We start from the raw sequence: 57,671 nt of genomic DNA on the forward strand, positions 1-57,671 counted from the left end.
CGTTCAAGGGCTGATCGCTCTAACGATCTGCAGAGGCGCGGAAGCGAACCGGGAAATCCAACTCACCGCCGCCGGTGAAAAGGGCTCTAGGCGGGGTCCGCTGAGTCGTCAAGCAAAAATGTAACAATAAAAAAAAGGCCCGGAAAACCGGGCCCTTTTATCAAGAAAGCGAGTAGGATCGTCCGCCCCCACCCTCCGCGATTCGATGATCAGTTGCCGGTCGTCAGGAATCGCGCCGAAAGCACCGGCGAGAACAGCTGGTTGATAATGCCGACAAACTTGCTGACCGGATTGGACGCGGCGTTGGCGATGTAGATGACGTCCTTGTCCTGCATCCGGAAACTCTGCGCGATGAAATAGCTTTCGGGCCGCATCATGTTGAGACGATAGATTACGGGCGGGTGGCCCGCCGCAATCTCCGCTGCATTATAGCGGAACAGAAATACCGCACTGGCATCGGCCTGCGCATCGTTGGGTCCGCCCACGCGCGCAACGGCTTCGGCCAGCGAAACCGTCGGCGCATCAAACGGAACCTGCGACACCTTGGACGTTGCCCCGAACACACTGAAGCTGCGCGGCTGACGGACGAGTTCGATCCTGTCGCCAGGCAGCAGTGTAAGATCGTCGGGACTGCCCGATCGAATATCTCCAAGCCGCATCTCTGCCATCTGCCCGCCACGCGTAACCCTTATCAGCGTGTCAGCGCTCACCGCCTTGGCACCGCCCGACGTCGCGACGGCATCGAGCAATCTTTCGCGGGCTGCACTGAGCGGAATCCGACCCGAGCGACTGACGTCGCCGAACACATAGGCACTGTTGCCGGGACTGTTCACGACCGTCACGAGCGCTTGCGGACTCTGCGACTTCCCATGCAGCGCCTGTTCGATCATCCGCTGGACGTCATAAGGTGTACTACCCGCAACCGAAAGCCGGCCAACATACGGCAGACGAATCGTGCCGTCAGGCGCCACGACAATCGTCCCCAGACGCTGCGTTCGCGCGCTGGAATCCAGCGCATCGGAACCGATCACGGCGGAGGCGCCGCCAAAGTTGGTCGCCCCCCCAAACAAAGTCATCCCAACTTCATAGATATTGATCTGCAGTTCATCGCCCGGCGCTATCGTATCGACGCGCCCTTCCCTCGCCAGCACCGCCAACCGCCCAGCCCCGGCCACAACATCATCACCGCCTGCCACGAGTCGCTGAAACGCCGCTGCATCGAGGTTGACGACCTGGAAGGTCAACGGTGCCTGCGCGTGACGCGCGCCCCTTTCGACCTGCCGGGCTGTAGGGCCGCTCGATGGCAAGGTCGTACAGCCCGAAAGCAATAGCGCCATTGTGGCTAGCCCAACGGGCATCATCGAACGAAAAGGAGCATCAAGCGGCATTAAAAAACCCTATGGAATGGTGTGCGCGAAAACGGGCGAATGTCGGCACCGGGCCATTCGGCACGGCCAACCGCATCAGGCTGCCCGCATTTGGAGACCGTGGTGCACTTCGCATGCTTCAGCAACCGTGTCGTAAAATGTCAGATTGCCGGCATAAAGCACTGCGCCGCGCTGGCAATATTGCTGCAGCGTATGCGGGTCATGTGAAATCATCACCAACGTGCCAGTCTCGCGCCTTTGCTGAAGCGCCTGCTCACTCTTGGCCCGAAACCGCTCGTCGCCTGCGCCGGTGATTTCGTCAACAAGATAGCAATCGAAATTGATCGCCAGGGAGATGCCGAAAGCGAGCCTCGCGCTCATGCCGGCGGAATAGGTGTGCACCGGATGATAAAGATAGGGGCCCAACTGCGCGAACTCCTCGACGTAGGCGAGTAGCTCCTCCTCAGGCTGGCGATAAATTCGTGCTATGAAGCGCGCATTGTCCGCGCCCGTCAGCACGGATTGAAAACAGCTTGCGTAACCAATCGGCCAGCTGGTCGTCATGGTCCGGGTAATCTTGCCGGTGGTCGGCTGCTCCACACCCGAAATCAACCGCATCAGCGTCGACTTCCCGGCACCATTGGCGCCACAAATGCCGATACTCTCGCCACGGCGGATCTGAAATGTCAGGTTACTGAAAACCTGCTTGTGGAACTTCCGTATATGGTAGGTTTTGGAGACGTCCTCGAACGAAATCATCAACTCTGCCTTACCGAAACCAAAACTGAACCACCACCGACCATTAATCGCTGGACGATCGATGACCGCACTGCGATGCAAAATCATAGACCATGACATTCGAAACGCAAAATATTCCCGTCGCGATCGACGCCAGGATGCTCGGCTCACACGGCACAGGCGTCGCCACTTACGCCCAAGCCTTGCGTGACGCCATCAATGCATGTGCGGCTGAGCCGTTCCATGTGGTCGATCGAACCTGTAGCCATGGACTTCGAAGCAGTGGCCATATCGAGCGCTGGTATCGCTGGTGCAGTGCGTGGAGCGATCGGCCACGCACCCTCACACCCCGGGCCCAAACATTTTGGGGCAGAGACATTTTTCGCCTTGGCCAGGTATATTTCGATCGCCACGGTTCGCTGCTTGATCTGGAGGTGAAGAATCCACCCGGGATCGTCCACTGGACTTACCCTTTGCCCGTGCGTCTGGCGGGATGGATCAATGTCTATACGGTGCATGACGCGATCCCGCTGAATGCACCCGAGCTGACTCCGATTGATGGCCGCCGGCATCGAGCGTTGCTGAAGGCTATCATTGCAAGCAACGGCCGGGTCATGACCGTCTCGGAGGCTGCACGACGCGATATCGTGGACGCTCTCGGCTGCTCCGAAACCAGCGTGTCGACATGCTTGTCAGGCCTGTCTGCCTCGGTCGATCATCCGACCATGCTGCCTGCGGGTCTCCTGCCCGGCACCTTTTTCCTCGCCGTTGGAAGCGTCGAACCCCGCAAGAACCTGTCACGGCTCGTCGAAGCCTACCAGGCCAGCGGGGTGCCGCACCCCCTTGTGATCGCAGGGCCGCGAGGATGGCAATGCGAAGCGATCGAGGCGTTCATCGCCAAGACCCCGGGGGTTGTTCGACTTTCTTCAGTGTCGCGCGATCAATTGCTAACACTGCTGACTGCCGCCAGGGCATTGTTATTTCCGTCGCTCGCCGAAGGATTTGGCCTGCCGATCGCCGAGGCAATGACATTGGGAACGCCGGTTCTGACATCTCGAATAGCCGCCACATCGGAGATCGCCGGGGGTGCAGCGCTATTGGTGAATCCGGAATCCGCCGCCGATATCCAAGCTGCAATTCGCAGGCTCAGCGTCGACGACCGTCTTCGCTCAGAGCTCGCCACGGCAGGGCGGGAACGCGCCCGAGCATTCACCGTTGAGGCATTCGGCGCTCGTCTGAAATCATTTCACGCACGGTTGCTGGAGGATGAAGGTTGGATAAATCGCCGAACAACCCTAAGCGCAATTTCATGAAGCAGAGAATATCCGACCAATGACGCGCCTGACCATCGGCATCGACGGCTACAACCTCGCCATGCCCCGGGGGACCGGCGTCGCCACATATGGATTCGCGCTGACGCAGGCGATCGCTGGCATGGGCCATCGCACCAACGCCATATTCGGATTGGATGTCGGATCTAAGCCCGAAACCCGTGAACTCCTGTTCTTCGACAAGTTCGGTCGCACGCCACAGAAAGAAACACGCAAGCAGAAGCAGCGCAGGCTAGCCCGTGAAATCTGGCAGTCTTTCTTCACCGCAAACGCAGACGATGTTCCCATGACGGAAGCGGTCGAGAAGCAGAGCTTTTCTTATAGCCTGCCGAGCTTCGATCGCGTCGTCAGCAGTCCGCGCCTGTTCGAGGTCGCCCATTGGCACCTCCAATTCTTCAATCGGTTTCTGACCCTGCGGATGGATAATCCACCGGATATCATGCACTGGACCTACCCTGTGGCGGTCAAGCTGGCCGGCGCTAAGAACATCTACACGCTGCACGATCTCGTTCCGCTGCGGCTGCCTTATGCCACGCTCGACTACAAGCACCTCTATTACCGGCTGATCGAGCGCTGCGTTCTCGATGCCGACCATATCTGCACAGTTTCCGAATCGAGCCGGAATGATATCCTGTCGCGCTTTCCTATCGCGCCGGAAAAGGTCTCGAACACCTATCAAACCGCACCGATGCCGCCCGAGGCGCTGACGCGCGATGCGGGCGAGGATGCCAGGATGATCGAAGGCATGTTCGATCTTTCCGAGCGCGGCTATTTTCTGTTTTTCGGCGCGCTCGATCCCAAGAAGAATATCGGAAGGATCATCGAGGCCTATCTTACCACACGAACGCAGACGCCATTGGTTATCGTCGGCGCACGCAATTGGGGTACCGAACAGGAATCGCGGATGTTGGGCGGCGGAAATGTTTCCGTGTACGGCCACAATGTCAGCAATCGGATCGTCCAGCTCGACTATTTGCCGCGTGATCTGCTGTTCCGTCTGATTCGCGGTGCCAAGGCGGTGTTGTTCCCATCGCTGTTCGAAGGTTTCGGCCTGCCGGCGCTCGAGGCGATTCAACTGGGCACCCCGGTGATCAGTTCGAACATCAGTTCTCTACCTGAAGTCGTCGGCGAAGCCGGCCTGCTGGTCGACCCTTATGACGTCCAAGCGATCGCCAATGCCATGGCCGCAGTGGATTCGGATGCGGAACTGGGCGAACGGCTCCGCAAAGCCGGCCAGAGGCAGAGCGCGAAATTCACGTCCGAAGCCTATCGTGCCCGGTTAGCGGCAATGTATGACGTCGTCATGGGAAGTGCCCGATGACGTCGATCGGAATTGCGAATGCCAAAACCGACGGTATTCGCGAGCTCGACCCGTTTGCCTTCTTCTCCGGGCATGCAAGTGCGATCAGGCCGCTGGGTGGCCCCGATCGTGGTCCAGACCCAAAATATGGCTTCCACACCCTTTATTCCGAATTTCGCCCGGGGCCGATTGTCTTCACAATCCGCTTCCACGATTTCAAAGTGACGACGGGAGAATTGGGCATCCACCTCAACGCCTATGTCCCGGCCAGCGGCAACCATGCCACCCTGGTGGGCGCGCTCCGGCGACAGATGACCGAAATTGCCGAAGGCGGGAGTGAGGTGAGCCTGCGCATCAACGCCGTCGCTGGTGTGACCTACGCGGTTTTCGGCTATTGTCCCGATTATACCGACGCTGAAGCCTCGGCGATCACGATAACAATAGAGGAATTGGGCACCGAGGACGTCGAAATCGTCCCACCAGAAGCGTTGGAAGCCAGCCGCTTCGGCGCCGCGGTCGAGCGCCCCAGCGCGCTGGTGGATAATGGTCCTGCCAGCTTCGAGGATCCGGTTTCGCAGGTGATGACCTTGCGACAACTGGAAGAGCCCTGCTATTTGGATTCGATTAAGGCCCTCAGCAGCAGTATGGGAACGGCCAATCTATGGAGCCGGGCGTTCATTCTCCAGGCGCTCAAGCGATACGGTATGCTCGAAGCCGGTGCTCAAGGGCTGGCGCTGGGCGACGCCGACGGCATTCTAGCAGCCGCAATCATGCGCCAGGGGTGTTCGGTCGTGACAGCCACTCCCGCGACCGAACATGACTTAACTTCATTCGATCCCAATCTGACGCCCGAAGACATTTTGCGCGTTCAATCTTCGATGCGGTCATTACCGTTGACAGAGCTGCCTCCCGACCTCCGTGGTTTCGACTTCCTATGGTCCATAAGCATTGTCGATCGAGCCCCGATTATGAACGAGTTCAGCGCGTTCATTCATGATTCCATGCGTGTGCTCAGACCGGGCGGCCTCGCCGTTCATGTCTTTGGCATCGTGACCGCAGAGGGGAAATACGAGGCGGATGGCCTCCAGCCGATTTCCCGAAAAGCGATGGAACGACTGGCGCTTACGCTGATCGCCCGCAATCACGAAATCGCCCAGCTCAATTTTGGCTACGGAACCGGTGACGATGCCCCCTATTTCGGCCTCTCGCCTTTATCACCCGCGATCGAAACGGCGCCATTCGGACTAATCGTGCGTCGGAACGCCAACGGCGGTCGCATCTGACGATCCTTTCGGTTACGAGGCGCCGTTCATGTTCGTGGATACCATAACAAAATCGACTGCAGATACATTGAGGGTAATCGATGCTTAAAGATTTGCGTAGGTTCGCCTATGCGTGGTGGAAGGACCTCAAAAATGGTCGCAGATCCGATGAGCCAAGCATCCCCCTGCAGCCTTTCGCGTTCTGGCCAACACATGCGAGCGCAATCTGCGATGCAGGTGGAACAGAGCCAAGCCTCGTGCCAGGCTATGCGTTCCACACCAAATATGTGCTCTCCACCGGCGGCACGATCCGCTTTAGCATCAGCCTCGCCGGACTGAGCGCAACCAAGGGGAAGCTTCTGCTCAGCATCAATCGGCTTGACGAGCAAGGTGTACCAAGCCGGACGCCGCCGAAGGTCAAGGAGATTGCGCTGGCTACACTGGCCGCCAACGGCAATAGCATCGAGATCTCGCAACTGGGGCTGCGCTCGCATTATTATGCGATCATGGGGGTTCTTACCGAGGATTCGGATGCGCGAGCCGAACGGATCGAGATCTCGGGTACCGGCATCGATAATAATGAGGCCTTCGCCACGCGGCTCGATGCGGCGCGTACAGCATTTCTTTCGACCCCCGGAACGGGGATTTTAGAACATTATATCTCTTCTGAACGGGCCACGCTCGAGCAGCCGCGATCGCAGATGTGTACCGCATATCAGATGGGCGAACCCATTTACGCCGAATGGTGCCAACGCATGGGCGCCAGCCCCAGCCTTCATCGCAAACAGTGGGAATTCGTGTTCATCCTGCGCTCCCTCGAATATTATGGGGCGTTGCGCGAAGGCGCGCGCGGTCTCGGTTTCGGTGTCGGCATTGAACCACTCTCATCATTGTTCGCAGCGGCGGGATGCAAAATCGTAGCGACCGATCTGGCGCAGCATGACGAGCGCTCGCTGGTGTGGGACAATACCCACCAACTCGGCGCCAACTTGGATCATATTTTCCAGCCCCATTTGTGCAATCAGGCCGAATTTTACGAGCGCGTGTCTTTCCGTCCCGTTGATATGAATGCCATTCCGGCCGATCTTCGGGATTTCGATTTTACCTGGTCCAGTTGCGCATACGAACATCTCGGCTCTATCGAGGCCGGGCTCGCCTTCTTTGAAAACTCGCTGGCTTGCCTGAAACCCGGTGGAATAGCCGTTCACACGACCGAACTCAATTTGAGCTCGAACAGGAATACCATGGATACCGGCACTACGGTTCTTTTCCGCCGCCGAGATTTCGAAACACTGGCGCGGCGGCTGATCGCCGCCGGCCATGACGTGATACCGATCACCTTCGACAGCGGCGACAGCGAACTCGATCATGTGATCGACATACCGCCCTATTCTGCAGACTCACACCTGAAGCTCGCACTGTTGCGGTGGGTATCGACCTCATTCGGAATGGTCGTACGCAAGGGGCCGCGCCTTGTAGCATAACCCGGAGCCCACCTGCGCCAAGCAGCAGAAGTGAGGGCTACCGCCCGGGCCAACGCTTCCGTGCTTCCATGCCATGAGCGGATAACGCCGCCAACTCTCCCAGCAACTCCTCCACCTGATCCAGCGGCCATGCATTCGGTCCGTCCGACCGTGCCCGCTCCGGTTCCGGATGTGTCTCCATGAAGAGCCCCGCCACGCCCACCGCCACCGCCGCGCGTGCCAATACGGGCACGAACTCGCGCTGCCCGCCCGATGTCGCCCCCTGCCCACCCGGCAACTGCACCGAATGGGTGGCGTCGAATATCACCGGGCAGCCAGTTTCGCGCATGATCGCAAGGCTGCGCATATCGACGACCAGATTGTTGTAACCGAACGACGTTCCCCGCTCGGTCACCATGATCGCCGCATCGGCATGGCCTGCCGCCCGCGCCGCGCCGCGCGCCTTGTCGACGACATGCACCATGTCGTGCGGCGCCATGAACTGGGCCTTCTTGATATTCGCAGGCCGCCCGCTGGCGCCGATCGCCTCGATCAGGTCGGTCTGCCGAGCCAGGAAGGCGGGCGTCTGGAGGATATCGACCACCTGCGCCGCCGCGCGCACCTGCTCGACATCATGAACGTCGGTCAGCACGGGCAAGCCGGTTTCCGCGCGAACCTTTTCCAGAATGCGGAGACCCTCATCGATTCCCGGTCCCCGGAACGATTGCCCGGAACTGCGATTGGCCTTGTCGAACGAGCTCTTGAAGATCACGAACAGGTCCAGGCGATCGGCGATCGCCCGCAACCGCGTTGCCGTACGCATCACCAGATCTTCGGATTCGATCACGCACGGTCCGGCAATGACGAACAGCGGAGCGTTCAGTCCGACCTCATGACCTAGTAATTGCACGTCGCGCTTCTCCCGATTTGCCCGCCCTATGGCCGTTCAGGCGACGCATGCCTATCCTCAATTTCGAGCATGGCCGACGTCAGCTATTCACAATCGCCAATTGCGCCGGAGCCAGACCCCCGATGGGATCAATGCCGAAGCGCGCGCGTTCAAATGGCCGCTGTTCGGCTGGCGACAGAAAGAGACCCCGGCTGATCAGCCATCGCCCGAGGTCGGCGCGCGCCGTCACCCACACCGTGATCGGCGCGATCGCGAGGCCGAGCGCCACGGGCAAGCTCCATATGGTGCCGGGGACACCAAGCAGGACAGCCGCAAGCATCGTGGCACCCAAACCGACATGCCAGCGATATCGACCGACGACCTCGCGGATATCGAGCCCATCCGCGGATCGCCGCTGCGGCATCCAGCCGCTCCTGGTGCCGCGCAATATATCGATGATCGCCATCGTCTGGCTCAGCATCGTCACAGGCGCCGCGGCAACAGACACCACGACCTCCAGCACCGTGCTGCCCAGCACCCGCCCCCAGCCGCCCATTACCGCGAGCTGCCTTTGGTCAAAACTCAGGGTCAGCAAGGCGAGCAGCTTTGGCCCGAATAACAATATGGCGGTCAGGCCCAGCAACCAGCCCGATGACAGCAGCACAGTGCCTTCGATATTGCCGCGAAGCTGCTCGACCATCCCCAGAATCAGCAGCAGGAGCCATAATGGCGATGTAAGATAGGCCGAAGCTCCCATCAGCAGCTGGAGCCGGCTCACCCAGTGAAAGCCCGCCGCACGCAGCAACTGCAGGTGCTGGAGATTCCCCTGGCACCATCGGCGATCTCGCACGGCATAATCGATCAACGTCGGTGGAAACTCCTCATAGCTGCCGTCGGACAATGTCACCATATGGACGGCCCAGCCACACCGCCGCAGCAGCGCCGCCTCGACCATGTCATGGCTCAGAATATGGCCGCCGAGCAGGCCAGATTCGAGCTCCGGCAGGCCGCAGCTTTCGGCGAAGGCGCGGACGCGCAATATCGCGTTGTGGCCCCAGAACGTCGCCTCGGTGCCCGACCACCATCTTAATCCGACCGAGCCTATGGGGCCGTACAATGCCGCTGCGAACTGGTGCCAGCGGGCGAACATAGTCTGCCCGTTGAGCAAGGCCGGCACGGTCTGGAGCAGCCCGATCGTCGGCCGCGCCTCCATCGCCGTCGCCAACCTCACCATCGCCGGACCGCTCATCAGGCTATCGGCGTCGAGAACGATCATATGCTCATAGGCCGCGCCGAAACGCCGCACCCAATCGGCGATATTGCCTGGTTTGCGGGCAATATTGTGCGGGCGGCGGCGATAATAGACCTTCGCCTCGGCATGAGCGCGCAACCGGCGGAAGGCCAGATATTCGCCCGCGAAGGCATTTTCGTGCGAATCACTCAGGATGAAGAAATCGAACAAGGCGTGGGCGCCAACCGCGTGCACCGACTCGATCATCGATTCCAGCCGGCGCGATACCGCTGTGATATCCTCATTATAGATGGGAAGCAGCACCGCCGTCCGCGCCCTGGGCAGCGTCAGCGGTACCGCGGGCTCTTCCACCACGCGCCCTCGCGCCAGCAGGACGAAAAAGCCAGCGAGCGCGTTAAGAAAGCCGAAGGAAATCCAGGCGAACAGGCCGAAGAACAGCAGGAAGAAGGCGACATCAACGATATCTATGCCGTCCGCTCCCCACAACGCGAAGAGTTCATGCGCCGCCAGCAGACCGAGCAGGAAACTGCCTGTGATCAGATACATCCGGCGTTGAAACACCGGTCCGAAATAATCGAGCGGCGCATCCTGTCGATCCGCCGGACGCCTGGCAAAATCCTGCACCGGCATCGACAGCGGCGCTTCTGGCGGCAGATCGGCTTCGCAATCCGATAAATGGCCGGAATGGGCGGGATGATCCTTTTTGGTCAGATACAAACGCAAATTCCCATGCAAAATTGTCGGTGCCGGCCCCTCACGCCTTCATCCACAATGTTCGCCGCGAGTCAGCCCTACATGAGGCAGGATGAGACAACCCTGTGTCCAATGGTCGGTTCCCAGCCAACGCGCGTCGTACATCAATAGAACTGGCTTATCAGCGTTTCCGAAATCGCTAATCTTTTCATTCGCAGCGTTGCACGCACGTTCACCGCGGCATCGCTTTTGGTCAGGTCGACGATCAACCGCCAACGCGCCTTGCGCCCCACAACGGGATAGGTGTGGACGGCCAATACCCGCCCGCTATCGATTGCGACGTCCGGCACCACATCGGAATCCCGCGTCAACCCCTGCAGCGCGGCGCCTTCGAAGTCGACAACGAGCCTCCGCGCGCCTTGTATCGGATCGGTGCCAGGGCGGCCCGCGGTGCCCGTCCAGCGATCGACCACCCGCGCCAACGGCCCAGAGTCGGGCTCGGTCGCGATCCAGCGCAGCCGATAGTCGAAGGTCAACTCCGCACCTTTTCGCGCGGGTGCCGCGGGGGTCCAGAAAGCGACCACATTGTCTTCATATTCACGGGTCGTCGGAATCTCGTACAAGGTGACGGCACCTGCACCCCAATCGCCGATCGGTTCGACCCACAGGCTCGGTCGCTTTTCGTAAAAGACGCCGTCATCCTGATAATGATCGAAATTCCGGTCGCGCTGCAGCAACCCGAAACCCTCCGGAGTGCCGGTGTCGATGAAGCTGTTGATCGTGGGATGCGGCGGATTGCCGAGCGGCCGGCAAATCCGCTCGCCCGCATGGTTATGGATCACCAGCCGATCCGAATCATGAATTTCCGGGCGCCAGTCGATACCCTGCGCGCGATTGCCTTCGTCATACCAGAACATGCTGGTGAGCGGAGCAATGCCCAATCGTTCGATATCCTTGCGGAGCCAGAGCCGCATGCTAACATCCTGCGTCACTCCACCCGGCCCATTTCGATTGACGAAACGGTACACACCCATGACGCTCGTACCCTCCAGCAGCGCGTAGAGCGTCAGCGCCTTGTCCGCGCCGCGCTCGATCCAGAAACGGGTAAAGACCGGAAACTCCTCGCGACCGTCGATCCCGGCGTCGATCGCGAGCCCCCGCGCCGACAGGCCATATTGATCGAGCGCACCGGCCGAACGGAAATAGGATGCGCCCTGAAAGGCCAGCCAGTCACTCTTGCCACCGCGCGCCATGATCCGCAGTCCGGCGATACCCGCCGGTATATGTGGGGCCGGCCCGCTGCCCGGCGTAACCGCAAACATATCGGCGGCATGCATGATGCGCCGCGCGACTCCCCGATCGACGATGTTGATCTCGACGGGCACCGGGGCGTGCTTGATCAACGGAAACAGCCGCACCGCATAGCCATCGTCCGGGCCGATCGTTCGTTCCGGGCGGAACGTGATCCGGTTCGCATCATCATAATCGATCGCGGCGGCGGCCGGATCCGCGCCAGGCAGAGGCTGAGCCGGACCATGCGCCAATGTCCGCGCATGCGCGATCAGCCAGTCCCACGAAAATGGCTGGCCCGCTCCCGTAGCGGCCTGGACCTTCGCCGATCGGGCGGCCACAATCCACGCTGCGCTCAACATCGCCATACACCCGCGCCGCGTGATCATCGTTTTTTCGCCCGAATACACCCTTACGAATCCCATCATGTCGACACGATCGCTGCGTTGCACGACATATCATTGCGCCATGCTGAATAGGCGCCGACTTCAAATCCGCTCGCTTGTTCGCGGCCGGCAGTGAGCGTAGGATCGCCCGACAATCCTTGGCCGGAGAGACGAGGTGGCAGCGATCAAAGCATATAGGCTGGCAGCCTTGCTCGTATTGGCGATGGCCGTGCCGTCGATTGCGACCACAGCCGAACCCGAAGCACCCGAACTCATTCAGGGCGCCAACGACCTGAGCACTCGACTCACCGTACCCGTAACGATCAACGGGGCCGGCCCCTATAATTTCGTTGTCGATACCGCCGCAGAGCGTACCGTCATCTCACGCCAGCTGGCCGGTCGCCTCGCGCTTGGCCGGGGCAAGAGCGTGACTGTGCTCAGCGTGTCGGGCTACAATCAAATCGATACTGCCGTCGTGCAGTTGCTCCAGCTGACGGCCGGCAGGAACCGGCTGTCAGGTCTTGAGGCGCCGATGATGGAAGAAGCCGATCTCGGGGCGTCGGGGCTGCTCGGCATCGACAGCCTTAAGTCGAAGCGCGTCGTAATGGACTTCAAAGCGCGACGGATGACAATTGTCGATTCGGTCAATGGTGGGCATGACAGCGACGAAATCGTGGTCACCGCGCGCAGCAAGTTCGGGCAGTTGATCCTTGTCGATGCCTCCGCCAACGGAATGAAGGTCAACGTCGTCATCGATACCGGATCGCAAGTGTCGATCGGTAATCCCGCGCTCAGGGCGAAGCTCGAAAAACGCGGGCAGCTCGGCGTGGTAACGCCAATCTCGATCCTCAGCGTCACTGGCGGACGTACACCGGCTGATTATACGTCGATCGCCCATGTCAGACTCGGCACAATTTCCGTCGATACCATGCCGGTCGCCTTTGCCGATGCGGAGATCTTCCATCGACTCGGGCTGTCGCAAAAGCCGGCGATCCTGCTCGGCATGGACGTGCTCCGCGGGTTCGATCGGGTATCGGTGGATTATGCCAACCGCTCAGTTCGCTTCATCCTTCCCGGGGAGGCCTGGGGTCCGCCGCCGCGGCTGGCCAGCGCCGATCGTCGTTCAGCAGGCTGAAATAGCCGCTGGACGCATCGCACGACACGCTTACTATCGACCGGAATTCCCGAGAGGACTGAACCGATGATCAACACGCCGACGCTTAGGACCATGGCAGCAATGGCGGCTCTCGCGATGCCACTAGCGGCGCAAGCCGCCCTCGCCCCCGGCGCCATCGCGCCCGCCATCACGACGCAGGCAGCACTTGCCGGCAAATCCTTTAGCTTTTCGCTCGCCGATGCGCTGAAGAAGGGACCGGTCGTGCTCTATTTCTTCCCGGCGGCCTTTACGTCGGGCTGCACGGTCGAGGCGCATGAATTTGCCGAAGCGACCGACGACTTCGCCAAAATGGGCGCAACCGTGATTGGCCTGACCGCTGGCAATATCGACAGGATCAACGAATTTTCGTCGGTCGAGTGCCGCAACAAATTTGCGGTTGGCATCGCGACGCCGGCCACGATCAAAAGCTATGATGTCGCGCTTGCGGTGAAGCCGGGCTGGAGCGATCGCACATCTTACGTGATCGCGCCCGATGGCAAGATCGTCTTTGCGTATTCGGCGCTCAGCCCGGCCGGGCATGTCTCGGGCACGATGAAAGCCGTGAAGAGCTGGAAAGCCACGCATTGAGCCATCATGCCGGCGCGGCGACACGTGCCGCCTGAGGGGCGCGACCGATAAATGGCCGCGCCCGATCGGCCTATTTGACGCCGTGGAGGGCGACGGTTGCCGGCATCGTCGATGCCGATTGATTCCCATTCGTTGCCATAGCAATGACGCTTCGGGCCTGCTTCTCCGCACTCGCCGCGGCATCGCCGGTACAGCCGCTATCAGCCGGCAAGCGGGGACCGCGATCTCCGCCGAAGGTGCAGACTTCGCGAACGGCCATAGCGAGCCGGGCATGGAGGGACTTCCGCCCCACCGCACTGCGCAGATCAAGGTCGGCGATCTTCACATTCGCGATTTTGCTGTTGGAATCGACCGGGCTGGCCGAAACGCTGATCAGATCGTCGTGGGCAGCGATTGCTGCGGCCGACAGAGTTGCAGCAAGCACGATCGCTACCAGCGAACCGGCCTTGCGTGCATGCGGCAAAAATGCCGTTGGGGGGACTGTCATATCGTTCTCTCCTGCGAGGCGCGACCCTTATGCAGATCTTCGCCGTACGATTATGCTGCGCCATATCGACGCAGCAAATATATTAGGCTTGCGGCTCGACCGATACAAGCGATCGCCCGGATTTCCGCGGAAAAGCATGACATTGCCTATCTGCCTGAAAAGTCACGCTCCCTTGTCCGAGCGCGCAATTTCATCTCGCTGCTTCGGCTTTCCTTTTTCCCGTCAGCTTCCTACTCTGCGCTTATGACCAGGCGATTGCATTGAAATGACATCCGAGTCCCGCCCCCTCGATCACAGTCAAGCCGAACAACTTCTCCGTATTGGCAGAGACGCCCTGCGCGGTGGCGACGCGCGAACCGCCAGGCAGAATTTCGAGCAGGCAATCGCGGCGGGCATAACCTCACCACCATGGTTTCTCCTGGCGCAGGCATGCCGAATGCTCGGCGACCTATCGGCGGAGAACATGGCGCTTGATCGATTGCTGGCGGCAGAGCCCCGCCATATCGGTGCACTCATCGTTAAGGGCGATGCGCGCGCCCTTGCAAACGATCGGCGCGCGGCGAGCACTTATTATCGCATGGCGCTCGGTGCGGCATCGGTATCACCAGCGCCGGTCGCCGCGGGAATTGCCGGCGAATTGCGCCGTATCGAGCGCTATCTGAGCGAGGCCGCCGGCCAATATGACGACCATCTGAAAGAAACGCTCGCGAACGCCGGTTTCGACGGAAACGCGATGGGGCCGCGGATGAGCGAAGCGCTCGATATCCTCTCGGGCAAAGCTGACGTCTTCCTCCAGCAGCCCAGCACCTTCTTTTTTCCACGCCTGCCGCACATCCAGTTCTACGAACCCGAGGCGTTCGACTGGGTCGCGAAGATCGAGGCGGCAGCCCCGCAGATCGAAGAGGAACTGCGCCGTTTTCTCACCGTCAGCGACGACGCGTTCCGTCCCTATGTCGAAGCGGAGCCCAATCGCCCGCGCAAACACCATAGCTTGTATGACGATCCGAAGTGGAGCGCGCTGCACCTGTCGAAGGGCGGGAAGCCCACCGAACATGCGCAGCATTTTCCGACAACGCTCGCCGCCGTCTCCAACGCACCGCTGCCGCAGATCGTCGGCCGGTCGCCGATGATCCTGTTTTCGCTGCTCCGCCCGGACACTCATATCGAGCCGCATAACGGCCTCTTCAACACCAGGCTGATCTGTCACCTGCCGTTGATCGTCCCGCCCGGCTGCGCGTTTCGCGTGGGTAATGAAACGCGAAGCTGGGAGCCGGGGAGGCTCCTGATCTTCGACGATTCGATCCAGCATGAGGCGTGGAATCGCAGCCAGGAAAACCGATTCATCCTGTTATTTGAAATCTGGCGGCCGGAATTGACGGTCGACGAACGCGGCGCCCTGACCACCATGTTCGAGGCGATCGACTCGTTCGGCGAGGAGTAAGGACCAGAAACGAAAAGGCCCGGCGCACCTGCGTGCACCCGGCCGTTTCAGCTCGGTCGCCCGAATTTATGCTGCGAGTTTGCGCAGCACATATTGCAGGATGCCGCCGTTCAGGAAATATTCCAGTTCGTTGATCGTATCGATCCGGCACTTGGTGAGGAAGGTCTCTGTCGAACCATCGGCGCGGGTCAGCTTGACGATGACCTCCTGGCGCGGCCGCAGATCGGCAACGCCTTCGATCGTGAACAGCTCGGTGCCGTCCAGCTTCAGCGTGCTGCGGTCGATGCCATCGGCGAACTGCAGCGGCAGCACGCCCATGCCGACCAGGTTCGAACGGTGAATCCGCTCGAAGCTCTCGGTGATCACCGCGCGAACGCCGAGCAGGTTGGTGCCCTTCGCCGCCCAGTCGCGCGACGATCCGGTGCCATATTCCTTGCCGGCAACGACGACGAGCGGAGTGCCCTCATCCTTATACTTCATCGCCGCGTCGTAGATCGCCATGACCTCACCCGTCGGGATATGCTTGGTCATGCCGCCTTCGATACCGGGGATCATCTGGTTCTTGATGCGGATGTTGGCAAAGGTGCCCCGCATCATGATTTCGTGATTGCCGCGGCGCGCGCCATAGCTGTTGAAATCGGCCTTGGTCACCTGATGTTCCATCAGGAAGCGGCCCGCCGGGCTGTCGGCCTTGATCGAGCCGGCCGGGCTGATGTGATCGGTGGTGATCGAATCGGCGAAGATCGCGAGTGGGCGTGCCTCGATGATATCACCGACGGCAGCCGGGGTCATCGACATGCCTTCGAAATAGGGCGGGTTGGCGACGTAGGTCGATCCGGCACGCCACGCATAGGTATCGGACCCTTCGACCTCGATCGCCTGCCAGTTCTTGTCGCCCAGGAAGACGTTGGCATAGCGCGCCGAGAACATGCCCGAATCGATGCACGAGGCGACCGTCGAGGCCACTTCCGACGTCGTCGGCCAGATGTCCTTCAGATAGACCGGAGCGCCATCCTTGCTGGTGCCGATCGCTTCCTTGGTGATGTCCTTGGCGGTCGTGCCGAAGATCGAATAGGCAACCACCAGCGGCGGCGACGCAAGGTAGTTGGCGCGCACGTCCGGGGAAACGCGGCCTTCGAAGTTGCGGTTGCCCGAAAGGACCGCCGAAGCGACGAGGTCGTTTGAATTGATTGCCTTGCTGATCGGATCGGCGAGCGGACCCGAATTGCCGATGCAGGTCGTGCAGCCATAGCCGACCAGGTTGAAGCCGAGCGCATCGAGATCCTTGGTCAGGCCAGCGCGATCGAGATAGTCGGTGACGACCTGGCTGCCCGGGGCGAGCGAGGTCTTGACCCACGGCTTGGCGGTGAGGCCCAGCGCGTTGGCCTTGCGCGCGACAAGGCCGGCGGCGACGAGCACCGACGGATTTGACGTATTGGTGCAGCTGGTGATCGCGGCGATCACGACGTCGCCATGGCCCAGATCGAAATCGGCACCCTCGACGGTAACGCGCTTGTCGCCTTCATCGCCCTTCTTGTAGCCGACGGCGAGTTCGGTGTTGAACCCTTCATCGACCAGCGAGAGCAGAACCTTGTCCTGCGGACGCTTCGGGCCGGCGAGCGACGGCTGGACCGTGCTCATGTCGAGATGAAGCGTGTCGGTGAACACCGGATCAGGCGCCGAGGCATCGCGCCAGAAACCCTGCGCCTTGGCATAAGCCTCGACCAGCGCGATATTCTCCGCCGAGCGGCCGGTCAGGCGCATATAGGTGAGCGTGGCGTCGTCGACCGGGAAGAAGCCGCAGGTCGCGCCATATTCGGGCGCCATATTGGCGATCGTCGCGCGATCGGCGAGGCTGAGCGCGTCGAGGCCCGGGCCATAAAATTCGACGAAGCGGCCGACCACGCCCTTGGCGCGCAACAGCTGCGTAACGGTCAGGACCAGATCGGTGGCCGTAATGCCCTCGGACAATGTGCCATCGAGCTTGAAGCCGACCACTTCGGGAATCAGCATCGACACGGGCTGGCCCAGCATCGCCGCCTCCGCCTCGATGCCGCCCACGCCCCAACCCAGCACACCGAGGCCGTTGACCATCGTGGTGTGACTGTCGGTGCCTACGCAGGTATCGGGATAAGCGACCAGCGCTCCCGAGCCATCGGCGGAGCTCCAGATCGTCTGCGCCAGATTTTCGAGATTTACCTGGTGGCAGATGCCGGTGCCGGGCGGCACGACCTTGAAATTATTGAGCGCCTTCGAGCCCCAGCGCAGGAATTCATACCGCTCGCCATTGCGATCATATTCGAGCGCAACGTTCTCGTCGAACGCCTTGGGCGTACCGAAATTATCGACCATCACCGAGTGATCGATGACGAGATGGACCGGAACGAGCGGATTGATCTTGTGCGCATCGCCGCCGAGCGCGGTCATCGCATCGCGCATCGCAGCCAGATCGACGACACAGGGAACCCCGGTGAAATCCTGCATCAGCACACGCGCGGGGCGATACTGGATCTCACGATCGGACTTCCGTTCCTTCTGCCAGTCGACCAGCGCCTGAACGTCCTCGGTGGTAACGGTGACACCATCTTCGAAGCGGAGAAGGTTTTCGAGCAACACCTTCATCGAGAAAGGCAAACGGGAAATATCACCGAGCTTCTCGGCCGCTTTTGGCAGCGAATAATAGGCATAATGCTTGCCATCGACATTCAGAGTGTCACGGGTTTTGAGAGTGTCCTGTCCGACGGCCGTCATGTCCTGCCCCCTATGCTGCAAACGCGAATATTGCCGCGGCTATAGCGAGCAGAAAAGCGAAGGGGAAGGGCTCGAACGGCCCGAAACGGACGCTCAGTTCGGCACGATCGGTCGCCCGAGATCGGCAAAGGCCTGCTCAACCGCCTGAGCGCTCGACAAAAGCCCAAGACAGGTCGGAACGCCGCACAACCCTGACAGCATATCATGCGCGGCATGGGGGGCGACGGCGGCGAGGCCGATCGCCCCGATCAGTGCCGATTCGCCTGCCGTCATCCGCACGCAGCACAATGGCGCGATCAGAATCGAGCGTATCGACACCCGCGACAATTCCGCCACCAACGCGCGAACCAGCACCAGCGGGCGCCGATAGGACAGCCCGAATGTACCGATCAGCGCATGGGTGGCATGTGCATCCTGAAGCCCAGCGACGCCCATGCGCCGGATCGCGAACAGCACCAGCCTGGCGCCGTCACTGTCGGGCACATCATATGAGAGAAGGTCGCCGATCGACCCGTCCTGATTCCGCATGCGTTCGCTCCTTCATCACAGGATGACAGGAAACATTAAACGCTATTGCGAGTCAATCTCAATAATGACCGTATAACTCAGTCCGGGATCGTTCCATTCTCGGCCAGCACGCGACCGGCGAGATAGAGCGAACCGGCGATCAATATCATCGGGGGCGGTCCGTTGCCCGAATCTGCCGCGATCGCGCTCAGCGCCGCTCGAGGATCGGCCGCCGCCGTTCCGGCGAAACCGCTTGCCATCGCCAACCCCGCCAGCCGGTCGGGTGCATGGTGCGCATGGCCCGGCACCGGCACCGCATGGATATGCGCGCGCATTTCGCCGAGCGCCTGCAAAAAGCCGCTCGCATCCTTGTTTTCAAGCAGGCCGAGGATGATGTGGAACGGCCGATCGGCGGTCAGACGGGTCCGAAAAAATTCGCCGATCGCACGCGCAGCCGCGGGATTATGTCCGCCGTCCAGCCACAGCTCGGCGCCCGGCGGCAGCAGCGCCGTCAGTTCGCCTTCGTGCAGATGCTGAAGGCGCGCTGGCCATTCGGCCCACCCCATCGCCGCGCGCAAAGCGGACGCAGGGACAGAAATCGCTTGTTGGTGGCGTAGCATCGCCACCGCCAGGCCGGCATTCATCGCCTGATGGCCACCCGCCAGCCCCGGCAATGGCAGATCGAGCTTCCCCGCCGCGTCGCGATAATGAAGGCGATTCTGGTAGGCCGCCGCGTCCCACGCCCCACCCTTCACCAGCCAAAGCGCGCCGACATCTTGGATGACCGATCCGATGCGGTTGGCAACCCCTGCAGGATAATGGAGCGTCGCGATCGGCACGCCCGGCTTGGCGATCCCCGCTTTTTCGGCCGCGATATCCTCGATCGTGTCGCCCAGAAACGCCTGATGGTCGACGCCGAGCTGCGCAATCCCGCAGATTACGGGCCGCGCGATCACGTTGGTCGCATCGAGCCGCCCGCCGAGGCCGACCTCCACGATGCACACATCCGCCGGGGTCCGCGCAAAGGCGAGCAATGCCGCCGCCGTCGTCACCTCGAAGAAACTGGGGCCGATACCGTCGGCGACGTCGAGCACCTCGGCCAGCAACGCCGCCAGCATCTCATCGGAAATCAGCCGCCCGGCGATCCGGATCCGCTCGTTGAAGCGCACGAGATGCGGGCTGGTAAAGACATGCGCGACCTGCCCCGATGCCTCGACCGCTGCGCGCAGATAGGCACAGGTCGATCCCTTGCCGTTGGTTCCGGCGACATGGAAAACGGGCGGCAGATCATGTTCGGGGTTGCCGAGCCGATCGAGCAGGCGGGTGATGCGTTCGAGCCCGAGGATATCGGCACCCGGCGAGAGCAAGGTCAGGCGGTCGAGTTGCACCTGGACGGCGGGGGAGTCGGAGGTAGCGAAGTCGGCCATTACGCCCCCTCCCCTGAACTCACGCCGCCTTCTTCCCCGGGCACAAATAATCAATCAGTCGCGCCAGTTCCCCGCGCAGATTCCGCCGTTCCACCACCATGTCGAGCATGCCATGATCGAGCAGATATTCGGCCCGCTGGAATCCCTCGGGCAATTTTTCGCGAATCGTCGTTTCGATCACACGCTGGCCGGCGAAACCGATCAACGCCCCTGGCTCGGCAAGCTGCACGTCGCCGAGCATCGCATAGGACGCGGTCACGCCGCCCGTCGTCGGATCGGTCATCACCACGATGTACGGCAGCCCGGCCTCGCGCAGCTTTGCGATCGCCACGGTCGTGCGCGGCATCTGCATCAGCGACAATATGCCTTCCTGCATCCGTGCGCCGCCGGCCGCCGTGAAGATGATATAGGGACATTTGTCCTCGATTGCCGCCATGGCACCGGCCACGAACGCCGCGCCGACGGCAAGCCCCATCGATCCGCCCATGAAGGCGAAATCCTGCACGCCGACAACGGCCTTGAAACCCTCGATCGTCCCCCGCGCGTTGATCAGGGCGTCCTGCTCGCCGGTATTGGTGCGCGCGGCCTTGATCCGATCGGTGTAGCGCTTGGTGTCGCGGAACTTCAGCGGATCCTCGCGAACCTGTGGCGTCGGCAGCGGCGTATAGACTCCGCCATCGAACAGCTGATCGAACCGCGCATCGGGGCCGATCCGGCCATGATGGCCGCATTTCGGGCAGACCGAAAGATTCTCTTCATATTCCTTCATGAAGATCATCTGCGCGCAGGCCGGGCATTTATACCATAAATTGTCCGGCCCCTCGCGCTTGGCAATGAACGGGATCTTCTTACGGACGCGATCGAGCCAGCTCATGCAGCCTTCTCCCGGACGGCGCCGCGGACCGCGGCGCTCAGCGTGGAAATGAACGCGCGGACCGGCGCGGCGGCCTGCGCACCATGTTCCCCGATCAGCTCGACGATCGCCGATCCCACGACGACGCCGTCCGCCACCCGTCCGATCGCCGCCGCCTGTTCCGGCCCGCGAACGCCGAAGCCCACGGCGATCGGCAGATCGGTGCTGGCCTTCAGCCGCGCAACAGCTTCGTCGATGCTCGCCTGCCCGGCCTGCTGCGATCCGGTGATCCCCGCGACCGACACATAATAGAGAAAGCCCGACGCCTGATCGAGCACCGCCGGCAGCCGGGCCGCATCCGTCGTCGGCGTCGCCAGCCGGACGAGATCGACGCCCGCTGCGCGCAATTGCGGCCCAAGCTCCAGATCCTGTTCGGGCGGCAGATCGACACAGATCACACCGTCGACCCCGGCCTTCGCAGCAACCTCCGCGAACCAGGCCGCCCCCCGACGCACCATCGGATTGGCATAGCCCATCAGCACCAGCGGAACATGCGGGTGCCGCCCCCGGAAGTCGGTCGCGATCCGCAGCAGATCGTCGGTCGTCGTGCCAGCCGCCAGCGCGCGCAAATTGGCGCGCTGGATCGCCGGGCCATCGGCCATAGGATCGGTGAACGGCATGCCGAGTTCGATCACGTCGGCTCCGCCCTCGACGAGCGCATCGAGGATCGCCGGCATCGCCGCCGGCGTCGGATCACCACCGGTGACAAATGCCACCAGCGCGGCCCGGCCCTCGGCACGCGTGCGGGCGAAGGTTTCCGCGAGGCGGGTCATCGTAAAAGCCCCTCCCTGCATAGGGAGGGGTTGGGGTGGGTTACGCCGGTCGAGATGGCAAACGGGTTTGCCGTCCCAAGCCGGACTGACCCACCCCCGGCCCCTCCCTTGGCAGGGAGGGGAGAAGAAGAAGCACTCATATTTCGACTCCCAGCGTCTTCGCGACGGTGAAGATATCCTTGTCCCCGCGCCCGCTGAGATTGACAACGATCAGCTTGTCGCGATCCATCGTCGGCGCGATCTGCTCGGCCGCTGCAAGCGCATGCGCCGATTCGAGCGCCGGAATGATGCCCTCGAGCTTCGAGAGCGTCTGGAAGCTTGCCAGCGCCTCGGAATCGGTCACCGGATGATAGCGGACCCGGCCAATATCATGGAGCCAGCTATGCTCGGGGCCGATACCCGGATAATCGAGCCCGGCCGAGATCGAATGTGCCTCGGTGATCTGGCCGTCCTCGTCCTGCAGCAGGAAGGTGCGGTTGCCATGAAGCACACCGGGCTCGCCGCCGGCGATGCTCGCGGCATGTTTGCCGGTCTCGACCCCCTCGCCAGCCGCCTCGACGCCGATCATCTCGACCTCGGGATCGTCGAGAAACGGATGGAACAGGCCGATCGCATTGGAGCCACCGCCAACCGGCGCGATCAGCATGTCGGGAAGCCGGCCCTCGGCTTCGAGGATCTGCACGCGGGTTTCATGGCCTATGATCGACTGGAAATCGCGCACCAGCTCCGGATAGGGGTGCGGACCGGCGGCGGTGCCGATGATGTAGAACGTATCATGCACATTCGCGACCCAGTCGCGCAGCGCATCGTTCATCGCATCCTTCAGCGTCTGCGAGCCGGACGTGCAGGCGCGGACTTCGGCGCCCAGCAGCCGCATGCGGAACACGTTCGGCTGCTGCCGCTCGATATCGCGTGCGCCCATGAAGATGGTGCAGGGCAGGCCGAAACGCGCCGCGACCGTCGCGGTGGCAACGCCGTGCTGGCCGGCGCCGGTCTCGGCGATGATCCGGGTCTTGCCCATGCGGCGGGCGAGCAGGATCTGGCCGATGCAATTGTTGATCTTGTGCGCGCCGGTGTGATTCAGTTCCTCGCGCTTCAGATAGATCTTGGCGCCCTTGCCGTCAGCGGCGCCCTCCCGCAGCCATTCGGTCAACCGCTCGGCATAATAAAGCGGGCTCGGCCGGCCGACATAATGCTTCATCAGATCGTCGAACTCGGCCTTGAACGCCGGATCGGCCTGCGCCGCGCGATATTCGCGTTCGAGATCGAGGATCAGCGGCATCAGCGTCTCGGAGACGTAGCGCCCGCCGAACTGGCCGAACTGTCCCCGGGCGTCGGGCCCGGTGCGGAGGGAATTGGCGATGGTCATAATGAAGCGATCCGTTGGAGGAAGGCGGCGATCTTGTCCACATCCTTGATGCCCGGTGCGCTTTCGACACCGGACGATGTATCGATCAGGCGCGCGCCGGTAATGCCGACCGCGCGCTCGACATTGTCGACGCCGATCCCGCCCGACAGCGCCCAGGGCTGCGCGTGGATCACGCCTTCAAGCAGCATCCAGTCGAAGCGCAGCCCCATGCCGCCGGGCAAGGCCGCGCCCTTCGGCGTCTTGGCATCGTAGAGGATCAGATCGACGAGGCCGGCATAGGGCTTCGCGCCGTCGAGATCGCTGCGTGTCCGCACCGAAACCGCCTTCCACACCGGCACGCCATGCGCAGCACGAATCGCCGCGATCCGATCCGGCGTTTCATTGCCATGCAGCTGGATGGTATCAATCCCGCCACGCGCGATTGCGTGCGCCAGCAGCGCATCGTCTGGATCAACGAACACCCCGACCTTGCGGACATGGTCGGGCACTATCGCCGCCAGCGCGCCGGCGCGATCGGGCTCGATATGACGCGGGCTCTTCGGGAAAAAGACGAAACCGACATGGCTCGCCCCGTGCCGCACGGCGGCACCCACGGTTTCGGGCGTCGAAAGCCCGCAGATCTTGGCGGTCACGCGTTGCATGAGGCCGCGTTTCGGCCCGCGAGGCGGCTGCGTCAAGCCGAAGGCTGTCCGCGATCAGTAAACCGCTTCGGCGATCTGCGTCAGATATTCGGCATCAATGATGCGGATCTTTCCCTGCGACAGCTCGATCACGCCCTCGGTCGCCCAGATCGAGAGCTGACGGTTGATATTCTCGCGACTGATCCCGACGAAATTGCCCAATTCGCTCTGGCTGAGGTCGCGGGTCAGCTTGGCGCCATGGATCTTCTGATCGGTCAGGCGCTTGAGATAACGGGCGAGGCGCGGCGCCGTCGTGAACGCCCGGTCGCTCTCGATCGTCGTATCGGTCTGCCGCAGCCGCCGCGCCATCTCACGCAACAGCCGGATGGCCACCTTGGGATGGCGTTCGATGAACCCTTCGAAAGCCCCACGGCTCAGGCGCAGGAAACGCCCTTCCCACATCGCGGTCACCGATGCGGTGCGTGGCTCGCCATCGAGCACCGCGATTTCACCCAGCACCGCGCCGGGCTCGGCATAATCGAGAATGATCTCGCGTCCGTTCGGCGTCACCATGCTGACCCGCGCAACGCCCTCGAGGATGATCACCAGCGAATCGCCTTCGTCGCCCTGACGCAGGATCGTGTCGTTCGCCTTGGTGACATGGCCCTTGCCGACCGACAGAAGATCGGCCAGCTCGTCCAGCGTGCAGGCGGCAAAGACGCTTTTTTGGGGCAGGAGTGTGGCAAGCTGCTCTGGTGTCATGGAAACGGCCTGATCCCCCTGTATCAGCGAGCAAGGCACCCCGAAGCCCCGCCTGCTCCGTGTCCCGAAATGTGACGACCGCGCAGGCGAAATGCAAGGCCAACCGCGCGGAAATCATATGCCGGGCCGCCAATCAGGCGGGGCCAGCTCGAACCCGTCGAAGCGGAAACCCGGCGAGACGACGCATGACACGAGACACCAGCCGGACCCGGCCTCGGCCGCCTGCCACCAGCCGGTCGGCACGATCGCCTGCGGACGATGCCCGGCGAGCGGATCCGGCCCGACGCGGATCGGTTCGACCGGCCCGGCCGCGTCGGCGGCAAGGCTGAGCGTCAACGGATGGCCGGCATGAAACAGCCATAGCTCCTCGGCATCGACCCGGTGCCAGTGCGAGCGTTGCCCGGCCTCCAGCAGGAAGTAGATCGCGGTCGCCCTGCCCCGCCCCTCGCCCGGCGCCCGCCATGTCTCGCGATACCAGCCGCCTTCCGGATGGGGGGCCAAGCCCAGCAAATCGACGATCCTGCGGGCCTCTTCGGACATGGTGAACCCCTATCAAAGATGAACGGCTTGTTGTTTTCGGTTCACGCAACGCCGCGACGTTTCACTTGTTCTATCCTTAGTAACTGTCGCGCTGCGTAAACAAGGGCCCTGCCGGAAACGGCGGGGTCCTTGCACAATCGCCCTTTTGCTTGCCTCTCCCAGCTCACGTCATATGATGATCGAAACGTAACCGGCGGAGGCTGCGATGCGGGCGAAATATCTTGTAGCGACACTGCCACTCCTGCTCGCCGCATGTCAGGTGAAGGTCGGCAAGGACAGCGCCGACGACAATATCAGTTCGGTGTCCGTCGACGGCGAAGGCAATGTGGCCGTATCTGCCAGTGGCGGCGCGCAGGGCGTATCGGTGTCGGTGCCCGGATTCCAGGCGAAGGTGAATATTCCCGGCCTCGAGCTAGGCAGCGACCATATGGATATCGACGGGATGAAGCTCTATCCCGGCACCAGGGTCACCAGTGTCAACGTGAATGGCAAGGAAGGTGAAGGCGGAGGCGTAGTCATGGCCTTTACCAGCCCCGGCGCTCCAGCCCAGATCGCCCAATATTATGCCGATGCCGCCAGGCAGCACGACTTCACCGATATTTCGGTGAACAACGACAACGCAAAATCGACCCTCACCGCCACCAAACCCGATGGCGACCGGCTGACAATCGCACTGGCGCCGGCGGGAGAGGGCTCGTCGGGCCGGATTACCGTGATCGATTCGCAATAGCGCCTGCACTGGCGCATTTTCGCTACAGCGGCTAAAGGGCGCGCATGCCCCCCTTGTTCCTCGTCATGATCGGCGGCGCCATCGGCGCAGGCTTCCGATATCAGATCAGCTCGGTCGCGCTGCGTCACCTCGGCCCCGGCTTTCCCTATGGCACATGGGCGATCAACCTGCTCGGCGGCTTTCTGATGGGGTTGCTCGCCGGCGTACTCGCGCGTCTGGACATAAGCGGCGAGCAGCTGCGCCTGCTGCTCGGCGTCGGCATACTCGGCGGCTTCACCACATTTTCCTCCTTCAGTCTTGAGACGTTCAACATGATTTCGCGCGGCCAGCATGTGATGGCCGCCGCTTATGCCGTGTCGTCGGTCGTCGGATCGGTGCTGTTGCTGATCCTCGGGCTGTCTCTTTCACGGATATTCGCATGACCGACACACCTTCCACGCCGCCTCTGGGCGAGATTCGCCAGTTCACCGTCGGGTTCGACGATGACGGCATAAGGCTCGACCGCTGGTTCAAACGGCATCTTCCTGATACCAGCTTCAACATCGTCTCGCGCTGGGCGCGCACCGGCCAGCTGCGGATCGATGGCCGCCGCGCCACGCCCGGCGACCGGATCGAAGCCGGCCAGATCCTGCGCGTGCCACCCGCCGAATCGGTTCCGGTCCCGGTACAGGCGCCGAAGGTGAAGCGCGATCGTGCGCCTCTGTCCGATGACGAGACCGATTTCATCCGCAGCCTGATCATTCATCAGGACAAGCAGGCGTTCGTGATCAACAAGCCGCCCGGCCTCGCGACGCAGGGCGGGACCAAGACCGACAAACATGTCGACGGGCTGCTCGACGGGCTGCAATTTGATTCGGAAAACCGTCCCAAGCTCGTCCACCGGCTCGACAAGGATACGTCGGGCGTGTTGCTCCTCGCGCGGACGTCGCGTGCCGCTGCCCATTTCGCCAAGGCCTTCAGCAGCCGCACCGCGCGCAAGGTGTACTGGGCGCTCGTCGCCGGCGTTCCCTCGATCGAAGACGGCATGATCGAGTTGCCGATCGGCAAACAGCCCGGAAGTGGTGGCGAGAAGATGCACGTCGACACGAAGGAGGGCAGCCCGGCGCGCACGCGCTACCGGGTGATCGAGGTGGCGGGCAACCGCGCTTGCTGGGTCGAGCTGCAACCTTATACCGGCCGTACCCACCAGTTGCGCGTCCACATGGCGGCGATCGGCCATCCGATCGTCGGCGACGGCAAATATGGCGGCATCGAATGCTTCCTGACCGGCGATATCAGCCGCAAGATGCATCTCCATGCCCGCCGCCTGAAGGTCGACCATCCCGATGGCGGCGTCATCGACATCGTCGCCGAATTGCCCCCGCATTTTGCGGAAAGTTTGAAAAATCTCGGCTTCGACGAGAAATTGGGCGATCTGCTGCCGGTCGATGAGGTCAAGGCGATCGACACGCCCGAAGGCAAGCGCCGCCTGATCGCCAACAAGGCGAAGGACGCCCGCCGCGCCCGCAAGGGCGAACGGCGAGGACGCAGCCGCGCGTGACGCACCCAGCGAAAGCCTTTGACTGGGACGACCTTCCGGCGATGCGGGCATTTGCTCGACGGGTGGCGTTCGCCCATGTCTTCACCTCCACAGCTGACGGCGCGATAATGGTGGGACATGCGCCGTTACGGGTTGATGAGGACGGCTCGATCCGCTTCCATCTATCGCGCGGCAATCGCATTACGCCGCATCTCCGTGGAGCGAACGTCCTCGCAAGCATCACCGACAGCGATTTCTATGTCAGTCCCGACTGGTATGCCGATACAGATAGTGTGCCGACCTGGGATTATATCGCGGTGGAGATCGAAGGCAGTGCCCGCGCGCTCGGCGAAGCGGAATTAATCGCCCTGCTCGACGATCTCAGCGCCGAGCATGAAGCCCGCCTCACCCCCAAAAAGCCCTGGACCCGCACCAAGATGGCCGAAGGCCGGTTTGCGGCAATGCTGCCAGCGATATGCGGCTTCGCGATCGACGCGCCCGCGTGGCGCGGCACGCGCAAGCTCAGCCAAAATCGCACGGCCGAAGATCGCGCAGGCGTTGTCGCCGCATTGCGCGCCGCCGGCCGGCTCGATCTCGCTACGCTCGTCGAGACGCGGCCATGAACCGCCTCGCCATCTTCGATTGCGACGGCACTCTGGTCGACAGCCAGGCCAACATCTGCCGCGCGATGACCGAGGCGTTCGCGCTGCACGGCCTCGCTCTGCCCGATGATCGCGCGATCCGCCGGGTGGTCGGCCTCAGCCTGGTCGAGGCGATGCAGGCGTTGCTGCCCGACGCGGCGCCCTCGCTCCATGCACAGCTCGGCGCCGACTATAAGCTCGCTTTTCAAAAGCTGCGGGGCCATGGCCTTGTCGACGAGCCTTTGTTCGCCGGCATTGCAGAGTGCCTCGCCGCACTCGAGGCCGATGGCTGGCTGCTCGGCGTCGCCACCGGAAAATCGGATCGCGGCTTGATCCACTGCCTCGAATACCATGGGTTGCGCGGCGCCTTCGTCACCTTGCAGACCGCCGATCGCCACCCCTCCAAGCCGCACCCCTCAATGATTCATGAGGCCATGGGCGATGCCGGCGCCAGCCCCGCAACGACGGTGATGATCGGTGACACGAGCTTCGATGTCGGCATGGCGCGGGCCGCCCGCTGCACCGCAATCGGGGTCGCCTGGGGCTATCATGAGGCCGACGAGCTGCTCGCGGAAGGCGCGCATTTCGTCGCCGATCGTCCCGATCAGCTCCCTGCTATCCTTTCATCCGCTATCGGGCTCACACAGTGAAGCGTTTCTACACGGACGTGGCGATCGAATCGGTCGAGGGCGGCCATGCGATCCGGCTTGACGGTCGCGGCGTGAAAACACCGGCACGCGCGCCGCTGGCGGTGCCGACGCTCGCGCTCGCGCAGGCGATCGCCACCGAATGGGAAGCGCAGAGCGAAAAGATCGATCCCTGGTCGATGCCGCTGACCGGGCTCGCCAATGCGGCGATCGACAAGGTCGCCATCGACCGTGACACCTTCGTGAACAGCACCGCCGCTTTCGGCGAAACCGATCTGCTCTGCTATCGCGCCGACGGTCCCGACCCGCTGGTCGAACGGCAGGCCGAGCAATGGGACAAGCTGCTCGCCTGGGCGCAGGCGCGCTACGACGTCACTTTCGTGCTGGCCACCGGAATCGTCCATCGCCCCCAGCCGCCCCGGACACTCGAACGATTGCACGCCGCAGTCGCGGCTTATGATGCCTTCCGCCTCGTCGCGCTGCAGCCGCTGGTCACGATTAGCGGATCGCTGGTGATCGCGCTTGCGCTCGCCGAGGGGGCGATCGACGCGCGCGAAGGCTTCGATGCCGCCCATCTCGACGAATTGTGGCAGGCCGAATTATGGGGCGAGGACTGGATGGCCACCGACGCCCGCGACGCCCGCCGCCGCGATTTCGAGGCCGCAGCGCGGTTCATCGCACTGCTGGTCTGAAATTACTGCGCCGGCCCTTTGGGCAGGAACCAGCGGCAAACCACCAGACCGGCCACCGCGAGACCGATGAAATCCCCCAGGAACAGATAGATGAAATAGCCCCAGCCATAATGGTTGAACACGGGCTGGCCGAGATCGAGATAGAAGGTCGCCGCCAGCGCGAAAAGGATCGCCACCTTTGCCCGGCTCGCGAAGTCCGTCACCCTGCCGGCAATCACGCCCATCGCCACCGCGACCGCCAGCCCGGTGAGCAGCGCCATGCCGAGCCCCACCAGCAGCGATGCCGAATCCATCACCGGGAAGCCGGCGGTGTTGAAATGCACGGTCGCGATCGGCCCCTTGCCGAACAAGACGGTTCCCTGACCCGTCCCAGGCGACGGGATCAGGTAGGTACCGGTGCCCGACAATGTGAGGTTTTGCGCCAACGCCGCCTGCACCGCCGCCGCCTGGCTATCGTCGATCGACTTGAACGCCAGCGCGCTCAGCGGCGTACCCCAGAAGACGAAGCCCACGAAATACATCGCGAAACCGCCCAGCAGTCCGCCCAACAGAGTCTTCGCCATCCCGGCTCTCCCGTTTCTCGCAACCCCGCGAGACGAGGCTAGACCCGTAAGCCGGAAACGAACAGCCGCAATCGATCAGCCCTGCGGCATCAACTTGCGGACGAAACCGATCAACCCGGTCTGCCGACTGCGCTTCAAACGCTCGGCATCGAGGATCTGGCGAACCTCTTCGAAACAGGCATCGACATCGTCGTTGACGAGCACATAATCATAGCCATCCCAGTGACTGATCTCGGCCGCGGCCCGATCCATCCGGCCCTGTATCACTTCGTGGCTATCGGTTCCCCGCGCGCGCAACCGGCGATCCAGTTCCTCAAGCGATGGCGGCAGGATGAAGACGCGCACGACATCGCCGCCCCAATTCTGATAGAGTTGCTGGGCGCCCTGCCAGTCGATGTCGAACAGCACGTCGAGGCCGGAATTGAGCATCTTCTCGACGGGACCGCGCGGCGAACCATAACGGTGGCCGAACACATGCGCCCATTCGAGGAAATCGCCCGCCGCCACCATGGCGCGGAAACGCTCGAGATCGACGAAGTGATAGTCCTTGCCATCGACCTCGCCGGGGCGAATCGGCCGGGTGGTCGCGGACACCGACATGCGGATCTGGTCGTCGCTGGCCAATAATCGCCTGGCGATGGTGGACTTCCCCGCACCGGAGGGAGACGAAAGCACGAACAGAACGCCGCGACGCTTCAAAATCTTGTGAGCCATGGCGGCTATTGCGCCGGGGACGGGCTTTGCGTCAATCTCCCACATGCCCCGGTGCCGTCGCGCCGAAACGCAACATCCGCTCGCTACTGTTCGAGACGATTGGAGAGTTCTGGTGGAAAAGACGATCGTCCTGCTGCGCGGAATCAATGTCGGCGGCAAACGCAAGCTGGCGATGGCGGAGTTGCGCAAGGCGGCGATATCGGCCGGAATCGCCGACTTCCAGACCTACATCCAGAGCGGCAACCTGCTATTTTCGGCGGCCAGCGCCGCCGACGCCGAAACGAAGATCGAGGCGCTGGCGAAGGCGGATTTCGATATGGCGATCGAAGCCATTGCCCGGACAGCACGCCAGTGGAGCGCTTATGCATCCGGATCGCCCTTTCCGGACGCCGAGAAGGATCGCCCGAATCTGCTTCACCTCGGCATTTCGAAGCAAAGGCCCGCCGACGATATCGCCGAAAAGCTGCGCGAACGCGCAAAACATGGCGAGCAGATCATCGTTATCGGCGATGCGATCTGGATCGACTTCGTGAACGGGGTCGCCGATTCGAAGCTATCGCCGGCGGCGCTCGACAAGGCGGCGGGATCGACCGTCACGATGCGCAACTGGCGCACCGTCTGCAAATTGGCCGAGATGCTCGCCGAAGGTTAGCGCGCGGATCAATCGAAGAACAGCCGCGTCACATGGCCCATCTTGCGGCCCGGCCGCGCCTGCCCTTTTCCGTAAAGGTGGAGGTGCGCATTCGGATCCGAGAGGATCATCGCCCAGTCATCGGCCTGTTCGCCGATCAGGTTTCGCATCTCGACGCGCGGCGCCGCCAGTGCGGTGCTGCCGAGCGGCAGGCCGGCAATCGCGCGGATATGGTTTTCGAACTGCGAGATCACCGCGCCCTCGATCGTCCAATGACCGCTATTGTGGACGCGCGGCGCCATTTCGTTGAATACCGGGCCATCCGCGCTGTCGAAAAACTCGATCGCCAGCACGCCGACATAATCGAGCGCATCGACGATCCTCAGCGCCAGATCGCCCGCTTCGCGCCGCGCGTCTTCGCAGACGCCTTCGGCCGGCGCCGTCGACAGGGCCAGAATGCCATGATCGTGGACGTTGAGCACCGTATCCCACAACCGGTGGCTGCCATCCGGGCCGCGCACGACCAACAGGGAGAATTCGTGCTCGAAGCCCACGAACCCCTCAAGCACCGCCGGGCTCCCGCCGATCGCGGCCCACGCCGCATCGGCATCGGCAACCGTTTTCAGCCGCGCCTGTCCCTTGCCGTCATAGCCGAAGCGGCGCGTCTTGAGGATCGCCGGTGCGCCGATCTCGGCCAGCGCCGCATCCAGCTCGGCACGGTCCGATACCGCACGCCATGGCGCCGGACGACCGCCGAGATCCTCGACGAACTGCTTTTCGAGGGCACGGTCCTGCGCGATCGCCAGCGCCCGGCAGTTGGGCAGCACCGGCACGCTCAAGGTCACCAGCGGCTCGACCGGCACATTTTCGAACTCATAGGTGAGCACGTCGACCGTCTCGGCAAAAACGGACAGCGCCACGGCATCGGCATAAGCGCCCTGCACCCAGCGCGAGCAGACATCTGCCGCCGGGCCGCTCGGCTCCGGCGCATAGACCGCGCAGCGATAGCCGAGATTGGCCGCCGCCATTGCCAGCATCCGGCCGAGCTGCCCCCCGCCAATAATGCCGATCGTGCTTCCTGGCGGCAGCGGCGGCACCGGACCTCGATCAGTCAAAGGGTTCGACTGCGACATCGGCGGTCTGCTGCGCGCGCCAGGCATCGAGCCGTGCAGCGAGCGCGGGATCGTTATTGGCCAGCATCGCCGCCGCCAGCAGTGCCGCGTTGATCGCGCCGGGCTTGCCGATCGCAAGCGTGCCGACCGGGATGCCGCCGGGCATCTGGACGATCGACAACAGGCTATCCATGCCCTTGAGCGACTTGCTTTCGACCGGCACGCCGAGCACCGGCAACCGCGTCATCGCGGCCGTCATGCCGGGCAGGTGCGCGGCACCGCCGGCGCCGGCGATGATCGCCTGCAGCCCGCGCCCGACCGCGCCCGTCGCATAATCATAGAGCCGTTGGGGTGTGCGATGCGCGGAGACCACGCGCGTCTCATGCGGCACTCCAAGCGCTTCGAGCGTTTCCGCAGCATGACGCATCGTTTCCCAATCGGAACGACTCCCCATGATGATTCCGATCAGCGGCGCTTTGGCCATGTCTGTCGTATTCCCCTATCCTCAAAAGCCGATCATAGCGTCCGATCAGCGTTCGGACAGATAATAACGATCCTTAGCGCTCAGATCGTCGGCCAGTTCATAGACGATCGGCTGGCCGGTCGGAATTTCCAGTTCGGTGATCTCGTCATCGGGAATGTTCGAGAGATGCTTGACGAGCGCGCGCAACGAATTGCCATGCGCCGAGATCACCACCCTTTTGCCGGCCTTGAGGTCCGGCGCGATCCTGGTCTCCCAATAAGGCAGCACCCGCGCGATCGTGTCCTTCAGGCTCTCGGTGTTCGGAATCGGAATACCCGCATAACGGCGATCCTTGCCGAGATCGAACTCGCTGCCGGCCTCCAGCACCGGCGGCGGGATATCGAAGCTGCGACGCCAGATCTTGACCTGCGCATCGCCATGAATCGCGGCCGTCTGCGCCTTGTCGAGGCCGGTCAGCCCGCCATAATGGCGCTCGTTGAGGCGCCAGTCCTTTTCCACCGGCAACCACAGCCGGCCCATCGCTTCGAGCGCGAGATTGAGCGTCTTGATCGCGCGCGTCTGGAAGCTCGTATAGCACTGATCGAAATCGAGGCCCTTGGCCTTCATCAGCTCGCCGGCGGCGATCGCCTCGGCAATGCCCTTCTCCGTCAGGTTGACATCCCACCAGCCGGTGAAGCGATTTTCCAGATTCCATGCAGATTGACCGTGGCGGATCAGAACGAGCGTCGGCATCAAAGTCTCCGTCGGGAAAGTTGCGCCCTCATATCGTCCTGTCGCCACAGCGCAACTTGCGAGCACGAAAAGCGCCGTGCAAAGAGCGACAAAAGCAGCATGGGAGCATGAACATGGCCATTGAAACCCGCGTGATCGAATATGATGCCCCCGGGGGCACCTTTGAAGGCGTGATCGCGCTCGACACCGCCATCAGCGGCGCACGGCCCGGCATCCTGATCGCACCCAACTTCATGGGGCAGGGCGATTTCGACGTCGAACGCGCGAAGCGCTTCGCCGCGATGGGCTATGTCGGCTTCGCGATCGACATGTATGGCAAGGGTCGACGCGCGACCGACGCCGATTCCGCGATGGCGCTGATGAACGAAACCACCGCCGACCGCAGCGTGCTGCAGGCCCGAATTGGCGCGGCGCTGACGCTGCTCAAGGCACAAGGTGAGGTCGATTCGTCGAAGACCGGCGCCATCGGCTTTTGCTTCGGCGGAAAATGCGTCCTCGATCTCGCCCGCTCGGGCGTCGAGGTTGGCGGTGTCGTCAGCTTCCACGGCATTTACGATGCCCCGCCCTTTCCCAACGCGCCGATGAAAGCCAGGGTGCTCGTCTGCCATGGCTGGGACGATCCGCTCTGCCCGCCCGAAGCAATGGTGGGGCTGGCAAGAGAACTGACCACGGCCGGCGTCGACTGGCAGATCCACGCTTACGGCCATACCGGGCACGCCTTTACCGCCCCTGGCGCCAACATGCCGGGCATGATGTACAGCGCAGCGGCCGACAGCCGCTCGTGGAAGGCTATGACCGACTTCTTTGCCGAGATTTTCGGGTAATTTCTGAACTGCTCCCCGGATTGCCGGGGAAAGGACGAATATTCGCTTCTTGGGGCCGTCGGCATGATCGATCGTGCCAACGGCCCCCGACGGCGGCAGGACCGCTCAGCTCGCGCCCAGCACGAAATTGCGCACCTGCGGATACACCTGATTCTCCCACCGGCTTCCCGAAAATACGCCATAATGGCCGACACCGGCCTGAAGATAATGGCGCTTCATATGCGGGCGCAGGCTGCTGCAGAGATCATGCGCGGCCGAGGTTTGCCCGACCGCACAGATATCGTCGCGCTCGCCCTCGATCGTCAGCAGCGCCGTCCGCCGGATTTTCGAACAATCGACACGGCGCCCGCGATAGTCGAGCTTGCCCTTTGCCAGCAGCGCACGCTGGAATACCCGATCGATCGTCTCGAGATAGAAATCCGCGGTCATGTCGAGCACCGCGAAATATTCCTCGTAAAATTCGCGGATCGTGGCGGCCTGTTCAAGCTCACCATCGGCGAGATGCTGATAGAGCGCGCGATGCTGTTGACTGTGCCGCGACATATTCATCGATACAAACGCCGTCAGCTGCAGGAACCCCGGATAAACGCGCCGGCCCGCCCCCGGGTAACGCCAGGGCACGGTGGAAATCAGGTTCGATTCGAACCATTCAAAATCGTGCGAATTGGCCAGTTCGTTCACCCCGGTCGGATTGGCGTCGACGTCGACAGGCCCCCCCATCAGCGTCAGACTTCGCGGCGTGGCAGGATTGCCGTCCTCGGACATCAACGCAGTCGCTGCCAGCGCCTGAACGCAAGGCTGACACACCGCCAACAGATGCACCGGCGGCCCGAGTTCCTCAAGGAAAGCGATGACATGGTCGACATAGTCGTCGAAACCGAACACGCCGGCCGACAGCGGCACGTCACGCGCATTCTTCCAGTCGGTGATATAGACGTCATGATCGCGCAGCAGCGTCGCAACGGTGTTGCGGAGCAGCGTCGCGAAATGGCCGGACAACGGTGCGACCACCAGGATCTTCGGTTGGATCGCCCCACCTTCGGGCTTGGCAAAGCGCAACAGGTCCGCGAAGGGCGTCGACCGAATCACCTCTTCGTGGACATCGACTTCCATGTTTCCCGAAATCACGCTTTTGATGGCGAAGTCGGTCCGAACATGGGTGACTTTGGTATTGGCCGTCATATCCAGCGCCGCGAAAACGCTGCGCATCAAGGGGTCTTCGGCATAGTCGCCCAGACTGTCGCGGAGCTTGAGACCCGCCGCCGCGAACCAGCGCAGCGGCTCCAGCATGTCGTTAAACCCCTGGTACATCTTATAAAGCATCAAGCAGCCCATTTCCCCAGAGAGGACGGCTGCCGCAACGATGCTCCGTCTCTCAAGATCATTTAGTGCATTTTATATTGCACTGCGCCATAAATTTTGCGGTTTGCCAAGAATGATGCAATGCATCATCCGACGCAGGGGAGGCGAAGCATGTCGAAGCCCATATTGACGATTTCCAGCAAGAATTATTCCTCCTGGTCATTGCGCGGCTGGCTGCTGTGCAAGTTGGCTGGACTCGACGTCGTCGAAGAACGTGTGGGGATCGACGATCCCGGCCAACGCGCCGAACTGCTGTTGCTCTCGCCCTCGGTGCTGGTGCCGCGGCTGACGCATGAGGGCGCCAGCATCTGGGACACGCTCGCCATCGCCGAATATCTGAACGAGACGTTCCCGGAAGCGATGCTCTATCCACAGGACAAGCTGCAGCGCGCCCATTGCCGATCGATCTCGGGGGAGATCCATTCGGGCTTCCAGAATCTGCGCTCCGCCCTGCCGATGAACCTCAAGGCGCGCAATGACAGCTTTCGGCTGTTCGCCGGCGCCAAGCCCGACATCGATCGGGTGCAGGCGATCTGGCACGAATGCCTGAGCGCTTATGGCGGCCCTTGGCTGTTCGGATCGCGGCCAACCGTCGCCGATGCGATGTTCGCGCCTGTCGCGACGCGCTTCGTCACCTATGCGATCCCGCTCAAGGCGGATTGCCGGGCCTATTGCACCACGATCATGAACTGGCCGCTGATGCAGGAATGGATCGCAGCCGCCATCGCCGAACCCGAAGAGATGGAAGAACTGGACGCGGAGTTCTGATCGCGCGTCAGGCTTTCTCGCTCAGGTGGCGCTCCCACGCCAGCGCGTGCGCCACGATCAGGTCCAGATCCTCATATTTCGGGCGCCACGGCGTTGTCGCCAGGATGCGGCGATTGTCGGCGATCAGGGCATCGGGATCGCCTGGCCGGCGCGGCTCCATCCGACGCACGATCGTCTGTCCCGAGACGCGATCGACCGAGTCTAGAACTTCGAGCACCGAAAAGCCCCGGCCATAACCGCAATTCATCACGTGGCTGGTCGCAGGGTCCGCGATCAGCGTATCGAGCGCGTGGAGATGGGCATCGGCAAGATCCGAAACATGGATATAATCGCGCACGCCGGTGCCATCCGGCGTCGCATAATCGGTGCCGAACACGGCGACTTCCGGGCGCTTGCCGAGCGCGGCCTCTCCGGCCACCTTGATGAGATGGGTGGCCCCGGCAGTCGACTGGCCCGAACGCCCCTGGGGATCCGCACCTGCGACGTTGAAATAGCGTAGCGCGCAATAATTGAGCGGATGCGCGAAGGCGACGTCCTTGAGCATTGCCTCGGTCATCAGCTTCGACATGCCGTAAGGGTTGATCGGGACGGTCGGCATATCTTCGCGCACGGGCGTCTCGTCCGGGATGCCATAGGTCGCCGCGGTCGACGAAAAGATGACGTGCTTCACGCCGCCCTGCACCGCCGAAGCGAGCAGCGATCGCGTCTTGGCCGTGTTGTTATGATAATATTTGAGCGGGTTGGTCACCGATTCGGGAACGACCACCGAACCGGCAAAATGCATGATCGCGCCGATACCTTCGTCCGCGATAATCGATGCGACCAGCGCCTCGTCGCAGATATCGCCTTCATAAAAGCGCGCAGCCGCCGGCACCGCCCAACGAAAGCCGGTCACGAGATTATCGATCACGGCAACGCGCCACCCCGCGTCGAGCAGGGCCAGCACGGCATGACTGCCGATATAGCCCGCGCCGCCCGTCACCAGAACCGAAAAGGGCTTGTCCATTGCAATCGCCACGCGTTTCTTTCCCCGATATCCGCCATATTGCAGCGCAGAAGATGGTTAGACTCAAGGCGGCAAACGGTCAAACCCGATAGACCGGCACCAGTCCCGCCGCAAAGGCGATACGCACGCTCTCCGCAACGCTGCGCACTTCCAGCTTGTCCATCAGATTGGCGCGATAGATCTCGACGGTGCGGGGGCTGATATCCAGTTCATAGGCGATAATCTTATTAGCCTTGCCGTCGATCAAGCCCAGCAGCACATCGCGCTCGCGCGGCGTCAGCCGCTCGATCAGTTCGCGGGCTTCCTGCACGGCACCCGCCTGCCTCACGCGATCTTCGAGCCGGTCGAACGCAGCGCCGATCGCATCGAGCAACGCGCGATCGTCATAAGGCTTTTCGATAAAGTCCCCGGCTCCGGCCTTCATCGCCTCGACGGCCAGACTGATATCGCCCTGGCCCGTGAGCAACAAGGTTTCGAAGCGCTCGGTCACACTGGTCAATTTGCGCAGAACGTCAAGACCGTTGGCACCGGGCATGTTGATATCCAGCAGTACGCAGCCCGATTCGAGCTCGGCGGCGGCTTCCAGAAACGCGTCCCCGGATGCGAACGCGCTAACCCGAAAATCACCGGCGGCTTCCAGCAAAAGCTCGACCGACTGGCGCAAAGCATCGTCGTCATCGACGACATAGATGTGAGGCCTTAACATTCTCGTTGCGCCCCCTGTTCCGAGATCGGCAATGTGAAACGAAATACCGCGCCCTCACCCACCTTCGTATCGGCGGCAAGATATCCGCCATGCGCTTCTATGATGCGGCGGCTTATCGACAAGCCAAATCCCAGCCCCTCATCCTTGGTCGTTGCAAAAGGCTTAAACAACCGATCCAGGATCTCCGATGAGATGCCCGGTCCGCTATCTTTTACCTCGACCATTAGATTGCCCTCCGCGATCGAGGTCGAGATTATCATCTCCTTACGTGCCGAGCCACTGGACGTCATCGCATCCACGCCATTTCGGATCAAGTTGACGAGCACCTGCTGGATCTGGATGCGATCTCCGAGAACCATACGATCCTCGTTTTCGAATACGTAGCTTACCCGTACACCCAGCGACGACACATTGAACAGCGCAAGCGCAGCGGCCTCACGAATCAGGTGGGCGATCGGCTCGGCGCGCATGTCCGTCTCGCCGCGCGCGATGAACGCCCTTAAACGCCGGATGATCTCACCGGCGCGCGAAGCCTGTTCGCGCGCGCTTCGCGTGGCATGCAATACCCGATCGGTTTCGCGCCCGCCTTCGATCATCAGTTCGGCGGCGCCGATGAAATTCACGATCGCGGCCAGTGGCTGGCTAAGTTCATGCGCCAGCGCCGCCGCCATCTCACCCATCATGCCCAGCCTCGACACCTGGGCGAGTTCGGTCTGGAGTTTGCGAAACTTCTCTTCGCTCTCGATGTGCGGGCGCATGTCGCGGCCAAAGATGACGTATCTGCGCTGCCCTTCGACGATGGCATCACCGATGACGAACGATATCGGGATCGACCCACCATCGGCCGCGCTCGCGACGACCGGAATAGGCCACTTGGCTTCGCGGACGTTGCGAAACATCTGCTGTAAATCGCGACGATCCGGCCGACGATCCGACCCGCCGGCGCCGATCAGCACCCGCACGTTGCGGCCGACCATATCGGCCTCACTATAGCCGAACAAGCTTGCGGCCGTACTGCTGAATTCCCGGATGATACCGAATTCGTCGCACACCACCATAGCGTCGGGCACAGTCGCCAAAATCGCACGCATTTCGGCCTCACTGGCCCGCAGAGCGGCCTCGCGTTCGTAACGCTCGGTAATATCGAGATGCGTGCCGATCGCGCGCAGCGGGCGGCCATCCGCACCATAGATGATCCGGGCCCAGCTATCGGCCCGGCGCTGAACGCCATCGAGCCGGCGGAAATCGAACGAGAAATGAACCTTGTCGTCTTCACGGACGATCGCATCGCGCAACGCGACCTTCACCTGCTCGGCAATTTCCGGCACCATGTTCCACGACGTGCCGGATATGTCCGCAGCGTTATTGTCCGCGTGCAGACCGAGGAAATTTTCGCCCCGCGTCGTCCAGATCGGCTCATCGGCCATCAGATCATATTCGTAGATGAAGATGCCTTGCGCCGCGACCGCCGTCGCCAGCCGTGCCTCGCTGATCCGGATCGCTTCCTCATGCCGATAATGTTCGGTCACATCCTTGCACGCCACGATCGCGTTGACGGGCTGGCCGTCAGCATAGCCGATCTGCGCAGAGAAATGGATCAGGCGCACGTCGTGCGGCGACTGCCCGACGGCAACCGTGCGCTGAACCAACTGGCCGCCATTGGCAAATGCCGTTTCGAATTCGGATCTCAACGCATTCCGCTCATCCTCGCCCAGCATGAGCTCCATCCAGGCACCAACCTCTGCTTCGGTCCAGTGCGAGGCCCGTCCGACGAGGGCCTGGAGATTGAGATCCCAATCGACGCATCTGGCGACATGATCCCACTGGAAGATCGTCAGTCCCTGGCCATCGGCCGCCACCCGCAACCTCCCTTCATTCGCGCGCAGAACCGATTCGGCGGCTCTTCGCGCGGTCACGTCAATAACGGTGACCACCGTCGAAGGGCGGTCCTGCGAACGCCCGAACTGGCTGATCTGATTGTAGGTTATCAGCGGCCGGCCGTCGCGATGCCGTTCGGAATATTCACATTGCGAGACGAGGTTGCGCGGCGAAGTATCGCTATCCGCGTCCACCGGAACATCGGTAAGACGCGTTCGCAGCAATTCCCGACGGCATCTGCCGACCGCCAGTTCCGGCGGCCATCCGTACAATTCCTGGCAGCCGCGCGACCAATGCCGGATCACATCGTGCGAATCGATCACCATCACGGCGCCGAGGCCGACCGCATCGACCATAACATCGCGCTCGCGAAAGCGCGAAGACCGCATGCGAACGCGCCTGTCGACGATGATCGGCAGCACGATCAATTGGACGATGAAGAGGACCGCCACGATCGCCGCAACCAGAAGGGGCTGGAAGGAAACCGCAACCGCACGCGCCGAAGGGGATGCCAGCAGCACGGCAAGCGTGATGATCGCAATGACGAAACCCGTCACGGCGCAAAGCAGCACGGCTCGCGATCTCAGCGAGCCGCGCATGACACTGAATGACGATCGACCCGTACCGCGCCCTTTCCGGATTCATCCCATCTTTTCAATCACGCTAACACGGCCGATGCCCGCGTGACAGCACAAGGATAGGAAAATGCCGGTGACTTCGAGTGGCGATCTACAGGATAGTCAATGAACGAAGCGTGCCACGACCTCACGGTAGCTCCGGCTAACCTTCACCTGCGCGCCGGAATCGAGCACAAGGAAGCATTCGCCGTTGGTGTGCGGCTTGACCTGCTTTACCAGATCGAGGTTCACGATCGTTGAGCGATGAACCCGCTGGAATCGGCGTGGATCTAGGCGCTTTTCGAGATCCTTCATCGTTTCGCGCAGGATCAGCGTATTGTCGCCGGTATAGATGCACATATAGTCGCCGGCGGCGTCAATCCGCTCGATCGTGTCGACATCGACCCGAAAGATCTGACCGCGATCCTTGATGTTGATCAGTTTTTCGAACCGGTTCGATGCCGGAGCATCCTCGCTATCGGTGTTCGCGGCGAGAGTTTCGGCCGCTTCAGGTGCAACCTCGGCCAGCACTTCCTTCAGCCGCCCGGCTTCTTCGTGACCGCGCTTTTCCGCAAGCCTCTGGCGGACGCGATCCAATGTATCCGCAAGTCGCTGCTCATCGACAGGCTTCATCAGATAGTCCATCGCCTGCGCCTCAAATGCGCGAATCGCATGATCCTGATAGGCGGTCACAAACACGAATAAGGGCGGCTCGACCTCCATGAGGCCCTGGATCACCGAAAATCCGTCGAAACCCGGCATCTGGATGTCGAGAAAGACGAGATCGGGCTTGTCGGTCTTGATCGCGCGGATGGCTTCCCGGCCGTTGAGGCAGGTTTCGATGATTTCTACATCCTCATATGCGGCGAGCCTGAGCTGCAGGCCCTGAATGGCCAACGGCTCGTCATCTACGAGAATGGTTCTAATCGTCATGCAACTTCCTTGGGCTGTTCGGTCTGGAAGGGAATTTCGATCATAACGCCGAAACCCTCGTCCCGCTCGGTTTGGACCTCAAATCGCTGGTCCGCGCCATAGGCCTGCGCCAGCCTGTCGCGAATATTCGCCAGACCGACGCCAGTGGAGTAGGTGGGACGCACAGGACCATCGTTCAACCCCGGCCCCGTATCCGTCACCGTGATAAGCACGCGCCGATCACCATCGACCCCGATAAGCCGTGCCTCGACCGAGATATCCGCCCCCTCTTCAAGCGGCGTCACCGCATATTTGATCGCATTTTCCACCAACGGCTGCAGCAGCAATGACGGCAACCGTGCCGATGCGGCCGCCGGATCGATATCGAAATGGGCGCGCAGCCGATCTTCGAACCGCATCTTCTCGATATCGAGATAAAGTTTGAGCGTTTCCACCTCCTGCGCCAGCGAGACATAGCCGCTCGGCTCATTCGCCAGCGTGTAACGAAGAAAGGAGGACAGCCGCGACAACATCGCATTCGCACGCTGGGTTTCCTTCAGCAGCACCAGCGTTGAAATCGAATTGAGCGTGTTGAACAGGAAATGCGGATTGAGCTGGTAGCGCAGCATCGCGAGTTGCGCCGAGGAGGCCTGGCTCTCGAGCCGCTCGACCCTGCTGCTCTGCTCCTCGAGCAGCAGGAAGAAGTTGATGCCATAATAAAGCGCGGACCAGGCCGCCAGCAGCGAGAAATCGAGGAGGATCGCGCCGAAGAACTCGATGCCTTCGGGCATCTTGCGCGGCTGGTAAAAGGTGGCGTGCGCCCAGGTTTCGATCGATGAAAAGCAGGCCGCCGCCAGCACCAGGATGACAATCGAAACGCCCCAGGTGATGATCGGCTGCTGCCGGATCAGCCGCCGATAGGCCGATGCCATCAGCAATGTCAGCGAATAGCCGGTCGCCGTCGTCAGCGCGGTCGGCACGACGAACAGCAGCCCCATTGCATTAGCGAGGCCGCCCAGCGTTCGCAGTACGAAATAACCGCTCCAGCCCGCCGACTGGAGAATCCAGAATGCGCGATTCTTGTCTTCGAAAAAGGGCTCCGAGCGGAGCTTGAAAACGCTCATGGGATCAGCCTAGCCGAAAGCGAAGGATCGATGAAGCCTGCGCACTATCGGCCACCGAGCGCCGCCCGTAGCCGAACGCGATCGAGCGCGCCTTCCCAGCGCGAAATCACCACCGTTGCCACGGCATTGCCAATGAAATTGGTGAGAGACCGGCACTCGGACATGAAGCGATCGATACCCAGGATCAGCGCCATACCGGCCACCGGCACGCTGGGGACGATCGACAGGGTCGCCGCCAGAGTGATGAACCCGGCGCCGGTAACCCCCGCGGCCCCCTTCGAACTGATCATGGCGACAAGCAGCAGGCTGATCTGCTGCCCGATCGACAGAGATACGTCGCATGCCTGCGCGATAAACAACGCCGCCAGCGTCATATAGATATTGGTGCCGTCGAGATTGAATGAGTAACCCGTTGGTACGACCAGCCCGACGACAGATTTGTCGCAGCCGGCATTCTCCATCTTGGCGATCAGGTTCGGAAGTGCCGATTCAGACGATGATGTGCCGAGCACCAGCAGCAACTCATCCTTGAGATAGGCGATCAGCCGCAGGATCGAGAAGCCCGAGGCCGCGCCGACCGCCCCCAGGATGATCAGCACGAACGCCAGCGACGTCAGATAGAAACACGCCATCAATCCCGCGAGATTTGCGAGCGTTCCCACGCCGAACTTGCCGATCGTGAACGCCATGGCCCCGAAAGCACCGATCGGCGCCGCCCGCATCAATATGCCGACCAGCCGGAAGACCACCGCCGTCAGCCGCTCGAGCAGGTCGGTCACCGGCCGCGCCCGATCGCCGCTGAGCGACAGCGCAATGCCGAACAGGATCGCCACGAACAGCACCTGCAGGATCTCTCCTTCGGCCAGCGCGGACACGAGCGTCGACGGAATGATGTTGGTCAGGAAGGCCGTGATCGTCTGATCATGGGCCTTGGCCGCATATTCGGTGATGTGCGAGACATCGAGCGCGGCCGGCGCGATGTGCATCCCGGCCCCCGGTTGCACGACATTGGCAACGACCAGGCCGATGATCAGCGCCAATGTCGACAATGTCAGGAAATAAGCGAAGGTCTTGATCGCGACCCGCCCGAGATCGCCAAGTTCCCGCAGCCCGGCGATCCCCGTCACCACAGTGAGGAAGATCACCGGCGCGATCACCATTTTCACCAGCTTGATGAAGGCGTCGCCAAGCGGCTTGAGCTGCGCGGCAAAGGCCGGTTCGAAATAGCCGAGCACAATGCCCAGCCCGATCGCCAGCAACACTTGCGCGTAGAGCGATCGCCAGAAGGGCGGCCGCTCTGCCGGGGCTCCCTCATTCTCGACCATCATCGCCGTCTCTCCCCACCATCCATGCAGGCTGCCTCGATCTTCACCCGCCAGGGCGAGGATAAGGGCGGACGATGCGTTCGCGAGCCGCTCAGCGCAAGGCGTAGCGTAACCCGATCGTCAAACTGCGCGGGGTGGCCCTTTCGACGACATTGTCGGCCGAAATACCGGCATCGACCTGGATATTGCCGAGATTTTCGCCGCGCAGTTCGATAGAGAAGCCCTGGCCGACCGGCACCACCGCGACGGCATCGATGGTCAGCGCATTGCGCAACGCGCGGAGATTCTGATCGTCCTCATATTGCCGGGCGACATAACGCACTGTCGTGCCGAGCCGGAACAGGCCGGGCCGGTTCCATTCGGCCGAAGCACTTGCCTGATCGCGTGGCGTCTGCGCAGGCCGCAATCCGTTCAGAGCGCTCGCCGTACCTGATGCGCGTACATAGGCATCGGCATGCGCGTAGCTCAGATCGAACCGCCATTCGCCAAGCCAGGCGCCGGCATCGACCTCGACCCCGCGGCTGCGGATGGCATCGATATTCTGGCGCATTTTTGTATTGGCTATCTTTGGATCGCTGACATTCGTGATCGCATCGTCAAGCCTGTTCCAGAACAAGGTGAAACCCAGATGCCACCCCGGCAGCGGCCTATAGTCGCCGCCCAGATCGACGCCCTTTACCCGCTCCGGATTCAACATCGGATTGGCAAGCGTACTGTCCGAACCGACCCGGAAGGGACGGTACAACTCGTTTAACGTCGGCAGGCGCCATCCCGTATAGGCTGCGCCCCGCAGCGTGATCGTACCGGCAGGCCTCCATGCGAAGCCGATCCGCGCGGTCGTCTCGCGACCGCTGCGATCCGGAAAATCCTGACTTCTTGCACTCAGCAGGCCCGTTTTCCGGTCCACTTCCTGCAAAAAGCCACGATCGAGCGACCAGCGATCAATACGGGCTCCTGCTGTTAGAGTCAGTGTCTCGACCGGAACGAGGCTGAGATCCGCGAATCCGCCATAGATCGTCTGCTGGCCGCCTGCCTTACGGACCGTCCCGTTTCCGCTGAATGCCAGCTCCTCGGTGCGGCCGTCGACGTGTCGCGCGTCCGCACCGATCCTCAGGGTGATTTTCTGCCCCAACGGCGGGCGGACCTCGACCCGACCGCCTGTTCCCGTCGCCGGCACATTATATTGATCGAGCGATTCGGTCGCGATCGTGCGCGCGGCGTTGGCGCTGGCAAAGCCGCTCGAGAACTGACGGATCTGCAGCCATCCGGTCGCCTCCCATCCCCAGCGGCCATGACCGACCAGCCTCAGGCTCGAATCCACGCTGCGGTTGCTGTTCCCGGTGAACGGAAGCCCGCGATTGCGGCGATCGAGCAGGAACAGACCGTTGGCCTGCAATTCGGTGTCGGCCGCGACGGGCACGACCGCGCGGGCCGCACCATGGGCCTGCTCGTATCGGGCCGGCTCGTCGATCGGGCCGCGCTGGCTGGCCACGATCGGCACGAAGCCGTCGCCGCGCGCATAGCCCGCCGACAGCATCGCAAATCCGCCACCCAATCGTGCCGACAGCAGCCCGTCAGCGTCGACAGCATTGCGGCTGCCATAGCTGACACCGGCGGTCAAAGGCCCGGCATCATCGGGGCCGATGCTCGACATCTCGATGGTCCCACCCAACGCGCCGGCGCCATAGACGCCACTGCCGCCGCCGCGGGTGACGCGGATATGGCCGATGCGCGCCGGATCGAGCGCCGCCCAGTTCACCCAACCGCCGAACGGATCGGCCATCGACACGCCGTCGAGCAGGATCAGCGCACGGCTCGATGCATTGCCGCCGAGCCCGCGCAGCGTGGCGCCCTGACTCGTCGGGTGGGCCGATCGCGCATCGGACCTGCGAAACTGCTGAAAGCCGGCGGCGTCGCGCAGGACATCTTCCATTCGGCCGCTGGCCGCCATGGTCAGGCGATCGCGATCTATCGCTATCAGATCAAATGCGGCATCGCCCGCTGTCCCGCCCAGGCCACGTCCGGTGACGACGATATCGCCTTCACCGGCATATGCCGCAACCGATCCGCTTGCGAGCAGTGGCGCCAGAAGAAGGAATCGTCGAGATCGCACTATCACCACCCGGCCCGGATCACTTTGGCGCCGATGGGCTTAGCCCGGCGATCGCGTCAATGATAAAGCGCCGACATATGGGGATTCAGGCGACTCTCGCCACGAAATGATCGACGTCGCCCTTCAGTCGATCGGCCTCGGTTGTCACGTCATTGGCCACCATGCGCATCGTTTCCGCGCTTTCATAAGCCTGGCTTGCTGCCGTCGCCATGACCGCAACCGCGTCCGACGTCGCACTCGTCGCCGAAGCCGCCGATGCCGCGCTCGCGGCAATTTCGGTAGCGGCAATGCTCTGCTGCTGCACCGCCTTCGCCACGGCGACGGCGTGCCCCGCCACCTTGTCGATGTGCGTTCCGATATCGTGAATCGAGGCAATCGTCAGTTCGGCTTCGGTCCGGATCTGCTTTATATGATCCTCCACCTCGCGGGTTGCCGACGCGGCGCGTCCGGCAAGTGCCTTCACCTCGCTCGCCACAACGGCGAACCCGGCGCCGGCATCCCCTGCCCGCGCGGCTTCGATCGATGCATTAAGCGCGAGCAGCCGCGTCTGCGATGCGATCCTCGCGATAAGTTCGATCACCTCCCCGATCCGCGACGAGGCAGCGTCAAGACCTTCGATACGGCTCTGCGCACCGCTTACCGAGCACATCGTGTGATCGACGCTGACACTGACGTCTTCCATCAGCAGACGAATTTGCCGATTGGCCCTTGCCAGCTGATCGATCGCGGTTGCCACGATTGTGACACCATCGAACGCGCTCCGGGTGGAACGCTCGGCAGCGACCGCTTCGGCTCGCGCGGCAGCCGCATTGCTCGACATCGCATCGGCCTCATAGCCCAGTGCATTGGCACGCGACAGCAGACCATTCAGAATCTGGCCGATTGTCTGCTCAAGATCGCACACCAATGCATTGCGCGCACGACGTTCATCAGCCGCGGCCCGACGCCGCTGCAGCTCTGCTTCGGCCTCAAGCGCGGCGTTGCGCAAGCTGATCTGCTTCACTGTGCCCTCGAGCCGCTCGCCGGCCTTCTGCAATTCGGAGGAGAGTGCCGCGCGTTCGATTAGGCTCTGCTGGAAGAACTCGATTCCCGCGGCGATCTCACCCAGTTCGTTCGACAAACCCACATATGGGATCGCCGAGTCGACGTCACCGGCCGCCATATCGCGCATCCGGCTGGTCACCTTGGCAACGGCTCGCTCGATCAGACGCGTTGCGTACCAGCCGAGCGCCGCCGCGAGCAACGTGGTGCCAGATACGATCACCATCAGCACATAGAGGCGGTCCTTCGCTTCGCTTTCCTGCTCACGGATTAGGGTGCCGAATGTCGCCAGACTGACCGCCTGCACGTCGAGAACCAGCATACGCGTACGGGCCACATCCCGACTCGCCTTGTCAGCCATTGCCGCGCACCCGACGATTCCGCCGCAGACAGCCTCCAGCCGCTCGACATCCTTGAGAACGATCGAAAGCGCCCTTCCCATGTTTGCCGCCGGCTTTGCGAGGCTCAGGCTGATACGATCATCCTTCCGTGCCAGACCCGCGGCAGATGCCTGCGAGAAACTTGCCTCCATCGCCAGCCGCTGCGACTCTATCACGCCTCGGATCAAGGTAAGTTGACGCTGGTCCTTGGCGTCGCTCCTGCCGATACGGAATCGGTCAATGAGATCGTCCAGCGATGCAAGATCTTCCGCAAGCGGGGGCGCCTTCATTATGCCGATCGCCACCAGGTAGAACGTATCGAGCCTTCCATCGAGGACCAGCCCCGACCGGTTGCCGATCTCGGCGATCAGATCGGCCGCAGCCTGCGTAAACGCAGGCGCGTCGCCCGTCACCTGCAGCCAGGCATTTCGAAGCGAGCGCGTAGAGAACCCCTGGTCCAGCACGTCCGTCTTGGCGCGGAAGGCCGCAATCAGGGCGGGATCGGGGAGTGCACCTTGCGCTTCACGACGCATCACCGGCAGCATCGCCAATACATAGTCGCCGCCGACCCGCTCCTGCCCGGCAATGATGATATCCCGTCGGGCATGGTGAACCACCATCCCGGTGATTGTGAGCACAGGAACGATGAATGTAGCGCACAACAGAAGCAGCATATGCTTCAGGCTTAAGCGTGCGACATATCCCATCCTAAAGCTGCCCTATTGACCTTAATTTACAGCCAATGGACCAAAAGGGTTAATGTTGCTTAAATGATAGCGCTGGCTGGGGATGCGTCAGGCCGCAGCGACAAACCGTTCGGCGTATCGCGCAGCAATGCGCGCAACCGGCATCAGCATGAAGACATCGATGCTGTTGAAGTCGCCATCGACGAAGGCGCCCTCACCGACCTGCGCACCGACGCGCAAATAGGCCTTGATCAATGGTGGCAGCTGCCGCTGTGCGAGACGGGCATCATATCCGCCGATTGGCACGCGCGCCATGTCGACACGATGGGCGCCGATGGCGCGCGCGCGCAGCTCCACTGGCGCCAGATGATCATGCGCCAGCAATGAAAGACCCGCCGCGTGCGCCTCGGGGTCGGTTCCGTGGAAGCTCGCACATCCGAACATGAAGCCGATCCGGTGCCGGCGCAGATAATCTGCGATACCGCGCCAGAGCATCTGGATCGTGCCGGCATCGCGATAAGCCGGATCGACGCAAGACCGACCGAGTTCGAGCAGTTCCATCCGCTCGCGCCGCGCATGCGCGATGATCGGATCCAGATCGAACTCATCGGCTGAGTAAAAGCCGAAATGCCGTTCGGCGACGCCTTGCCGAAGCAGGCGATAGGTACCGACCACGGGGCTGCCGCGCGCCGCCAGATCCTCGACCAGCAGATGGTCGCAATATGCATCGTATCGATCGATATCGAGGCCGGCCTGCTCGCTGTGCAGCGACGCTCCCATCGCTTCGCAGAAGATGCGATAGCGTAGCCGCTGCGCAGCGGCGATATCCCGCGCATCCTGCGCCAGGCGAACCGTCAGCATGCGCTCGCGCGGCAATTGTTCCAGTTCGATCATCATCGGGCCCCCGAAACAATATCGATCGGATCCCGATAGGAAGTTTATGCTACGCCACGGCTACCGCAATGCGACGCTTTTGCTAAAAGACCGATAGATTTCGCCGCAATCGGGGAATCCGACATCGGTACGTCACGCGCGAAGCGGATGATCGGTGCCGAACGAAAAGGGGAAATGAATGAGCACCGCCAGCGAGAAGCTCCTGTTGTTCGGGGCGACGGGCGATCTGTCGCAGCGCATGTTGTTGCCATCACTGTTCGGCCTGGACGTCGACGGCCTGTTGCCGCCCGCCCTCGCCATCATTGCCACCGCACGCAGCGAAATGAACGAGGCACGCTTTCGCGAGGTGGCCGCAACCGCGCTCAAGCGCTACGTGCCCGCCGAGCGCATGTCGGATGAAGCCTTGGCGGGCTTCCTCAATCGACTGAACTATGTCGCTGTCGATGCGTCCGATCCAACCCAATTTTCGGCACTGGCCGATGTTGTCGGCTCGACCGAAAAAGGCCTGTCAATCTTCCTGTCGACCGCGCCTTCGCTGTTCGGCGCGACGATCGACGGACTGAACGGGGCGGGTCTTGCGGGCTGCAATGTCCGGATCGGTCTCGAAAAGCCACTCGGTTACGATCTCGTTTCCAGCCGCACCATCAACGATGCCGTGGCGAAGGTCTTCCCCGAGGAGCGGATCTTCCGGATCGACCATTATCTCGGCAAGGAAACCGTTCAGAACCTGCTGGCGCTGCGCTTCGCCAACAGCCTGTTCGAGCCGCTGTGGAAGGCAGGCGGCATCGATCATGTGCAGATCACGGTGTCGGAGACAGTCGGCCTCGAAGGCCGTGTCGGCTTCTACGACGGCGCCGGCGCTATCCGCGACATGGTTCAGAACCACATGTTGCAGCTCCTCGCGCTCGTTGCGATGGAACCGCCCGCCCAATTCAATTCAACCGCGATCCGCGACGAGAAGGTCAAGGTGCTGCGATCGCTGCGCAAGATCGATCGCGCCACCGCCGCCAGCCACAGCGTGATCGGCCAATATGGCCCAGGCGCGATGGCAGGCGGGCCCGTGCCCGGCTATAGCGATGAACTCGGCAAACCGTCCGGAACCGAGACGTTCGTCGCCATCAAGGCCCATATCGACAATTGGCGCTGGCAGGGCGTGCCGTTTTATCTGCGGACCGGCAAGCGCCTGCCAAGTCGCCAATCCGAAATTTTTATCCAGTTCAAAGGTGTGCCGCATTCGATCTTCGAAAGCCGGGGGGCGGTGCTGCAACCGAACAAGCTGATCATCCGTTTGCAGCCCGATGAAAATGTGCGGCTGCTGCTGATGTCGAAGGAGCCAGGACTCGATCGCGATGGCATACGCCTGCGCGAGGTGCCGCTGGATATCGCGATGGACAACGCCTTCGCCGACAGTCGCCGTCGCATCGCCTATGAGCGGTTGCTGCTCGATCTGATCGAAGGCGACCAGACATTGTTCGTCCGCCGCGATGAAGTGGAGGCGCAATGGGAATGGGTCGACGCGATTCGCGACGGGTGGGCGGCCAATGCCATGAAGCCGCGCGCTTATACCGCCGGCACCTGGGGCCCATCCGCGGCGATCGGATTGACCGAACGTGACGGCGTGACCTGGCACGACTAATGAAGATCGCCACGCCAGTGAAAGCTGGAATCGCTCCCGCCTCTCCGCGCATGGAGGGTTGGGAGCGGCCTAGGTTTTCGTTGGGTGACGGAAAAAATTAAAATGAGAGAAGAACATGATTGAAGCCGAATGGTGGGAATATGACGATGTCGAGGAACTGGCCGAAGCTGCGGCAGGCGATATCGGCTTCATCATCGAAAGCGCACTCGACGCGCGCGGCCAGGCGCTGATCGCATTGCCCGGCGGCAAGACCCCGGAGCCGGTCTATGCCAAACTCGCACGCACGAAGCTCAACTGGAAGAATGTGACGATCATCCCCACCGACGATCGTCTGGTGCCCATCACCGATCCGCTATCCAACGCCGCGATGATTGCCAAGATCTTCCTGCCGAAGGGCGCAAGGGTGTTGCCGATCACCACCGAAAAGGCAGCGGATTATCGCATGGCCGGCAAGGCCGCCGATGCCCGGCTGCAGGAACTGCACTGGCCGATCGATCTGGTCGTGCTCGGCGTCGGCGCCGATGGCCACACCGCCTCGATCTTCCCCGGCCCCGATCTGGATGAAGCGCTGAACGGCCCCAAGGCGCGTCGGGCACTGGGCGTCATGCCCGATCCGCTGCCGCCCGAAGCACCCGTTGCCCGCGTCACGCTCAGCCGCGCCGCGATCGTTTCGGCGCGTGCGATCATGATGGTGCTGACCGGACAGCCCAAGCGCGATATGCTCGAACAGGCGATCAGCGATGGCGCATCCTCGACAACCCCGATCGGCCGCGTCCTCGCCGAAGCCGATCAGGCGATCGATATTCACTGGAGCGCATGATGGCCCTGCACCCCGCCCTCGAATCGGTTACCGCAAGGATCATCGAACGATCAAAGGCGGGACGGCGCGCCTATCTGGACCTTATCGCCCGCGAACGCGATTCGGGGGTCGACCGGCCGAACCTGTCGTGCGGCAACCTGGCACATGGCTTCGCCGCGGCGGGCGATGACAAGCCCGCGATCCGCGGCGGCACGGCGATGAACATCGGCATCGTCACCGCCTATAATGACATGCTCTCCGCGCATCAGCCTTATGGCCGCTACCCCGAACAGATGAAGCTGTTCGCGCGCGAAGTCGGCGCGACCGCACAGGTGGCAGGCGGCGTGCCGGCAATGTGCGATGGCGTGACCCAGGGCCAGCGCGGCATGGAATTGTCGCTGTTCAGCCGCGATACGATCGCACTGTCGACGGCGGTGGCGCTCAGCCATGGCATGTTCGAAGGCGCGGCCTTGCTCGGCATTTGCGACAAGATCGTGCCTGGGCTGCTGATCGGCGCGCTGCGCTTCGGCCATCTGCCGACGATCCTGATCCCCGCCGGGCCGATGCCGTCGGGCCTCGCCAATAAGGAAAAGGTCCGCGTCCGGCAGCTTTACGCCGAGGGCAAGGTCGGCCGCGAGGAACTGCTGGAGGCCGAGGCGGCCTCTTATCATGGCGCCGGAACCTGCACCTTCTATGGCACCGCCAATTCGAACCAGATGATGATGGAGGTGATGGGCCTGCATGTGCCGGGCAGCGCCTTCGTCAATCCGGGCACGAAATTGCGCCAGGAACTGACCCGCGCCGCCGTCCATCGGCTTGCCGCGATCGGGTGGGACGGGGACGACTATCGCCCGCTGGGCCTGTGCATCGACGAGAAAGCGATCGTCAACGCCGCGGTCGGCCTGCTCGCCACGGGCGGATCGACCAACCATGCGATCCACCTGCCCGCCATCGCGCGCGCGGCCGGCATCATCATCGATTGGGAGGATATCGACCGGCTATCGGCCGCAGTGCCGCTGATAGCCCGTGTCTATCCGAACGGATCGGGCGACGTGAATCATTTCCAGGCGGCAGGCGGCATGGCCTATGTGATCCGCACTTTGATCGAAAACGGATTGATCCATCGCGATATCCTGACGGTCGGGGGTACCGATCTCGGCGATTATGCCCGCGATCCCAAACTCGACGGCGAAACTTTGATATGGGAAGATGCGCCGCCCGCGCCGCTCGACGAAAATATGCTGCGCCCGGCGACCAATCCATTCCTGCCCGATGGCGGCATGCGCCTGCTGCAAGGCAATCTCGGCCGCGGCGTGATCAAGACGAGCGCCGTCGACGAGGGCCGCTGGACCGTCGAGGCGCCGTGCCGGATCTTCGACGATCAGGACGATGTCGGCAAGGCATTCAAGGCCGGTGAACTCGATCGCGACGTGATCGTGGTGGTGCGCTTCCAGGGGCCCCGCGCCAACGGAATGCCCGAATTGCACAAGCTGACGCCCTGGCTCGGCGTCCTGCAAGATAAGGGCTATAAGGTCGCGCTGGTGACCGACGGGCGGATGTCGGGCGCTTCGGGCAAAGTGCCGGCCGCCATTCACTTCACGCCCGAAGCGCTGGCCGGTGGTCCGCTGGGCCTGTTGCGCGATGGCGATATCGTCCGGCTTGATGCGGCGCATGGCGAACTTGCGGCGCTGGTCGACGCCGCCGAATGGGCAAGCCGGAGCCCCGCACTGCCGCCCCCGCCGACGATCGGCACGGGCCGCGAACTTTTTGCCATCATGCGGCTTGGCGCCGATGGCGCCGAACAGGGCGGGTCCGCCATGCTCGCCGCCGCCGGCTTGTGACATGATGCAAATCGTTGCGGTAGATCTCGGCGGAACCCACGCCCGCTTCTCGATTGCCGATCTGCATCATGATCGGCGGCCCGCGCTGGGCGAGGCACGAAAATACAAGACCGCCGACTTTCCCGACTTCCCCAGCGCCTGGGCAGCCTTCGCACACGACAGCGGCGTGAAGCTGCCGTCCGCGGCAAGCATTGCCATTGCCGGCCCCGTCGAGGGAGAGCTGATCCACTTCACCAACAATCCGTGGGTGATCCGGCCAAAGACGCTGGCAGCCGAACTTGGCGTCGAACAACTGGTGCTGATCAACGATTTCGCGGCAATGGCGGCAGCTGTCGGCCGGCTTCACGAGGATGAACTGATCCATCTCGGGGGCCCCGAGGGGGCCATGCCCGAAAGCGGAGTCGTGACGATAGCCGGACCGGGCACCGGGCTCGGCGTGGCCCAGCTGCTGCGCTATCGGGGCCGCAATATCGTGCTGCCGACCGAGGGCGGGCACCTCGATTTCGCACCGCTCGACGGCTTCGAGGAACATATGCTGCAGCGGCTGCGACAGCGCCACGTCCGCGTATCGACCGAACGCATTGCTTCCGGCCCGGGCCTGCACAATATTTATGAAGCGATGGCTGCAAGCACCGGGGAAGCGATCGTGCCGCTCGATGATCCCGCTTTGTGGCAGGCGGCGATCGACGGCAGCAATCGGCTCGCGGCGAGCGCACTCGACCGTTTCGTCATGGCATTCGGATCGATCGTCGGCGACCTTGCGCTCGGCCATGGATCGAACGCCGTGGTGATCACCGGCGGCCTCGCCAATCGCATCCGCGAACGGCTGGCCGGGCCGCTGTTTCGCGACCGGTTTTGCGCCAAGGGCCGCCATGCAAGCCGCATGGCGAATTTCCCGATCCGGCTCGCGGTTCATTCCGATCCCGGCCTGCTGGGTGCCGCGGCAGCCTTCCAGGAGGAGAAATATCCATGGACGTAGAACAGGTGATGCGCCTCGCTCCGGTGATCCCGGTGCTGGTGATCGAGGATGCCGCGCATGCGCGATCGATAGCCGAAGCCCTGGTTGCCGGCGGGCTATACGCGCTCGAAGTTACGTTGCGGACGCCTGCCGCGCTCGACGCGATTCGCGAAATGGCCAAGGTGGAGGGTGCCGTTGTCGGCGCGGGCACGGTGCTCAACGAACGCGATTTGGCGGCCAGCATCGACGCCGGCGCGCGCTTTATCGTGTCACCGGGGTTGACCGCCCCGCTTGGGGAGGCCGCCATCGCCAGCGGGATTCCGTTTCTGCCCGGCACAGCCAATGCCGGCGATATCATGCGCGGGCTCGATCTCGGCCTGACCCATTTCAAATTTTTCCCGGCGATGGCCAGCGGCGGAATTCCGGCGCTGAAGGCGCTCGCAGCGCCATTCCATATGGCAAAATTTTGCCCCACCGGCGGTATCACGCAAACGACTGCCCCCGACTGGTTGGCCGTCGATCCGATCCTGTGCGTCGGGGGATCCTGGATGGTCCCCGCCGGGCCGCCTGACGTCGCCGAAATTCAGAAACGTGCAAGTCAGGCGGCCGCTTTGGGCACCTGATTCGAAGCGCTCATTCACCCTACAAATACCGATCCGATGGGAGCACCCGCATCGAATCGGCATTGGGCAGGCAATATTACATCATCTTCCAGGTCAGCGGCACGACCAGCGAAGCCGCACCGCCGGGAGGGGCCGGGAAAGCGCCGACCTTCTTCGGCACGGCCAGCGCTTCACGATCGAGCGCGCTCGATCCGCTCGGCTGAACCAGTTCGACACCCGCGACCGATCCGTCGGCAGCAACATCAAGCTTTACCTTGGCGGTGCCTTCGTCGCCGCGCATCTGCGCGGCGCGCGGATATTCCTGCTTTGCAGCAAGCAACTGACGAACCTTGGCGGTCCATTCGGGCGTTGCGGCGGCAAAAGCCGGGCCGGTGGCCAGTGCGATCCCGGCCAAGGCGATCGCCAAGTTGCGCATCCGAAGTGCTGGCATGTTCTGCTCCTGTTGTTGAGGGTCGCCCGACCCCCGAATCTACAGGTTTGGAACTACGGAAAATTTGTCAAAAGGGTGTTAACAGCGGGCGGATACGACCTCAAAAAGCAAGCCAAATGCCTGTTTTTACGCGATCCTCGTGATATTACTGATCATGCACAGCAAATCGACTAGGCGATCGTTAACCGAGCTCTTCGGCAGTTTTTCGCTGAAAAATACCGATACCATCGACGACTGTTAATATTCGTGCGGCATGCCCGCGCGGCAAGCCAATTCATCGGTACAATCGGCAGCATCGGCCGACCGAAACCGAATCCTCGACTCGCCATGCCGGCGCGAAATCCGATTCGCGCCGCGCCGCGGCAATCACTCGAACTCAAGAATGACTGCATCGACCGCCAGACTATCACCGGCCATGGCGGCGATCATCTTTACCGTCCCCGCCTTTTCGGCGCGCAGAATATTCTCCATCTTCATCGCCTCGACGACCGCCAATGGCTGCCCCGCCTCGACCTTGGCGCCTTCGCCGACATGGATCGCCGTCACCAGGCCCGGCATCGGGCACAACAGAAAACGTGACATGTCCGGCGGGATCTTCTCGATCATATGATGCGAGAGTTCCGCGACATGCGGCGGCAGCACTCGCAGCACATGGCTCGCGCCATGCGTGGTGAACTTCCAGCCTGTCCGGCGGCGCTCGACCCGGATCGACAGCGGCTTGCCATCGACCACCGCCTCGATCAGCCGCTGCCCTGGGACGAATGGCGCATCTACAACGATCGTCTCGCCATCGACGGTAACGACATCGCCCTCGATGACGACGCGGTGCTCGGCCCCGTCGAGCGTGACGACCCAATCGGTCGACTGATCGGCAGGGCCGTTCAACTGGCCTTCGATCAATGCGGAGCGTCCGGCATCGACGGTGGCGATCACACCGGCAACGGCCGCCATCTTGGCCGTCAGCCGCAGACCCGCTGGCGCACCAACGAAGCCTTCGGGATATTCCTCGGCAATGAAGCCGGTGGTGATGTTGCCGCTACGGAAGCGATCATGCTGCATGATCGCCGACAGGAAATCGATATTGTGGCCGATGCCGTCAATCTCGAACCGGTCGAGCGCGAGGATCTGCTTGTCGATCGCCTCTTCGCGGGTCTTGCCGTAGGTGATCAGCTTCGCGATCATCGGATCGTAGAACATCGAGATTTCGGAGCCTTCATAGACGCCGTCATCGACACGCACGCCTTCGCCCTCGGCCGGCGGCCGATAGCGCACGAGGCGGCCGGTCGACGGCAGGAAGCCGCGATAGGGATCCTCGGCATAGACGCGATTCTCGACCGCCCAGCCCTCGCGCTTCACCTCGTCCTGGGTGAAAGCCAGCTTCTCGCCATAAGCGACGCGAATCATCTGCTCGACCAGATCGAGCCCGGTGATGCATTCGGTGACCGGATGCTCGACCTGCAGGCGGGTGTTCATTTCGAGGAAGTAGAAGCCCTGGCCGGTGGTGTCGGCGCCGCTGACGATCAGTTCGACCGTACCCGCGCTATAATAGCCGACGGCCCGCGCGAGCGCGACGCACTGTTCGCCCATTGCTTTCCGCATTTCCGGGGTGACGAACGGCGACGGCGCTTCCTCGACCACCTTCTGGTGGCGGCGCTGGATCGAACATTCGCGCTCGTTCAGGTAAAGGATGTTGCCATGCTTATCGCCGAGGATCTGGATCTCGATGTGGCGCGGGCTCTCGATGAACTTCTCGATGAACACGCGGTCGTCGCCGAAGCTGGCGAGGCCCTCGCGCTTGGTGGCCTCGAAGCCTTCGCGGACGTCCTTCTCGGAATAAGCCAGCCGCATACCTTTGCCGCCGCCGCCGGCCGAGGCCTTCATCATCACCGGATAGCCGATGCCGTTGGCGATTTCGACCGCATGATCGGTGCTGTCGATCTCACCGACGAAGCCGGGGACGACGTTGACGTTCGCGGCC

Annotated in this window: 53 protein-coding genes (1 of these 53 running past the window's edge); 21 read left to right on the forward strand and 32 right to left on the reverse strand. The window is 62.3% G+C overall.

The window, feature by feature from the left end; translation table 11 throughout:
• Positions 1-209 precede the first annotated feature (209 nt).
• Together BLS13_RS02405 and BLS13_RS02410 are read right to left on the reverse strand one after the other, a co-directional pair.
• On the reverse strand, positions 210-1,337 hold the full coding sequence (locus BLS13_RS02405) for a polysaccharide biosynthesis/export family protein (protein ID WP_256325669.1): 1,128 nt from the start codon (positions 1,335-1,337) through the stop codon (positions 210-212).
• Positions 1,338-1,463: 126 nt separating this feature from the next.
• On the reverse strand, positions 1,464-2,126 hold the full coding sequence (locus BLS13_RS02410; RefSeq protein WP_093450110.1) for an ABC transporter ATP-binding protein: 663 nt from the start codon (positions 2,124-2,126) through the stop codon (positions 1,464-1,466).
• A gap of 92 nt (positions 2,127-2,218) precedes the next feature.
• Here BLS13_RS02410 and BLS13_RS02415 point away from each other — a divergent pair, with 92 nt between their 5' ends.
• From BLS13_RS02415 to BLS13_RS02430, 4 genes are all read left to right on the forward strand, one after another.
• Positions 2,219-3,418, forward strand: a complete 1,200-nt coding sequence (locus tag BLS13_RS02415) for a glycosyltransferase family 4 protein (protein ID WP_093449545.1) — start codon at positions 2,219-2,221, stop codon at positions 3,416-3,418.
• Between the two features lie 19 nt (positions 3,419-3,437).
• Positions 3,438-4,757, forward strand: coding sequence for a glycosyltransferase family 4 protein (locus BLS13_RS02420; RefSeq protein WP_093449547.1), 1,320 nt, complete (start codon positions 3,438-3,440; stop codon positions 4,755-4,757).
• Positions 4,754-6,019, forward strand: a complete 1,266-nt coding sequence (locus BLS13_RS02425) for a hypothetical protein (protein WP_093449548.1) — start codon at positions 4,754-4,756, stop codon at positions 6,017-6,019. The genes BLS13_RS02420 and BLS13_RS02425 overlap by 4 nt, the downstream gene beginning before the upstream one ends.
• Positions 6,020-6,255: 236 nt before the next feature.
• Positions 6,256-7,482: an SAM-dependent methyltransferase gene (locus BLS13_RS02430; protein WP_256325670.1), complete on the forward strand. Its 1,227-nt coding sequence runs from the start codon at positions 6,256-6,258 to the stop codon at positions 7,480-7,482.
• Between the two features lie 37 nt (positions 7,483-7,519).
• Here the strand turns inward: BLS13_RS02430 and kdsA are convergent, their stop codons facing one another.
• From kdsA to BLS13_RS02445, 3 genes are all read right to left on the reverse strand, one after another.
• Positions 7,520-8,371 (reverse strand): 3-deoxy-8-phosphooctulonate synthase, encoded by an 852-nt coding sequence (kdsA, locus tag BLS13_RS02435; RefSeq protein WP_093449551.1) that lies wholly within the window; start codon positions 8,369-8,371, stop codon positions 7,520-7,522.
• 79 nt (positions 8,372-8,450) lie between these two features.
• Entirely contained in the window at positions 8,451-10,319 is a 1,869-nt protein-coding gene (gene mdoH / locus BLS13_RS02440) for a glucans biosynthesis glucosyltransferase MdoH (protein ID WP_093449553.1), read from the reverse strand.
• Positions 10,320-10,459: 140 nt separating this feature from the next.
• Positions 10,460-11,953, reverse strand: a complete 1,494-nt coding sequence (locus tag BLS13_RS02445) for an OpgD/OpgG family glucan biosynthesis protein (RefSeq protein WP_256325671.1) — start codon at positions 11,951-11,953, stop codon at positions 10,460-10,462.
• Between the two features lie 193 nt (positions 11,954-12,146).
• On the opposite strand from BLS13_RS02445, the gene BLS13_RS02450 reads away from it, so the two are divergent.
• Positions 12,147-13,106: a retroviral-like aspartic protease family protein gene (locus BLS13_RS02450; RefSeq protein WP_256325672.1), complete on the forward strand. Its 960-nt coding sequence runs from the start codon at positions 12,147-12,149 to the stop codon at positions 13,104-13,106.
• A 66-nt stretch (positions 13,107-13,172) separates the two neighbouring features.
• Positions 13,173-13,715: a peroxiredoxin gene (locus BLS13_RS02455; protein WP_218123221.1), complete on the forward strand. Its 543-nt coding sequence runs from the start codon at positions 13,173-13,175 to the stop codon at positions 13,713-13,715.
• 70 nt (positions 13,716-13,785) lie between these two features.
• Here the strand turns inward: BLS13_RS02455 and BLS13_RS02460 are convergent, their stop codons facing one another.
• Positions 13,786-14,202 (reverse strand): UrcA family protein, encoded by a 417-nt coding sequence (locus tag BLS13_RS02460; RefSeq protein ID WP_093449556.1) that lies wholly within the window; start codon positions 14,200-14,202, stop codon positions 13,786-13,788.
• 436 nt (positions 14,203-14,638) lie between these two features.
• On the opposite strand from BLS13_RS02460, the gene BLS13_RS02465 reads away from it, so the two are divergent.
• Entirely contained in the window at positions 14,639-15,643 is a 1,005-nt protein-coding gene (locus tag BLS13_RS02465) for an aspartyl/asparaginyl beta-hydroxylase domain-containing protein (RefSeq protein WP_176943400.1), read from the forward strand.
• Between the two features lie 66 nt (positions 15,644-15,709).
• On the opposite strand, the gene acnA is transcribed toward BLS13_RS02465, so the two are convergent.
• The 9 genes from acnA to BLS13_RS02510 all read right to left on the reverse strand — a co-directional run bounded on the left by acnA (position 15,710) and on the right by BLS13_RS02510 (position 25,305).
• Positions 15,710-18,394, reverse strand: a complete 2,685-nt coding sequence (gene acnA / locus BLS13_RS02470; RefSeq protein WP_093449559.1) for an aconitate hydratase AcnA — start codon at positions 18,392-18,394, stop codon at positions 15,710-15,712.
• Between the two features lie 93 nt (positions 18,395-18,487).
• A complete protein-coding gene (locus BLS13_RS02475; RefSeq protein ID WP_093449560.1) occupies positions 18,488-18,922 on the reverse strand; it encodes a DUF6628 family protein in 435 nt (144 codons plus the stop codon).
• 77 nt (positions 18,923-18,999) lie between these two features.
• Positions 19,000-20,328 carry a bifunctional folylpolyglutamate synthase/dihydrofolate synthase gene (locus BLS13_RS02480; RefSeq protein ID WP_093449562.1) on the reverse strand — a complete coding sequence of 443 codons (1,329 nt, stop codon included), beginning with the start codon at positions 20,326-20,328 and terminating at the stop codon, positions 19,000-19,002.
• Between the two features lie 19 nt (positions 20,329-20,347).
• Positions 20,348-21,202, reverse strand: coding sequence for an acetyl-CoA carboxylase, carboxyltransferase subunit beta (accD, locus tag BLS13_RS02485; protein WP_093449563.1), 855 nt, complete (start codon positions 21,200-21,202; stop codon positions 20,348-20,350).
• Complete coding sequence (trpA, locus tag BLS13_RS02490) at positions 21,199-22,014, reverse strand: tryptophan synthase subunit alpha (protein ID WP_093449565.1); 816 nt, start codon at positions 22,012-22,014, stop codon at positions 21,199-21,201. The genes accD and trpA overlap by 4 nt, the downstream gene beginning before the upstream one ends.
• A 136-nt stretch (positions 22,015-22,150) precedes the next feature.
• The gene (gene trpB, locus BLS13_RS02495; RefSeq protein ID WP_093449566.1) at positions 22,151-23,383 is read right to left on the reverse strand and encodes a tryptophan synthase subunit beta; all 1,233 of its coding nucleotides are present in this window, start codon (positions 23,381-23,383) and stop codon (positions 22,151-22,153) included.
• On the reverse strand, positions 23,380-24,024 hold the full coding sequence (locus tag BLS13_RS02500; protein WP_093449568.1) for a phosphoribosylanthranilate isomerase: 645 nt from the start codon (positions 24,022-24,024) through the stop codon (positions 23,380-23,382). The genes trpB and BLS13_RS02500 overlap by 4 nt, the downstream gene beginning before the upstream one ends.
• Positions 24,025-24,078: 54 nt before the next feature.
• Positions 24,079-24,765, reverse strand: coding sequence for a Crp/Fnr family transcriptional regulator (locus tag BLS13_RS02505; protein WP_093449569.1), 687 nt, complete (start codon positions 24,763-24,765; stop codon positions 24,079-24,081).
• A gap of 114 nt (positions 24,766-24,879) precedes the next feature.
• Positions 24,880-25,305, reverse strand: a complete 426-nt coding sequence (locus BLS13_RS02510; protein ID WP_093449571.1) for a cupin domain-containing protein — start codon at positions 25,303-25,305, stop codon at positions 24,880-24,882.
• A gap of 205 nt (positions 25,306-25,510) precedes the next feature.
• On the opposite strand from BLS13_RS02510, the gene BLS13_RS02515 reads away from it, so the two are divergent.
• From BLS13_RS02515 to BLS13_RS02540, 6 genes are read left to right on the forward strand one after another with little or no spacing between them, the layout of a single operon-like run.
• Positions 25,511-26,035 carry a hypothetical protein gene (locus tag BLS13_RS02515; protein ID WP_093449572.1) on the forward strand — a complete coding sequence of 175 codons (525 nt, stop codon included), beginning with the start codon at positions 25,511-25,513 and terminating at the stop codon, positions 26,033-26,035.
• Between the two features lie 44 nt (positions 26,036-26,079).
• Positions 26,080-26,457 carry a fluoride efflux transporter CrcB gene (gene crcB / locus BLS13_RS02520; protein ID WP_093449573.1) on the forward strand — a complete coding sequence of 126 codons (378 nt, stop codon included), beginning with the start codon at positions 26,080-26,082 and terminating at the stop codon, positions 26,455-26,457.
• Positions 26,454-27,575 (forward strand): RluA family pseudouridine synthase, encoded by a 1,122-nt coding sequence (locus BLS13_RS02525; protein WP_093449575.1) that lies wholly within the window; start codon positions 26,454-26,456, stop codon positions 27,573-27,575. Before crcB ends, BLS13_RS02525 begins: the two co-directional genes overlap by 4 nt.
• The gene (locus BLS13_RS02530) at positions 27,572-28,177 is read left to right on the forward strand and encodes an FMN-binding negative transcriptional regulator (RefSeq protein ID WP_256325673.1); all 606 of its coding nucleotides are present in this window, start codon (positions 27,572-27,574) and stop codon (positions 28,175-28,177) included. Before BLS13_RS02525 ends, BLS13_RS02530 begins: the two co-directional genes overlap by 4 nt.
• A complete protein-coding gene (locus tag BLS13_RS02535; protein WP_093449578.1) occupies positions 28,174-28,845 on the forward strand; it encodes an HAD-IA family hydrolase in 672 nt (223 codons plus the stop codon). Before BLS13_RS02530 ends, BLS13_RS02535 begins: the two co-directional genes overlap by 4 nt.
• On the forward strand, positions 28,842-29,534 hold the full coding sequence (locus BLS13_RS02540; protein WP_093449579.1) for an ATP12 family chaperone protein: 693 nt from the start codon (positions 28,842-28,844) through the stop codon (positions 29,532-29,534). Before BLS13_RS02535 ends, BLS13_RS02540 begins: the two co-directional genes overlap by 4 nt.
• A 2-nt stretch (positions 29,535-29,536) precedes the next feature.
• On the opposite strand, the gene BLS13_RS02545 is transcribed toward BLS13_RS02540, so the two are convergent.
• A complete protein-coding gene (locus tag BLS13_RS02545) occupies positions 29,537-30,097 on the reverse strand; it encodes a hypothetical protein (RefSeq protein ID WP_093449581.1) in 561 nt (186 codons plus the stop codon).
• Between the two features lie 75 nt (positions 30,098-30,172).
• Entirely contained in the window at positions 30,173-30,811 is a 639-nt protein-coding gene (gene gmk, locus BLS13_RS02550; RefSeq protein ID WP_093449582.1) for a guanylate kinase, read from the reverse strand.
• A gap of 112 nt (positions 30,812-30,923) precedes the next feature.
• Here gmk and BLS13_RS02555 point away from each other — a divergent pair, with 112 nt between their 5' ends.
• Positions 30,924-31,463 carry a DUF1697 domain-containing protein gene (locus BLS13_RS02555; RefSeq protein ID WP_176943401.1) on the forward strand — a complete coding sequence of 180 codons (540 nt, stop codon included), beginning with the start codon at positions 30,924-30,926 and terminating at the stop codon, positions 31,461-31,463.
• Positions 31,464-31,471: 8 nt separating this feature from the next.
• Here the strand turns inward: BLS13_RS02555 and BLS13_RS02560 are convergent, their stop codons facing one another.
• Genes BLS13_RS02560 through gpmA form a run of 3 tightly spaced genes read right to left on the reverse strand, consistent with a single transcriptional unit; the run spans position 31,472 to position 33,770 of the window.
• Complete coding sequence (locus tag BLS13_RS02560) at positions 31,472-32,539, reverse strand: 5-(carboxyamino)imidazole ribonucleotide synthase (RefSeq protein ID WP_093449585.1); 1,068 nt, start codon at positions 32,537-32,539, stop codon at positions 31,472-31,474.
• Between the two features lie 10 nt (positions 32,540-32,549).
• Complete coding sequence (purE, locus tag BLS13_RS02565; RefSeq protein ID WP_093449587.1) at positions 32,550-33,038, reverse strand: 5-(carboxyamino)imidazole ribonucleotide mutase; 489 nt, start codon at positions 33,036-33,038, stop codon at positions 32,550-32,552.
• Between the two features lie 45 nt (positions 33,039-33,083).
• Complete coding sequence (gpmA, locus tag BLS13_RS02570; RefSeq protein WP_093449588.1) at positions 33,084-33,770, reverse strand: 2,3-diphosphoglycerate-dependent phosphoglycerate mutase; 687 nt, start codon at positions 33,768-33,770, stop codon at positions 33,084-33,086.
• Between the two features lie 113 nt (positions 33,771-33,883).
• Here gpmA and BLS13_RS02575 point away from each other — a divergent pair, with 113 nt between their 5' ends.
• Positions 33,884-34,594, forward strand: coding sequence for a dienelactone hydrolase family protein (locus BLS13_RS02575; RefSeq protein WP_093449590.1), 711 nt, complete (start codon positions 33,884-33,886; stop codon positions 34,592-34,594).
• A 105-nt stretch (positions 34,595-34,699) separates the two neighbouring features.
• On the opposite strand, the gene BLS13_RS02580 is transcribed toward BLS13_RS02575, so the two are convergent.
• Positions 34,700-35,917 carry a polyhydroxyalkanoate depolymerase gene (locus BLS13_RS02580; protein ID WP_093450114.1) on the reverse strand — a complete coding sequence of 406 codons (1,218 nt, stop codon included), beginning with the start codon at positions 35,915-35,917 and terminating at the stop codon, positions 34,700-34,702.
• Positions 35,918-36,067: 150 nt separating this feature from the next.
• On the opposite strand from BLS13_RS02580, the gene BLS13_RS02585 reads away from it, so the two are divergent.
• Positions 36,068-36,724 carry a glutathione S-transferase gene (locus BLS13_RS02585; RefSeq protein WP_093449591.1) on the forward strand — a complete coding sequence of 219 codons (657 nt, stop codon included), beginning with the start codon at positions 36,068-36,070 and terminating at the stop codon, positions 36,722-36,724.
• A gap of 7 nt (positions 36,725-36,731) precedes the next feature.
• Here the strand turns inward: BLS13_RS02585 and galE are convergent, their stop codons facing one another.
• The 9 genes from galE to BLS13_RS02630 form a co-directional block, all read right to left on the reverse strand.
• Entirely contained in the window at positions 36,732-37,730 is a 999-nt protein-coding gene (galE, locus tag BLS13_RS02590; protein WP_093449593.1) for a UDP-glucose 4-epimerase GalE, read from the reverse strand.
• A 79-nt stretch (positions 37,731-37,809) separates the two neighbouring features.
• A complete protein-coding gene (locus BLS13_RS02595) occupies positions 37,810-38,436 on the reverse strand; it encodes a response regulator transcription factor (protein ID WP_093449594.1) in 627 nt (208 codons plus the stop codon).
• Positions 38,430-40,886, reverse strand: a complete 2,457-nt coding sequence (locus tag BLS13_RS02600) for a PAS domain-containing sensor histidine kinase (RefSeq protein ID WP_256325674.1) — start codon at positions 40,884-40,886, stop codon at positions 38,430-38,432. Before BLS13_RS02600 ends, BLS13_RS02595 begins: the two co-directional genes overlap by 7 nt.
• A 168-nt stretch (positions 40,887-41,054) precedes the next feature.
• Complete coding sequence (locus BLS13_RS02605) at positions 41,055-41,864, reverse strand: LytR/AlgR family response regulator transcription factor (RefSeq protein ID WP_037525139.1); 810 nt, start codon at positions 41,862-41,864, stop codon at positions 41,055-41,057.
• Positions 41,861-42,967, reverse strand: a complete 1,107-nt coding sequence (locus BLS13_RS02610) for a sensor histidine kinase (RefSeq protein ID WP_093449596.1) — start codon at positions 42,965-42,967, stop codon at positions 41,861-41,863. The genes BLS13_RS02605 and BLS13_RS02610 overlap by 4 nt, the downstream gene beginning before the upstream one ends.
• Positions 42,968-43,011: 44 nt before the next feature.
• Positions 43,012-44,292, reverse strand: a complete 1,281-nt coding sequence (locus tag BLS13_RS02615) for a dicarboxylate/amino acid:cation symporter (RefSeq protein ID WP_371128181.1) — start codon at positions 44,290-44,292, stop codon at positions 43,012-43,014.
• A gap of 91 nt (positions 44,293-44,383) precedes the next feature.
• Entirely contained in the window at positions 44,384-46,405 is a 2,022-nt protein-coding gene (locus BLS13_RS02620; protein WP_093449599.1) for a TonB-dependent receptor, read from the reverse strand.
• Between the two features lie 85 nt (positions 46,406-46,490).
• Positions 46,491-48,500 carry a methyl-accepting chemotaxis protein gene (locus tag BLS13_RS02625; protein ID WP_176943402.1) on the reverse strand — a complete coding sequence of 670 codons (2,010 nt, stop codon included), beginning with the start codon at positions 48,498-48,500 and terminating at the stop codon, positions 46,491-46,493.
• A gap of 120 nt (positions 48,501-48,620) precedes the next feature.
• Positions 48,621-49,409 (reverse strand): GNAT family N-acetyltransferase, encoded by a 789-nt coding sequence (locus BLS13_RS02630; protein ID WP_256325675.1) that lies wholly within the window; start codon positions 49,407-49,409, stop codon positions 48,621-48,623.
• A 175-nt stretch (positions 49,410-49,584) separates the two neighbouring features.
• Here BLS13_RS02630 and zwf point away from each other — a divergent pair, with 175 nt between their 5' ends.
• The 5 genes from zwf (at position 49,585) to eda (ending at position 55,263) form a co-directional block, all read left to right on the forward strand.
• On the forward strand, positions 49,585-51,042 hold the full coding sequence (zwf, locus tag BLS13_RS02635; RefSeq protein WP_093449602.1) for a glucose-6-phosphate dehydrogenase: 1,458 nt from the start codon (positions 49,585-49,587) through the stop codon (positions 51,040-51,042).
• A 115-nt stretch (positions 51,043-51,157) separates the two neighbouring features.
• The gene (gene pgl / locus BLS13_RS02640; RefSeq protein WP_093449603.1) at positions 51,158-51,862 is read left to right on the forward strand and encodes a 6-phosphogluconolactonase; all 705 of its coding nucleotides are present in this window, start codon (positions 51,158-51,160) and stop codon (positions 51,860-51,862) included.
• Positions 51,859-53,682, forward strand: coding sequence for a phosphogluconate dehydratase (gene edd, locus BLS13_RS02645; RefSeq protein WP_093449604.1), 1,824 nt, complete (start codon positions 51,859-51,861; stop codon positions 53,680-53,682). The genes pgl and edd overlap by 4 nt, the downstream gene beginning before the upstream one ends.
• Positions 53,683-53,686: 4 nt before the next feature.
• On the forward strand, positions 53,687-54,661 hold the full coding sequence (locus BLS13_RS02650; RefSeq protein WP_093450119.1) for a glucokinase: 975 nt from the start codon (positions 53,687-53,689) through the stop codon (positions 54,659-54,661).
• The gene (eda, locus tag BLS13_RS02655; protein WP_093449606.1) at positions 54,652-55,263 is read left to right on the forward strand and encodes a bifunctional 4-hydroxy-2-oxoglutarate aldolase/2-dehydro-3-deoxy-phosphogluconate aldolase; all 612 of its coding nucleotides are present in this window, start codon (positions 54,652-54,654) and stop codon (positions 55,261-55,263) included. Before BLS13_RS02650 ends, eda begins: the two co-directional genes overlap by 10 nt.
• 76 nt (positions 55,264-55,339) lie before the next feature.
• Here the strand turns inward: eda and BLS13_RS02660 are convergent, their stop codons facing one another.
• Positions 55,340-55,693 (reverse strand): energy transducer TonB, encoded by a 354-nt coding sequence (locus tag BLS13_RS02660; RefSeq protein ID WP_256325676.1) that lies wholly within the window; start codon positions 55,691-55,693, stop codon positions 55,340-55,342.
• 366 nt (positions 55,694-56,059) lie between these two features.
• Positions 56,060-57,671, reverse strand: the 3' portion of a protein-coding gene (locus BLS13_RS02665; protein WP_093449609.1) for an acetyl-CoA carboxylase biotin carboxylase subunit. Its footprint extends 371 nt past the window's final position; only the last 1,612 of its 1,983 coding nucleotides appear in the window; the start codon falls outside the window, past its right edge; its stop codon occupies positions 56,060-56,062.

Source organism: Sphingomonas sp. YR710, assembly GCF_900101455.1.
Lineage (GTDB): Bacteria > Pseudomonadota > Alphaproteobacteria > Sphingomonadales > Sphingomonadaceae > Rhizorhabdus.

Excerpts from the sequence above, each read along its gene's own strand:
- BLS13_RS02405 (WP_256325669.1), bottom strand. The coding sequence starts at position 1,337 with ATGGCGCTATTGCTTTCGGGCTGTACGACCTTGCCATCGAGCGGCCCT.
- BLS13_RS02410 (WP_093450110.1), bottom strand. The coding sequence starts at position 2,126 with ATGATTTCGTTCGAGGACGTCTCCAAAACCTACCATATACGGAAGTTC.
- BLS13_RS02415 (WP_093449545.1), top strand. The coding sequence starts at position 2,219 with ATGACATTCGAAACGCAAAATATTCCCGTCGCGATCGACGCCAGGATG.
- BLS13_RS02420 (WP_093449547.1), top strand. The coding sequence starts at position 3,438 with ATGACGCGCCTGACCATCGGCATCGACGGCTACAACCTCGCCATGCCC.
- BLS13_RS02425 (WP_093449548.1), top strand. The coding sequence starts at position 4,754 with ATGACGTCGATCGGAATTGCGAATGCCAAAACCGACGGTATTCGCGAG.
- BLS13_RS02445 (WP_256325671.1), bottom strand. The coding sequence starts at position 11,953 with ATGGCGATGTTGAGCGCAGCGTGGATTGTGGCCGCCCGATCGGCGAAG.
- BLS13_RS02455 (WP_218123221.1), top strand. The coding sequence starts at position 13,173 with ATGATCAACACGCCGACGCTTAGGACCATGGCAGCAATGGCGGCTCTC.
- BLS13_RS02460 (WP_093449556.1), bottom strand. The coding sequence starts at position 14,202 with ATGACAGTCCCCCCAACGGCATTTTTGCCGCATGCACGCAAGGCCGGT.
- BLS13_RS02465 (WP_176943400.1), top strand. The coding sequence starts at position 14,639 with ATGCTCGGCGACCTATCGGCGGAGAACATGGCGCTTGATCGATTGCTG.
- acnA (WP_093449559.1), bottom strand. The coding sequence starts at position 18,394 with ATGACGGCCGTCGGACAGGACACTCTCAAAACCCGTGACACTCTGAAT.
- BLS13_RS02475 (WP_093449560.1), bottom strand. The coding sequence starts at position 18,922 with ATGCGGAATCAGGACGGGTCGATCGGCGACCTTCTCTCATATGATGTG.
- BLS13_RS02480 (WP_093449562.1), bottom strand. The coding sequence starts at position 20,328 with ATGGCCGACTTCGCTACCTCCGACTCCCCCGCCGTCCAGGTGCAACTC.
- accD (WP_093449563.1), bottom strand. The coding sequence starts at position 21,202 with ATGAGCTGGCTCGATCGCGTCCGTAAGAAGATCCCGTTCATTGCCAAG.
- trpA (WP_093449565.1), bottom strand. The coding sequence starts at position 22,014 with ATGACCCGCCTCGCGGAAACCTTCGCCCGCACGCGTGCCGAGGGCCGG.
- trpB (WP_093449566.1), bottom strand. The coding sequence starts at position 23,383 with ATGACCATCGCCAATTCCCTCCGCACCGGGCCCGACGCCCGGGGACAG.
- BLS13_RS02500 (WP_093449568.1), bottom strand. The coding sequence starts at position 24,024 with ATGCAACGCGTGACCGCCAAGATCTGCGGGCTTTCGACGCCCGAAACC.
- BLS13_RS02505 (WP_093449569.1), bottom strand. The coding sequence starts at position 24,765 with ATGACACCAGAGCAGCTTGCCACACTCCTGCCCCAAAAAAGCGTCTTT.
- BLS13_RS02510 (WP_093449571.1), bottom strand. The coding sequence starts at position 25,305 with ATGTCCGAAGAGGCCCGCAGGATCGTCGATTTGCTGGGCTTGGCCCCC.
- BLS13_RS02515 (WP_093449572.1), top strand. The coding sequence starts at position 25,511 with ATGCGGGCGAAATATCTTGTAGCGACACTGCCACTCCTGCTCGCCGCA.
- crcB (WP_093449573.1), top strand. The coding sequence starts at position 26,080 with ATGCCCCCCTTGTTCCTCGTCATGATCGGCGGCGCCATCGGCGCAGGC.
- BLS13_RS02525 (WP_093449575.1), top strand. The coding sequence starts at position 26,454 with ATGACCGACACACCTTCCACGCCGCCTCTGGGCGAGATTCGCCAGTTC.
- BLS13_RS02535 (WP_093449578.1), top strand. The coding sequence starts at position 28,174 with ATGAACCGCCTCGCCATCTTCGATTGCGACGGCACTCTGGTCGACAGC.
- BLS13_RS02545 (WP_093449581.1), bottom strand. The coding sequence starts at position 30,097 with ATGGCGAAGACTCTGTTGGGCGGACTGCTGGGCGGTTTCGCGATGTAT.
- gmk (WP_093449582.1), bottom strand. The coding sequence starts at position 30,811 with ATGGCTCACAAGATTTTGAAGCGTCGCGGCGTTCTGTTCGTGCTTTCG.
- purE (WP_093449587.1), bottom strand. The coding sequence starts at position 33,038 with ATGGCCAAAGCGCCGCTGATCGGAATCATCATGGGGAGTCGTTCCGAT.
- gpmA (WP_093449588.1), bottom strand. The coding sequence starts at position 33,770 with ATGCCGACGCTCGTTCTGATCCGCCACGGTCAATCTGCATGGAATCTG.
- BLS13_RS02575 (WP_093449590.1), top strand. The coding sequence starts at position 33,884 with ATGGCCATTGAAACCCGCGTGATCGAATATGATGCCCCCGGGGGCACC.
- BLS13_RS02580 (WP_093450114.1), bottom strand. The coding sequence starts at position 35,917 with ATGCTTTATAAGATGTACCAGGGGTTTAACGACATGCTGGAGCCGCTG.
- BLS13_RS02585 (WP_093449591.1), top strand. The coding sequence starts at position 36,068 with ATGTCGAAGCCCATATTGACGATTTCCAGCAAGAATTATTCCTCCTGG.
- galE (WP_093449593.1), bottom strand. The coding sequence starts at position 37,730 with ATGGACAAGCCCTTTTCGGTTCTGGTGACGGGCGGCGCGGGCTATATC.
- BLS13_RS02595 (WP_093449594.1), bottom strand. The coding sequence starts at position 38,436 with ATGTTAAGGCCTCACATCTATGTCGTCGATGACGACGATGCTTTGCGC.
- BLS13_RS02605 (WP_037525139.1), bottom strand. The coding sequence starts at position 41,864 with ATGACGATTAGAACCATTCTCGTAGATGACGAGCCGTTGGCCATTCAG.
- BLS13_RS02610 (WP_093449596.1), bottom strand. The coding sequence starts at position 42,967 with ATGAGCGTTTTCAAGCTCCGCTCGGAGCCCTTTTTCGAAGACAAGAAT.
- BLS13_RS02615 (WP_371128181.1), bottom strand. The coding sequence starts at position 44,292 with ATGGTCGAGAATGAGGGAGCCCCGGCAGAGCGGCCGCCCTTCTGGCGA.
- BLS13_RS02625 (WP_176943402.1), bottom strand. The coding sequence starts at position 48,500 with ATGCTGCTTCTGTTGTGCGCTACATTCATCGTTCCTGTGCTCACAATC.
- BLS13_RS02630 (WP_256325675.1), bottom strand. The coding sequence starts at position 49,409 with ATGATGATCGAACTGGAACAATTGCCGCGCGAGCGCATGCTGACGGTT.
- zwf (WP_093449602.1), top strand. The coding sequence starts at position 49,585 with ATGAGCACCGCCAGCGAGAAGCTCCTGTTGTTCGGGGCGACGGGCGAT.
- pgl (WP_093449603.1), top strand. The coding sequence starts at position 51,158 with ATGATTGAAGCCGAATGGTGGGAATATGACGATGTCGAGGAACTGGCC.
- edd (WP_093449604.1), top strand. The coding sequence starts at position 51,859 with ATGATGGCCCTGCACCCCGCCCTCGAATCGGTTACCGCAAGGATCATC.
- BLS13_RS02650 (WP_093450119.1), top strand. The coding sequence starts at position 53,687 with ATGCAAATCGTTGCGGTAGATCTCGGCGGAACCCACGCCCGCTTCTCG.
- eda (WP_093449606.1), top strand. The coding sequence starts at position 54,652 with ATGGACGTAGAACAGGTGATGCGCCTCGCTCCGGTGATCCCGGTGCTG.
- BLS13_RS02660 (WP_256325676.1), bottom strand. The coding sequence starts at position 55,693 with ATGCCAGCACTTCGGATGCGCAACTTGGCGATCGCCTTGGCCGGGATC.